51 protein-coding genes and 1 tRNA gene (2 of these 52 only partly in view) are annotated in these 54772 nt (G+C 68.9%); 20 read left to right on the forward strand and 32 right to left on the reverse strand.

Features of this window, described 5'->3' with window-relative positions; all coding sequences use genetic code 11:
- The 5 genes from ybiB to KF708C_RS00535 all read right to left on the reverse strand — a co-directional run.
- On the reverse strand, positions 1 to 243 hold the 5' portion of the coding sequence (ybiB, locus tag KF708C_RS00515) for a DNA-binding protein YbiB (RefSeq protein WP_020202643.1). It extends 768 nt beyond the left edge of the window; the window shows 243 of its 1011 coding nt (coding positions 1-243); the start codon lies at positions 241 to 243; the stop codon falls past the left edge of the window.
- Between the two features lie 118 nt (positions 244 to 361).
- Positions 362 to 1165: an ABC transporter ATP-binding protein gene (locus tag KF708C_RS00520; protein WP_059410399.1), complete on the reverse strand. Its 804-nt coding sequence runs from the start codon at positions 1163 to 1165 to the stop codon at positions 362 to 364.
- A gap of 18 nt (positions 1166 to 1183) precedes the next feature.
- Complete coding sequence (gene ntrB, locus KF708C_RS00525) at positions 1184 to 1996, reverse strand: nitrate ABC transporter permease (RefSeq protein WP_043366369.1); 813 nt, start codon at positions 1994 to 1996, stop codon at positions 1184 to 1186.
- Between the two features lie 196 nt (positions 1997 to 2192).
- Entirely contained in the window at positions 2193 to 3509 is a 1317-nt protein-coding gene (locus KF708C_RS00530; RefSeq protein WP_059410400.1) for a CmpA/NrtA family ABC transporter substrate-binding protein, read from the reverse strand.
- A 332-nt stretch (positions 3510 to 3841) separates the two neighbouring features.
- Complete coding sequence (locus KF708C_RS00535) at positions 3842 to 4486, reverse strand: ANTAR domain-containing response regulator (RefSeq protein WP_029043526.1); 645 nt, start codon at positions 4484 to 4486, stop codon at positions 3842 to 3844.
- A 235-nt stretch (positions 4487 to 4721) separates the two neighbouring features.
- On the opposite strand from KF708C_RS00535, the gene KF708C_RS00540 reads away from it, so the two are divergent.
- Both KF708C_RS00540 and maiA read left to right on the forward strand, forming a co-directional pair.
- Positions 4722 to 5423: a fumarylacetoacetate hydrolase family protein gene (locus KF708C_RS00540; protein ID WP_020202648.1), complete on the forward strand. Its 702-nt coding sequence runs from the start codon at positions 4722 to 4724 to the stop codon at positions 5421 to 5423.
- A gap of 7 nt (positions 5424 to 5430) precedes the next feature.
- Complete coding sequence (gene maiA / locus KF708C_RS00545) at positions 5431 to 6075, forward strand: maleylacetoacetate isomerase (protein WP_059410444.1); 645 nt, start codon at positions 5431 to 5433, stop codon at positions 6073 to 6075.
- Between the two features lie 181 nt (positions 6076 to 6256).
- Here maiA and ftsY read toward each other — a convergent pair whose 3' ends face one another.
- Positions 6257 to 7432 carry a signal recognition particle-docking protein FtsY gene (ftsY, locus tag KF708C_RS00550; protein WP_059410401.1) on the reverse strand — a complete coding sequence of 392 codons (1176 nt, stop codon included), beginning with the start codon at positions 7430 to 7432 and terminating at the stop codon, positions 6257 to 6259.
- Between the two features lie 60 nt (positions 7433 to 7492).
- Between ftsY and KF708C_RS00555 the strand changes: the two genes are divergently transcribed.
- From KF708C_RS00555 to KF708C_RS00575, 5 genes are all read left to right on the forward strand, one after another.
- Positions 7493 to 9028, forward strand: a complete 1536-nt coding sequence (locus tag KF708C_RS00555; RefSeq protein WP_059410402.1) for a M16 family metallopeptidase — start codon at positions 7493 to 7495, stop codon at positions 9026 to 9028.
- Positions 9029 to 9047: 19 nt separating this feature from the next.
- Entirely contained in the window at positions 9048 to 10421 is a 1374-nt protein-coding gene (locus KF708C_RS00560) for a M16 family metallopeptidase (protein WP_020202652.1), read from the forward strand.
- Positions 10422 to 10545: 124 nt separating this feature from the next.
- Entirely contained in the window at positions 10546 to 11175 is a 630-nt protein-coding gene (gene rsmD / locus KF708C_RS00565) for a 16S rRNA (guanine(966)-N(2))-methyltransferase RsmD (RefSeq protein WP_197090298.1), read from the forward strand.
- Between the two features lie 236 nt (positions 11176 to 11411).
- A complete protein-coding gene (coaD, locus tag KF708C_RS00570; protein WP_020202654.1) occupies positions 11412 to 11897 on the forward strand; it encodes a pantetheine-phosphate adenylyltransferase in 486 nt (161 codons plus the stop codon).
- Positions 11898 to 11966: 69 nt separating this feature from the next.
- Complete coding sequence (locus tag KF708C_RS00575) at positions 11967 to 12227, forward strand: YfhL family 4Fe-4S dicluster ferredoxin (protein WP_020202655.1); 261 nt, start codon at positions 11967 to 11969, stop codon at positions 12225 to 12227.
- 114 nt (positions 12228 to 12341) lie between these two features.
- Here KF708C_RS00575 and pth read toward each other — a convergent pair whose 3' ends face one another.
- From pth to KF708C_RS00610, 7 genes are all read right to left on the reverse strand, one after another.
- Entirely contained in the window at positions 12342 to 12935 is a 594-nt protein-coding gene (gene pth, locus KF708C_RS00580; protein ID WP_020202656.1) for an aminoacyl-tRNA hydrolase, read from the reverse strand.
- 146 nt (positions 12936 to 13081) lie between these two features.
- Positions 13082 to 13687, reverse strand: a complete 606-nt coding sequence (locus KF708C_RS00585) for a 50S ribosomal protein L25/general stress protein Ctc (protein WP_020202657.1) — start codon at positions 13685 to 13687, stop codon at positions 13082 to 13084.
- A gap of 103 nt (positions 13688 to 13790) precedes the next feature.
- On the reverse strand, positions 13791 to 14744 hold the full coding sequence (locus KF708C_RS00590; protein WP_020202658.1) for a ribose-phosphate pyrophosphokinase: 954 nt from the start codon (positions 14742 to 14744) through the stop codon (positions 13791 to 13793).
- Between the two features lie 85 nt (positions 14745 to 14829).
- Positions 14830 to 14906 (reverse strand) — tRNA-Gln (locus KF708C_RS00595).
- A 58-nt stretch (positions 14907 to 14964) separates the two neighbouring features.
- Positions 14965 to 15843, reverse strand: a complete 879-nt coding sequence (ispE, locus tag KF708C_RS00600; protein WP_020202659.1) for a 4-(cytidine 5'-diphospho)-2-C-methyl-D-erythritol kinase — start codon at positions 15841 to 15843, stop codon at positions 14965 to 14967.
- Complete coding sequence (gene lolB, locus KF708C_RS00605; RefSeq protein ID WP_059410403.1) at positions 15840 to 16436, reverse strand: lipoprotein insertase outer membrane protein LolB; 597 nt, start codon at positions 16434 to 16436, stop codon at positions 15840 to 15842. The genes ispE and lolB overlap by 4 nt, the downstream gene beginning before the upstream one ends.
- A gap of 125 nt (positions 16437 to 16561) precedes the next feature.
- Complete coding sequence (locus KF708C_RS00610) at positions 16562 to 18448, reverse strand: tetratricopeptide repeat protein (RefSeq protein WP_020202661.1); 1887 nt, start codon at positions 18446 to 18448, stop codon at positions 16562 to 16564.
- Between the two features lie 149 nt (positions 18449 to 18597).
- Between KF708C_RS00610 and mutM the strand changes: the two genes are divergently transcribed.
- The 3 genes from mutM to mutY all read left to right on the forward strand — a co-directional run bounded on the left by mutM (position 18598) and on the right by mutY (position 23038).
- Positions 18598 to 19527, forward strand: a complete 930-nt coding sequence (mutM, locus tag KF708C_RS00615) for a bifunctional DNA-formamidopyrimidine glycosylase/DNA-(apurinic or apyrimidinic site) lyase (RefSeq protein WP_059410404.1) — start codon at positions 18598 to 18600, stop codon at positions 19525 to 19527.
- Between the two features lie 259 nt (positions 19528 to 19786).
- Entirely contained in the window at positions 19787 to 21724 is a 1938-nt protein-coding gene (locus KF708C_RS00620) for a dynamin family protein (RefSeq protein WP_020202663.1), read from the forward strand.
- A 120-nt stretch (positions 21725 to 21844) separates the two neighbouring features.
- Positions 21845 to 23038: an A/G-specific adenine glycosylase gene (gene mutY / locus KF708C_RS00625; RefSeq protein WP_059410405.1), complete on the forward strand. Its 1194-nt coding sequence runs from the start codon at positions 21845 to 21847 to the stop codon at positions 23036 to 23038.
- Positions 23039 to 23178: 140 nt separating this feature from the next.
- On the opposite strand, the gene KF708C_RS00630 is transcribed toward mutY, so the two are convergent.
- The 11 genes from KF708C_RS00630 to KF708C_RS00680 all read right to left on the reverse strand — a co-directional run bounded on the left by KF708C_RS00630 (position 23179) and on the right by KF708C_RS00680 (position 32629).
- Positions 23179 to 23862, reverse strand: coding sequence for an LON peptidase substrate-binding domain-containing protein (locus tag KF708C_RS00630; RefSeq protein ID WP_059410406.1), 684 nt, complete (start codon positions 23860 to 23862; stop codon positions 23179 to 23181).
- A gap of 87 nt (positions 23863 to 23949) precedes the next feature.
- Positions 23950 to 24858, reverse strand: a complete 909-nt coding sequence (gene rapZ, locus KF708C_RS00635) for an RNase adapter RapZ (protein ID WP_059410407.1) — start codon at positions 24856 to 24858, stop codon at positions 23950 to 23952.
- Between the two features lie 116 nt (positions 24859 to 24974).
- Positions 24975 to 25310 (reverse strand): PsiF family protein, encoded by a 336-nt coding sequence (locus KF708C_RS00640; protein ID WP_020202667.1) that lies wholly within the window; start codon positions 25308 to 25310, stop codon positions 24975 to 24977.
- A 203-nt stretch (positions 25311 to 25513) separates the two neighbouring features.
- Entirely contained in the window at positions 25514 to 26485 is a 972-nt protein-coding gene (hprK, locus tag KF708C_RS00645; protein WP_020202668.1) for an HPr(Ser) kinase/phosphatase, read from the reverse strand.
- A gap of 69 nt (positions 26486 to 26554) precedes the next feature.
- Positions 26555 to 27010, reverse strand: coding sequence for a PTS IIA-like nitrogen regulatory protein PtsN (ptsN, locus tag KF708C_RS00650; RefSeq protein WP_029043533.1), 456 nt, complete (start codon positions 27008 to 27010; stop codon positions 26555 to 26557).
- Between the two features lie 418 nt (positions 27011 to 27428).
- Complete coding sequence (gene hpf / locus KF708C_RS00655) at positions 27429 to 27779, reverse strand: ribosome hibernation-promoting factor, HPF/YfiA family (protein WP_020202670.1); 351 nt, start codon at positions 27777 to 27779, stop codon at positions 27429 to 27431.
- A 49-nt stretch (positions 27780 to 27828) separates the two neighbouring features.
- Entirely contained in the window at positions 27829 to 29304 is a 1476-nt protein-coding gene (locus KF708C_RS00660; RefSeq protein WP_020202671.1) for an RNA polymerase factor sigma-54, read from the reverse strand.
- A 133-nt stretch (positions 29305 to 29437) separates the two neighbouring features.
- On the reverse strand, positions 29438 to 30226 hold the full coding sequence (lptB, locus tag KF708C_RS00665) for an LPS export ABC transporter ATP-binding protein (RefSeq protein ID WP_020202672.1): 789 nt from the start codon (positions 30224 to 30226) through the stop codon (positions 29438 to 29440).
- A gap of 34 nt (positions 30227 to 30260) precedes the next feature.
- A complete protein-coding gene (gene lptA, locus KF708C_RS00670; protein ID WP_059410408.1) occupies positions 30261 to 30905 on the reverse strand; it encodes a lipopolysaccharide transport periplasmic protein LptA in 645 nt (214 codons plus the stop codon).
- A 92-nt stretch (positions 30906 to 30997) separates the two neighbouring features.
- Positions 30998 to 31630, reverse strand: coding sequence for an LPS export ABC transporter periplasmic protein LptC (gene lptC, locus KF708C_RS00675; protein WP_059410409.1), 633 nt, complete (start codon positions 31628 to 31630; stop codon positions 30998 to 31000).
- A gap of 15 nt (positions 31631 to 31645) precedes the next feature.
- Positions 31646 to 32629, reverse strand: coding sequence for a KpsF/GutQ family sugar-phosphate isomerase (locus KF708C_RS00680; RefSeq protein WP_059410446.1), 984 nt, complete (start codon positions 32627 to 32629; stop codon positions 31646 to 31648).
- Between the two features lie 153 nt (positions 32630 to 32782).
- On the opposite strand from KF708C_RS00680, the gene KF708C_RS00685 reads away from it, so the two are divergent.
- Positions 32783 to 34762 carry a cation:proton antiporter domain-containing protein gene (locus KF708C_RS00685; protein WP_020202676.1) on the forward strand — a complete coding sequence of 660 codons (1980 nt, stop codon included), beginning with the start codon at positions 32783 to 32785 and terminating at the stop codon, positions 34760 to 34762.
- A 46-nt stretch (positions 34763 to 34808) separates the two neighbouring features.
- Here the strand turns inward: KF708C_RS00685 and KF708C_RS00690 are convergent, their stop codons facing one another.
- On the reverse strand, positions 34809 to 35201 hold the full coding sequence (locus KF708C_RS00690) for a ribbon-helix-helix domain-containing protein (RefSeq protein ID WP_020202677.1): 393 nt from the start codon (positions 35199 to 35201) through the stop codon (positions 34809 to 34811).
- A 63-nt stretch (positions 35202 to 35264) separates the two neighbouring features.
- Positions 35265 to 35843 (reverse strand): DJ-1/PfpI family protein, encoded by a 579-nt coding sequence (locus KF708C_RS00695; protein WP_020202678.1) that lies wholly within the window; start codon positions 35841 to 35843, stop codon positions 35265 to 35267.
- A 216-nt stretch (positions 35844 to 36059) separates the two neighbouring features.
- Here KF708C_RS00695 and KF708C_RS00700 point away from each other — a divergent pair, with 216 nt between their 5' ends.
- From KF708C_RS00700 to KF708C_RS00710, 3 genes are all read left to right on the forward strand, one after another.
- Positions 36060 to 36632: an adenine phosphoribosyltransferase gene (locus KF708C_RS00700; RefSeq protein WP_059410410.1), complete on the forward strand. Its 573-nt coding sequence runs from the start codon at positions 36060 to 36062 to the stop codon at positions 36630 to 36632.
- Positions 36633 to 36672: 40 nt separating this feature from the next.
- A complete protein-coding gene (locus KF708C_RS00705; protein WP_059410411.1) occupies positions 36673 to 37287 on the forward strand; it encodes a LysE family translocator in 615 nt (204 codons plus the stop codon).
- 259 nt (positions 37288 to 37546) lie between these two features.
- Positions 37547 to 39229 (forward strand): Na/Pi cotransporter family protein, encoded by a 1683-nt coding sequence (locus tag KF708C_RS00710; RefSeq protein WP_029043536.1) that lies wholly within the window; start codon positions 37547 to 37549, stop codon positions 39227 to 39229.
- Between the two features lie 777 nt (positions 39230 to 40006).
- Here KF708C_RS00710 and uvrA read toward each other — a convergent pair.
- A complete protein-coding gene (uvrA, locus tag KF708C_RS00720) occupies positions 40007 to 42871 on the reverse strand; it encodes an excinuclease ABC subunit UvrA (RefSeq protein ID WP_059410413.1) in 2865 nt (954 codons plus the stop codon).
- Between the two features lie 411 nt (positions 42872 to 43282).
- On the opposite strand from uvrA, the gene KF708C_RS00725 reads away from it, so the two are divergent.
- The gene (locus tag KF708C_RS00725; protein WP_020204830.1) at positions 43283 to 44551 is read left to right on the forward strand and encodes an MFS transporter; all 1269 of its coding nucleotides are present in this window, start codon (positions 43283 to 43285) and stop codon (positions 44549 to 44551) included.
- Between the two features lie 230 nt (positions 44552 to 44781).
- Positions 44782 to 45342: a single-stranded DNA-binding protein gene (locus KF708C_RS00730; protein ID WP_059410414.1), complete on the forward strand. Its 561-nt coding sequence runs from the start codon at positions 44782 to 44784 to the stop codon at positions 45340 to 45342.
- Between the two features lie 452 nt (positions 45343 to 45794).
- Here the strand turns inward: KF708C_RS00730 and KF708C_RS00735 are convergent, their stop codons facing one another.
- From KF708C_RS00735 to KF708C_RS00750, 4 genes are all read right to left on the reverse strand, one after another.
- Positions 45795 to 47093 carry a DUF1254 domain-containing protein gene (locus KF708C_RS00735; RefSeq protein ID WP_059410415.1) on the reverse strand — a complete coding sequence of 433 codons (1299 nt, stop codon included), beginning with the start codon at positions 47091 to 47093 and terminating at the stop codon, positions 45795 to 45797.
- A gap of 21 nt (positions 47094 to 47114) precedes the next feature.
- Positions 47115 to 48128, reverse strand: coding sequence for a Bug family tripartite tricarboxylate transporter substrate binding protein (locus KF708C_RS00740; RefSeq protein WP_059410416.1), 1014 nt, complete (start codon positions 48126 to 48128; stop codon positions 47115 to 47117).
- Positions 48129 to 48138: 10 nt separating this feature from the next.
- Positions 48139 to 49392: an alkyl sulfatase dimerization domain-containing protein gene (locus tag KF708C_RS00745; RefSeq protein WP_059410417.1), complete on the reverse strand. Its 1254-nt coding sequence runs from the start codon at positions 49390 to 49392 to the stop codon at positions 48139 to 48141.
- Positions 49393 to 49592: 200 nt separating this feature from the next.
- Complete coding sequence (locus KF708C_RS00750) at positions 49593 to 50549, reverse strand: LysR family transcriptional regulator (protein WP_020204825.1); 957 nt, start codon at positions 50547 to 50549, stop codon at positions 49593 to 49595.
- Positions 50550 to 50744: 195 nt separating this feature from the next.
- Between KF708C_RS00750 and KF708C_RS00755 the strand changes: the two genes are divergently transcribed.
- The 4 genes from KF708C_RS00755 to KF708C_RS00765 all read left to right on the forward strand — a co-directional run bounded on the left by KF708C_RS00755 (position 50745) and on the right by KF708C_RS00765 (position 54355).
- A complete protein-coding gene (locus KF708C_RS00755) occupies positions 50745 to 51974 on the forward strand; it encodes a CaiB/BaiF CoA transferase family protein (RefSeq protein WP_059410418.1) in 1230 nt (409 codons plus the stop codon).
- Positions 51971 to 52138: a hypothetical protein gene (locus KF708C_RS35380; RefSeq protein WP_156173675.1), complete on the forward strand. Its 168-nt coding sequence runs from the start codon at positions 51971 to 51973 to the stop codon at positions 52136 to 52138. The genes KF708C_RS00755 and KF708C_RS35380 overlap by 4 nt, the downstream gene beginning before the upstream one ends.
- Positions 52139 to 52169: 31 nt before the next feature.
- Complete coding sequence (locus KF708C_RS00760; RefSeq protein ID WP_059410419.1) at positions 52170 to 53171, forward strand: Bug family tripartite tricarboxylate transporter substrate binding protein; 1002 nt, start codon at positions 52170 to 52172, stop codon at positions 53169 to 53171.
- Between the two features lie 131 nt (positions 53172 to 53302).
- Positions 53303 to 54355, forward strand: a complete 1053-nt coding sequence (locus KF708C_RS00765; RefSeq protein WP_082079385.1) for a porin — start codon at positions 53303 to 53305, stop codon at positions 54353 to 54355.
- Positions 54356 to 54419: 64 nt separating this feature from the next.
- Here KF708C_RS00765 and KF708C_RS00770 read toward each other — a convergent pair whose 3' ends face one another.
- Positions 54420 to 54772 carry the 3' portion of a GntR family transcriptional regulator gene (locus tag KF708C_RS00770; RefSeq protein WP_020204821.1) on the reverse strand. The gene runs 322 nt beyond the window's last position, so the window shows 353 of its 675 coding nt (coding positions 323-675); its start codon lies off the right edge, out of view — the gene reads right to left on this strand; it ends in the stop codon at positions 54420 to 54422.

Below are 54772 nucleotides of genomic sequence, written 5' to 3' on the forward strand. Positions count from 1 at the left end.
CGCGGCCTCCAGCATGCCGGCCAGCTCGTGCGGCGCCTCGCCCTTGATGCGGTAGGCCATCAGCACGGCGCCCAGCTCGATGTCGGCCACGCGGCCGGCCAGCATGGCGTCGAACAGCGTCTGCGCGTCCTCGCGCGGCAGCGCGCGGGCGCCGTTGACGCCGCGGCCGATTTCCTTGATGTACCTGGCTGCGGCGAAAGGGGCAGCGGCGGGGGTGGCAGCGGGCGTGGCGGTGTCGGTCATGGCGGGCTGGGACGGTGTTGTTTGTGGTTCATGATAGCGGAGCGGGCCGGCGCTGCCCATCGCAGCCGCCGGCCCGCGCCGTGGAATCCGCGCCATGAACCCGCGGCCCGGCCCGCGCTCAGGCCGCTTCCTTGAGCGCCGGATTGCGCTGCTTGCGGTACAGGAAGTCCAGCACCGCGGTGCGGCAGGCGTGGTAGGCCTTGTCGTCGGCCAGCGCCATGCGCTCGCGCGGGCGCGGCAGGTCCACCGGCAGCACCTCGCCGATGGTCGCCGCGGGACCGTTGGTCATCATGACGATGCGGTCGGCCAGCAGCACGGCCTCGTCCACGTCGTGCGTCACCATCACCACCGTGCTGCGGGTCTTGGCGACGATCTTGATGAGCTCGTCCTGCAGGTGGGCGCGCGTGAGCGCATCGAGCGCGCCGAACGGCTCGTCCATCAGCAGCACCTTGGGCTCCATCGCCAGCGCCCGCGCGATGCCCACGCGCTGCTTCATGCCGCCGGAGATCTCCTGCGGGTACTTGCCCTCGGCATGGGTCAGGCCCACCATCGCCAGCGTGTCGTGCGTGCGGGCCTTGAGCTGCGCGCGGTTTTCGCTGCCGCCGAACACGCGCTCCACGCCGAGGTAGACGTTCTCGAAGCAGGTCAGCCACGGCAGCAGCGAGTGGTTCTGGAACACCACCGCGCGGTCCGGCCCCGGGCCGGAGATCTCGCGCTCGGCGCAGATCAGCGCGCCGCCGCTGGGGCGGTCGAGCCCGGCCAGCAGGTTCAGCAGCGTCGATTTGCCGCAGCCCGAATGGCCGATCAGCGTGATGAACTCGCCGCGGGCGATGGTCAGGTTGACGTCGCGCAGCGCGACGAACGGTCCCTTCTTGGTCTTGAAGGTCTGGCCCACGTTTTCGATGCGGACGAACTTTTCCATGTCGTTCTCCCTGGCGCGCTAGTTGCCGTAGCTGAAGCGTTTGGCGAGGCTCAGCAGCGCGTATTCGAGCAGCAGGCCCACCACGCCGATGATGAAGATGGCGATCACGATGTGCTCCACCTTCAGGTTGTTCCACTCGTCCCACAGCCAGAAGCCGATGCCGGTGCCGCCGGTCAGCATCTCCGCGGCCACGATCACCAGCCACGCGGTGCCGATCGACAGCCGCACGCCGGTCAGCATGTAGGGCAGCACCGCCGGCAGCAGCACGCGCGTAAACACCTTCCACTCGGACAAGTCGAGCACGCGCGCCACGTTCAGGTAGTCCTGCGGCACGCGCGTGACGCCCACCGCGGTGTTGATGACCATCGGCCAGATCGAGCAGATGAAGATGGCCCAGATCGCGGCCGGGTTGGCGGACTTGAACAGCAGCAGCCCGATCGGCAGCCACGCCAGCGGCGAGACCGGCCGCAGCAGGCTGATGATGGGCGCCATCATGGCGTTGAGGAAGGCGAAGCGGCCCAGCGCGAAGCCGGCCGGGATGCCGATCAGCGCGGCCAGCCCGAAGCCCGCCGCCACGCGCGCCAGCGACGCCAGCACGTTCCAGCCGATGCCCTGGTCGTTGGGCCCGTTGCGGTAGAACGGGTCGGAGAACAGCGGCACGGCCGCGTGCCAGGTGGCGGCCGGCGTCGGGATGGCCGGGATCAGCGTGGCCACGCCGTGCCAGAACAGCAGGAACAGCGCGAAGCCGGCCACCGGCGGCATCGCCTTGAGCACCACCGCCGCGACGGCCTCGCGCCGCGCCGCGCGGCGCGCCTCGGCCTGGGCCTCCAGCGCGCGGCGCTCGGCGCGCTCGCGCGCCTGCGGGTCGCCGAGCGAGGCGAGTCCGCCGAGACTGGCGGCGCTGGCATCGGCGGGAGAAGCTGGGTTGCCGGCATGGTCGGCCGGCCGAGCTAGTGCATTCACGTCAGGCTCCTTGGAGGCGCCGGCGCGCAGGCGGCGCCGGCATTCATGCGGCAATCGGACCGGCTCAGGCCTTGATCTTGAAACCGTCGGCGTAGGCCTTCGGGTCCTTGGCGGCGTCCCACGTCACGCCGTCCATCAGGCGCGCGGTGCGGAAATCGCTCTTGGGCAGCGGCACCTGCGCGGCGGCGGCGCCCTGCTTGTAGACGTCGATGCGGTTGACCTTCTTGGCCACCGCCAGGTAGTCGGGATGCTCCTTGAGCAGGCCCCAGCGCTTGTGCTGCGTGAGGAACCACATGCCGTCGGAGAGGAACGGGTAGTTGGCGACGCCGTCCTGGTAGAACTTCATCGAGTCGGGGTCGTCCCAGGTCTTGCCCAGGCCGTTGCTGTAGCGGCCCAGCATGCGGTCCAGGATGATGTCCATGTCGGTGTTGACGTAGGACTTGGCGGCGATGGTCTCGGCGGTCTTGCGGCGGTTGGAGGCCGAGGCGTCGATGAACCGGGACGCCTCCAGCACCGCGGCCACCATCGCGCGCGCGGTGTTCGGGTACTTCTGCACGAACTCGGCGGTGGTGCCGAGCACCTTCTCGGGATGGTCCTTCCAGATCGCCTGCGTGGTTTCCGCGGTGAAGCCGATCTTGTCGGCGATGGCGCGCGCGCCCCAGGGCTCGCCCACGCAGTAGCCGTCCATGTTGCCCACGCGCATGTTGGCCACCATCTGCGGCGGCGGCACCGTGATGACCTTGGCGTCCTGCATCGGGTTGATGCCGTTGGCGGCCAGCCAGTAGTACAGCCACATCGCGTGGGTGCCGGTGGGGAAGGTCTGGGCGAAGGTGTAGTCGCGCTTTTCCTTCGTCATCAGCGCCTTCAGGCTGGCGCCGTCCTTGACGCCCTTCTCGGCCAGCTTGGACGACAGCGTGATGGCCTGGCCGTTGTGGTTCAGGCTCATCAGCACGGCCATGTCCTTCTTGGGGCCGCCGATGCCGAGCTGCACGCCGTAGACCAGGCCGTAGAGCACGTGCGCCGCGTCCAGCTCGCCGTTGACCAGCTTGTCGCGCACGCCGGCCCAGGAGGCTTCCTTGGTGGGCGTGATCTTGATGCCGTATTTCTTGTCGAGGCCGAGCGTGCTGGCCATCACCACCGAGGCGCAGTCGGTCAGCGGAATGAAGCCGATCCTCACCTCCGGCTTTTCCGGCGCGTCGGAGCCGGCCGCCCACGCGCCCGCGCGCACCAGCGGATCGACCAGCGTGACCACGCTGGCGCCGGCGATGGTCGCCAGCGCGCGGCGGCGTCCGCTGCTGGCGGGCACCGCGTCGGCGGCGGCGCCGGCATCGTTGGCGACCGCGGCATGCAGCGGCTTGGCAATCTTCAGGCGAGAGGGCATTCCACGGCTCCAAAAGAAAAGCGTCCTGAACCGCGCCGCGTTCGCCAGAATGCGGGGCGGTCCAGGACGCCGTTGTCCTGTGATGCGGCGCGGCCTTCGTTGGCGGCGCCGATCGGGTTTGTGAGCGGCCTTCGTTGGCCGGCATGGCAACTACGCAAGCGGTGTGCCAGGCGCCGAAACGGGGAATCCGGGAAACGCGGGCGAAAGACGGGCCGCACGGCGCACGGGAACCGTGAACGGGGTGGCCGGCACGCGCGTTCCGGCGCGGGCGCGGTGCGCGCGGGGTTGCCGCGCGGCGCCATGTTTGTGCAATGCACCAGCGCCGTGCGCGCTCAGCTCATCACATCGATCACGCGGCGGGCGGCCTCGACCAGCTTGATGCCGCGCTCCATCGCCATGCTGCGCAGGCGCTTGTAGGCCTCGTCCTCGGTCATGCCGCGCTCCTTCATCAGCAGGCCCTTGGCGCGTTCCACTTCCTTGCGCTCGGCCAGCTGCAGGCGCGTGGCGTCGAGTTCGGCGCGCAGTTCCTGGTCGAGCTGGAAGCGCGCGTAGGCCACGTCGAGCACGGTCTTGACGCGCTCGGCGCGCAGGCCGTCGACGATGTAGGCGGTGATGCCCGCGGTGAGCGCGGCCTTGATGCGCTGGGCGTCGTCGTTGTCGGTAAACAGCACGATCGGCCGCGGCGCGTGCTGGGTCGAGACGCACACATGCTCCACCGTGTCGCGCGCGGCGGACTCGGAGGCGATGATGATGAGGTCGGGCTGGCGCGCGGCGATGGCGTCGGGCAGGCGCAGGTCCGCATCCACCGTGTCGATGTCGGTGAAGCCCGCCGAGACCAGCCCGGCCTGGATGGTCTCGACATTGAGCGGGTCGGCGTCGTGCGGGTCCCTGACCAGCAGGATGCGCAGGCTGCGCGATGCCGTGGGCGGCGTCGCGGGGCTCGGCGGGCTGGGAGGGGCGGGGGAGCGTCGGGTCATGGCGTCAGGGGCATTGTCGGCAGTCATGCAAGAACCGCGCCGGATGGTTCCTGCCATGTATTGCGGGGATACCCGCATGCGCGGCCCGCGGGAGTACACGGCGCGGAGGCGCGGTGTATGCTATCGCCCTGCTGCGCGGCAGGGCGTGCGCCGGCAACGCCGCGGCGCCGGTGCGCCGGCGCGCGGCCCAAAAAACACAGTACACACACAGTACAAGCAAAGTCTGGAGAGTTGGATGACCGAATTCGTATTCGCCCCGCCCGCGCCCACCGGCGTGCCCGTGCGCGGGGGCCATGCCCAGTTCCCGGTGCGCCGGGTCTACTGCGTGGGCCGCAATTATGCCGCCCATGCCCGCGAGATGGGTTCGGACCCCGACCGCGAGCCGCCGTTCTTCTTCTGCAAGCCCGCCGACGCGGTGAGCTACGTGGCCGACGGCACCGAAGGCCACTTCCCGTATCCGCAGGGCACCAGCAACTGCCACTACGAGGTGGAGCTGGTGGTGGCCATCGGCAAGGGCGGCAAGGACATCGCCGAGGCCGACGCCGCCAGCCACGTGTTCGGCTACGCCATCGGCCTGGACATGACGCGCCGCGACCTGCAGAACGAATCGAAGAAGACCGGGCGCCCCTGGGAGACCGGCAAGGCCTTCGACAAGTCCGCGCCGATCGGCCCGATCGTGCCGGTGTCCGCCATCGGCCATCCCGACAAGGGCGCGGTCACGCTGGCCGTGAACGGCGCCGAGAAGCAGCGCGGCGACCTCTCCGACCTGATCTGGTCGGTGCCCGAAATGGTGTCCTACCTGTCGCGCCTGTTCGAGCTGCAGCCGGGCGACCTGATCTACAGCGGCACGCCCGAAGGCGTGGGCCCGGTGGTCAAGGGCGACGTCATGCAATGCAAGATCGAAGGCGTGGGCGAGCTCACCGTCAAGGTGGTGTGAGCCGATGCTGAAGCTCTACAGCTACTTCCGTAGCTCGGCTTCGTACCGGGTGCGCATCGCGCTGAACCTCAAGGGCCTGCCCTACGACTACGCGCCGGTGCACCTGCTGCGCGACGGCGGCCAGCAACTGCTGCCGGCCTACCGCGCGCTCAATCCGGACGCGCTGGTGCCGACCCTGGTCGACGACGATCACGTCCTGATGCAATCGGTCGCGATGGTGGAGTACCTCGACGAGACGCATCCCGAGCCGCCGCTGCTGCCCGGCAGCGCGCTCGACCGCGCCTACATCCGCGCGGTCGCGCTCGAGGTCGCGTGCGAGATCCATCCGCTCAACAACCTGCGCGTGCTGAAGTACCTCAAGCACACGCTGGGCGTGACCGAGGAAGCCAAGGACGCGTGGTACCGCCACTGGGTCGAGCTGGGCTTCGAGGCGGTCAACACCAACCTCGCGCGCTCGGGCAAGGCCGGCCGTTTCTGTTTCGGCGACACGCCGACGCTGGCCGACATCTGCCTGGTGCCGCAGGTGTTCAACGCGCAGCGCTTCAACATCGACGTGAGCCGCTATGCGGCGATCGCGAAGGTGTTCGAAGCGTGCATGGCGCTGCCGGCTTTCCAGCAGGCCGAGCCGAAGGCGCAGCCGGACGCGGAGTAGGGCGGCGGGCTGCCGGTGATGAAGACCCCGCGGTGGTTTGCGGGGTTCAGGTTGCTGACGAACTCTCCATTGCCGAATGGTTTGCTCCCCTCTCCCGCACGCGGGAGAGGGGAGACCACAAGCGGCAAGCCGGCCTTGCCGGCAATCCAGGCCCCGCAGCTATTGCGGGGCTTTTTTCCGTTCAGCCCAGCAAAGCCTCGGCGAACTCGTCGGCCCGGAACGGCTGCAGGTCTTCCACTTTCTCGCCCACGCCGATGAAATAGACCGGCACCGGGCGCTGGCGCGCGATCGCGGCGAGGATGCCGCCCTTGGCGGTGCCGTCGAGCTTGGTCACGATCAGCCCGGTCAGCCCGAGCGCGTCGTCGAAGGCCTTGACCTGGGCCAGCGCGTTCTGGCCGGTGTTGGCGTCGATCACCAGCAGCGCTTCGTGGGGCGCGCTCGGCATGGCCTTGGCGATGACGCGCTTGACCTTCTTGAGCTCTTCCATCAGGTGCAGCTGCGTCGGCAGGCGCCCGGCGGTGTCGGCCATCACGATGTCGATGCGGCGCGCGCGCGCGGCGTTGACCGCGTCGAAGATCACCGCGGCCGGGTCGCCGCTTTCCTGCGACACCACGGTGACGTTGTTGCGCTCGCCCCAGATCGTCAGCTGCTCGCGCGCGGCGGCGCGGAAGGTGTCGCCGGCGGCCAGCAGCACGGACTGGCCGTAGCTCTGGAAATGCTTGCACAGCTTGCCGATGCTGGTGGTCTTGCCGGCGCCGTTGACGCCCGCGATCATCATCACCATCGGCTGCTCGCGGCCCAGCGCCATCGTCTTTTCGAGCGGGCGCAGCAGGTTGGTGAGCAGCTCGCGTAGCGCGGCCTTGACGCCCTCGGAGGTTTCGATGCGCTCGCTCTTGACCCGGCGGCGCAGCTCGCCGAGCAGGTATTCGGTGGCTTCCACGCCCGCGTCGGCCATCAGCAGCGCGGTTTCCAGCTCCTCGAACAGGGCTTCGTCGACCTTGACGCCGACGAACAGGGTGCCGAGGTTGCGGCTGGTCTTGGACAGGCCCGAGCGCAGGCGCTGCATCCAGCCGCGCCGCGCTTCCGGCGTGGCGGCCGGCGGCGGGGTCAGGACCATTTCCTCGGCGGCGGCCGGCTGGGGCACCGGCTGCTGCGCGACCGGCGCGGGAGCGGGAGCGGGAGTGGAAATGGGGACGGGCCGGGGAGCCGGAACCTGGGCGGGCCCGGCGGCGGGAAGCGCCGCTGGTGCGGCGGCCGGCGACGGAACGGGTGCAGGCGCGGCCGCGGGCGCCGGGGCCGGCACCTCGGGTGGCGCACTGGCCGGTTCGGCCTTGCGCTTCTTCCAGAAACTAAACATTGGGAAAGGGGTCAATACCCCGGTAGAATCAATCGCCAAAATTCTAGCAGACGGGGTTGCATGAACCATTGTGCTGTCAGGTCCAGGCCGGGCGCCGCCCGTGCCGCATCGCCGCTCGCCGGCGCCTTCCGGGCTTCACGCGCCGCCGCTCGTGCGCGGCGCCTTCTTCCCACCCTGCTGCTAGGCGTCCTGCCCTGGTTCGGCGCGGTTCACGCGCAGACCGGCGTGGTGGCGCCGCCCCTGCCCACCGGCCGGGCCACCGCCTCCTCGCAGAGCGCGGCTGCCGAGGCTACCACTACCGAGTTCACGCTGTCCAACGGTATGCGCGTGATCGTCAAGGAAGACCACCGCGCGCCCACCGTGGCCCACCAGATCTGGTACCGGGTCGGCGGCATGGACGAGGTCAGCGGCACCACCGGCGTGGCGCACATGCTCGAGCACATGATGTTCAAGGGCACGCCCAAGGTGGGCATCGGCGAGTTCTCCAGGCAGATCGCCGAGCTGGGCGGGCGCGAGAACGCCATGACCAACCGCGACTTCACGCTCTATTACCAGCAGATCGGCAAGCAGTATCTGCCGCGCATGATGGAGCTGGAGGCCGACCGCATGGCCAACCTCATCATCCGCAAGGACGAGTTCGAGCGCGAGATGAAGGTGGTGATGGAAGAGCGCCGCCTGCGCACCGACGACTCCGCGCGCGGCACGGTCTACGAGCAGTTGCTGGCCACGGTGTTTACCGCCGCGCCGTACCGCCACCCGGTGATCGGCTGGATGGACGACCTCGTCAACATGCGCGTGGAAGACGTGCAGGCGTGGTACCGCGAATGGTACGTGCCCAACAACGCGCTGCTGATCGTCACCGGCGACGTCACCGCCGCCGAGGTGAAGACCCTGGCCGAGCGCACCTACGGCAAGCTCAAGCCGCGCCCGCTGCCGCTGCGCAAGACCCAGCTCGAGGCCGAGCAGAAGGGCATCAAGCGGATCTGGGTCAAGGCGCCGGCCGAGAATCCCTACGTGGTGCTGGCCTACAAGGTGCCGCGCCTGCACGACGTCGACAAGGACGTCGACCCCTACGCGCTCGAGGTCCTGGCCGCGGTGCTCAACGGTTACGACAACGCGCGCCTGACGCGCGACCTGGTGCGCGAGCGGCGCCTGGCGGACGACGTCAACGTCGGCTACGACAGCATCAACCGCGCGGAATCGATCATGGTGCTCGACGGCACCCCGGCCGCCGGCCACACCGCCGAGGAGATCGAGCGCGCGCTGCGCGACGAGGTCGCCCGCATCGCGCGCGACGGCGTCTCGCCCGAGGAGCTCAAGCGCGTCAAGGCGCAGGTCGTGGCCTCGCAGATCTACAAGCGCGACTCCGTGTTCGGGCAAGGCATGGAGATCGGCGTGGCGGAGATGGCCGGCATTTCGTGGCGCAAGCTCGACCGCATGCTGGAGCGCATCAAGGACGTCACGCCGGCGCAGGTGCAGGCCGTGGCCGCCAGGTATTTCAGCGACGACAACCTCACTGTGGCGACGTTGCTGCCCCAGCCGATCGATCCCAACAAGAAGCAGCAGGCGCCGGTCGATCCCGGCTCGCTGCGCTGAGTCACCAAGAGGACCGAAGATGCCTCTCTTTGCCCCGACGATCCCGTCGCCACGCCTGCTGCGCCGCCTCGCGGGCGTGGCCGGCGGCGCGCTGCTCGCGGCCGCCTCGCTGCTGGCCCCGCAGGCCGCGCAGGCCGCCATCCCGATCGAGCAGTGGACCACCTCCACCGGCGCGCGCGTCTATTTCGTGCGCAGCCCGTCCATTCCCATGCTGGACGTCAATATGGATTTCGACGCCGGCAGCCGCTATGACCCGCCCGGCAAGGCGGGGCTGGCCACGCTGGCGTCGGCCCTGCTCGACAAGGGCGCCGGCGCGCAGGACGGCCAGCCCGCGCGCGACGAAGCCCAGGTCGCCGACGCCTTCGCCGACACCGGCGCGGACTTCGGCGGCGCGGCCAGCAGCGACCGCGGCGGCATCGGCCTGCGCACGCTCACCAGCGAGCCCGAGTTGAGCCAGTCGCTCGCGCTCGCCGCGCAACTGGTCAAGGCGCCGGCCTACCCGGATGCCGTGGTCGCGCGCGAGAAGCAGCGCCTGATCACCGCCATCCGCGAAGCCGACTCCAAGCCCGGCGTGATCGCCGACAAGATGGTGTCGCGCGCGATCTATCCCGCGCATCCGTATGGCGTGTCCGCCACCGTGGCCTCGGTCGAGTCCATCACGCGGGCCGACCTGCAGCGCTTCTGGCACGACAACTTTGCCGCCTCGCGCGCCGTGGTGACGCTGATCGGCGCGATCGACCGCAAGCAGGCCGAGTCCATCGCCGAGGCGCTCACGCGCGGCCTGCCGGCCGGCGCCGCGCCGCCGGCCATGCCGCCGGTGCAGCTCGCCATCCCGGCCAGCGAGCAGCGCGTGCCGCATCCGGCGCAGCAGGCCACGGTGGCGATCGGCCAGCCCGCCATCGCGCGCGGCGACCCCGACTACTTCCCGCTGCTGGTGGGCAACTACGTGCTCGGCGGCGGCGGCTTCAGCTCGCGCCTGACCAACGAGGTGCGCGAGAAGCGCGGCCTGACCTACGGCGTGGACAGCTATTTCGCGCCGGCCAAGCAGGCGGGCCCGTTCGGCATCGGCCTGCAGACCAAGAAGGAGCAGACCAACGAGGCGCTGGCGCTGGTGCGCAAGGTGCTGGCGCAATACGTGGCCGAGGGCCCGACCGAGGCCGAGCTCAAGGCGGCCAGGGACAACCTCGTCAACGGCTTCCCGCTGCGCATCGACAGCAACCGCAAGCTGCTGACCAACGTGGCCAACATCGGCTGGTACGGCCTGCCGCTGGACTACCTGGACACCTGGACCGCGCAGATCGGCAAGGTGACGCGGGCGCAGGTGAAGGACGCCTTCCAGCGCCACGTGCATCCGGATGCGATGGCCACCGTGATCGTGGGCGGACCGGAATAAGACGTCGTTTCGGAAAGATCCTGGCCAGAATCGGCGGAACCGGCGGAACCGGCGGGGCAAGCGGAACAGGCGGAGCAAGGCGGGCGCGGAGCACGGGCGCGTCCGCAGGCTCTACAATCACGGCATGAATTCGCGTACCCGATCTCCTTCGCCCGCCGCCGGCGGGCCATCCCCGGCGCCTGCCGCGCGGCGCTCGCCCGCGCAGGTCCGCATCATCGGCGGCAAGTGGAAGCGCACGCCGCTGCCCGTGCTCGACGCCGAAGGCCTGCGCCCCACGCCCGACCGCGTGCGGGAAACCCTGTTCAACTGGCTCGGCCAGGACATGTCCGGCCTGGCGTGCCTGGACCTGTTCGCCGGCTCCGGCGCGCTCGGCTTCGAGGCCGCCTCGCGCGGGGCGGTGCAGGTGACGATGGTGGAGGCCAATCCGCGCGTGGCCAAACAGTTGCGCGACAACCAGTACCGGCTCGACGCGCAGCAGATCCGCATCGTGCAGGGTGACGCATTCGCAACCGCGGCGCAGATGCCGGCGTCGAGCTTCGACGTGGTCTTCCTCGATCCGCCGTTCGCGCAGGACTGGCTGCGGCCCGCGCTCGAGCACGCGGCCAGGCTGTCGCGCCCGGGCGGCGCGGTCTACGTGGAGACCGACCGCGCGCTGAACGGTCCCGACGCGCCGGTGCCGGCCGCGCTGGAGATCGTGCGGCATGCGCGCGCGGGCGCGGTGCACTTCCATCTGCTGCAGCACCGGACCACCTGATCCGCCCGGCGCGATCGGCCCGATCCGCCCGGCGGGGCGCCGTGGCCGGCCATCGCACGCTGGATGCCGCACTGCCGCGAAACCGTCATCGGGCGGCTTGCAAGTGCTGCTTTTAGCGTTACACTACGCCGCTGTCGCCAACGCTCGTCACGCAGCCTCGGCTCCCAGCCCTCACCATAGCGGGCGGGGCCAAGCGGTCCATCCAGGACCGGCAACGGGCAGAACAAGGAGGAAGCATGGTCGTCGCGGTCTACCCCGGCACGTTCGATCCAATGACCCGGGGCCACGAGGATCTGGTGCGCAGAGCGTCCAACATCTTCGATGAGCTCGTGGTCGGTGTGGCGCATAGTCCTAACAAGCGCCCGTTCTTTTCGCTGGAAGAGCGCATCGGTATCGCCCGCGAGGTGCTGGGCCACTATCCCAACGTGCGCGTGGAAGGCTTCTCCGGCCTGCTCAAGGATTTCGTCCGCAAGAACAACGCCCGCGTGATCGTGCGCGGCCTGCGCGCCGTGTCCGACTTCGAGTACGAGTTCCAGATGGCGGGCATGAACCGCTACCTGCTGCCCGACGTGGAAACCATGTTCCTGACGCCGTCGGACCAGTACCAGTTCATCTCCGGCACCTTCGTGCGCGAGATCGCGGTGCTCGGCGGCGACGTCAGCAAGTTCGTATTCCCCTCGGTCGAGCGCTGGCTGAAAGAGAAAATCGGCAAAGCGGAATAGAATGAGGGCTTGCGACATGCGGACCGCGGCCAGTCGGGCGCGGCCCATGTCCGGCTGAAAGGAAACACGATGGCACTGATGATCACCGACGACTGCATCAATTGCGACGTTTGTGAGCCGGAGTGCCCGAACGAAGCCATTTCGATGGGGCCCGAGATCTACGAGATCGACCCCAACAAATGCACGGAATGCGTCGGACACTTCGATGAACCGCAATGCCAGCAGGTCTGCCCCGTGGCTTGCATCCCGCACGATCCGGCCCGGGTCGAGTCGCGCGAGACGCTGATGGGGCGCTACCGCCTGCTGACGGCGGCCAAGCGCGCCGCCTGAAGCCACACGGCCAGGCAGCCCGTTCGGCGGCAAAAAACCCCGGCACCGGAAGGTGGCGGGGTTTTTTGTTGGGTGCTTGTTGGGCGTTCCGCGCGCGTGATGCCGGCGCGGCGCTCAGCGGCCCGTGTGCAGCTCCAGCATGGCGCGCTCGCTCTCGCCCCTGGCCAGCAGCGACAGCGGCGCGATGCTGCGGTCGATGGCCTCGTCGATGGCCTGCTGCTCCTCGCGGCGCGGCGGCTTGAGCACATAATTGATCACGTCCTCGCGCCCGCCCGCGCCGCCCGGCGCGTTGCGCGGATGGCCCACGCCCAGGCGCAGCCGCCAGTAGTCCTGCGTGGTCAGGTGCGCGGCGATGTCCTTGAGGCCGTTGTGGCCGCCGGCGCCGCCGCCGCGCTTGAGCTTGACCGCGCCCGGCGGCAGGTCCATCTCGTCGTGGGCGACCAGGATCTCGTCGGGCAGGATCTTGTAGAAGCGCGCCAGCGACACCACCGACAGCCCCGAGCGGTTCATGAAGGTGGACGGCTTGAGCAGCCAGATGTCCTGGTCCCACAGGCGCGCGCGCGCGGCCAGCCCGTGGAAGCGGCCTTCCACGCGCAGCGTGGCGCCGCCCATGCGGGCAAGCTGGTCGACCAGCCAGAAGCCGGCGTTGTGGCGGGTGGCTTCGTATTCCGCCCCGGGATTGCCGAGGCCGACGATGAGTTTGATCATGCGTGCACTACGTGGGTGAGGGCGGCCAGAGGCCAAGCATACGCGAAACGGCATGGGGACCGGCACGCGAAAAAAAACCGCCGGACACGCCGGCGGCTCTTTCTTGCCATTGCTGGTGCGCGGCCCGCGGGCCGCGCTCAGGCAACTCAGGCAGCGGGCGTTTCGCCGCCTTCGGCAGCTTCCGCGACGCCACCGGCCGGCAGCGAGATGCTGGCGACGGCGGGGTTTTCGTCACCGTGGGTGATGGCGCTCACGCCCTTCGGCAGCTTCACGTCCGACAGGTGCAGGGTCTGGCCCAGCTCGCCCGCGCCCAGGTCCACCTCGATGAACTCGGGCAGGTCGGCCGGCAGGCACGACACTTCCAGTTCGTTCAGGATGTGGTTGACGATGCCGTGGCCCAGCTTCACGCCCGGGGCGTTTTCCTGGTTGACGAAGTGCAGCGGCACCTTCACGTGGATCTTGTCCGAGGCCGACACGCGCTGGAAGTCGACGTGCAGCACCAGCGGCTTGAACGGGTGCATCTGGAACGCGCGCAGCAGGGCCTTCTCGGCCTTGCCTTCCACTTCCAGGTCGAGGATCGACGAGTGGAACGCTTCCTTCTTCAGCGCGTGGAACAGCGCGTTGTGATCGAGTTCGATCATCTTGGGTTCGGCAGCGCCGCCATAGATGATGCCCGGGGTCTTGCCGGCGTTGCGCAGGCGGCGGCTCGCACCCGTTCCCTGTACGCTACGCTCGAAAGCTACGACTTTCATGATGACTCCAAATGTAAGAGGGCTGTCCGCGACCAGACAGCCCGATGAACCGGCAGGAAAGGGCTATTCGCCCCTGCCCGCCACAGTAAAGCCTTGAATTCTATCAGGAATCGGCAAACAGCGACATGATCGAGTCGCCCTTGACGATCCGGGTAAAGGTTTCGGCCAGCAGCGGCGCGGTCGACAGCTGGCGGATCTTGCCGGACTGGATGGCGTCGTCGCGCAGCGGGATGGTGTCGCACACCACCACTTCGTCCAGCTCGGAATCCGCGATGCGGGCAGCGGCGCCGCCCGACAGCACCGGATGGGTGCAATAGGCGAAGACCTTCTGCGCGCCGCGCTCCTTGAGCACCTGGGCCGCCTTGCACAGCGTGCCGCCGGTGTCGATCATGTCGTCCATGATCACGCAGTTGCGGCCGTCGACTTCACCGATGATGTTCATCACCTCGGCCACGTTGGCCTTGGGGCGGCGCTTGTCGATGATGGCCAGGTCGCAGTTGAGCTGCTTGGCCAGCGCACGGGCGCGCACCACGCCGCCGACGTCGGGCGAGACCACCAGCAGGTCGCCGTAGTTCTTCTCGCGCAGGTCGCCCAGCAGGACCGGCGAGGCGTAGATGTTGTCGACGGGGATGTCGAAGAAGCCCTGGATCTGGTCGGCGTGCAGGTCCATCGTCAGGATGCGGTCGACGCCGGCGACTTCCAGCATGTTGGCCACCACCTTGGCCGAGATCGCGACGCGCGCCGAGCGCGGGCGGCGGTCCTGGCGGGCATAGCCGAAGTAGGGCATGGCGGCGGTGATGCTGCGTGCCGAGGCGCGCTTGAGCGCGTCGACCATCACCATCAGTTCCATCAGGTTGTCGTTGGTCGGCGCGCAGGTAGACTGCAGCACGATGACGTGCTTGCCGCGAACGTTTTCCTGGATTTCGACTTGGACTTCGCCGTCGGAGAACCGGCCCACCTGTGCCTTCCCAAGGGGAATGCCGAGGTGCTGCACGACAGCCTCCGCGAGTTTGGGGTTGGCGTTGCCGGTAAAAACCATCAAGCCTTCGCTGCTCATTCGGTGCACCTGTCTTGCTGCTGGGGGGGACGACCGTCACCGGCTAGTGCCGGTGACGTATTCTGCGGATCTGCGAGGAATGTAATGGCAGGGGAAGAAGGATTCGAACCTTCGAATGCCGGAATCAAAATCCGGTGCCTTGACCAACTTGGCGACTCCCCTACACAACCGGGTCCGTCCATCGTCACATACAGCCAGCGTGACGCCGAACGAAAAACTATCAAGCGAGCGCTGCGAGCGGGTGGCGGGACAAACTCCTCGCACACTTGCCATCCCATCCGGGTGGCAACCGTTCCAGTACCTGCTGCGCCGTCTGCTCGTCATCAAACCGTGCAAACACGCAGGCGCCGGATCCGGTCATCCTTGCATGGGGACTGTATTGTCTCAACCATTCAAGGGCTCGGGCAACTTCGCCGAACTTCGCCGTTGCTATCGTTTCCAGATCGTTGCGACCGAAAGCGAATTTGTTTGTGCAAGCAGCGAAGACCGCAACTATAGAGATCGGCGTATCCCTTGTCAAGCGCCCGTCCGAAAAAATTTCCGGGGTCGGGACGTGCTGGCGCGGATGGACGATCACGAACCAGCTCTCGGGCAGCTCGACCGTGGCCAGTTCCTCGCCGATGCCCTGCGCGAAGGCATTCTCGCCGTGCAGGAAGAACGGCACGTCGGCGCCGAGCGTCAGGCCGATGCGCTTGAGTTCCTCGCGCGGCAGGCCCAGGCCCCACAGGTGGTTGAGCGCCATCAGCGTGGTGGCCGCGTCGGACGAGCCGCCGCCGATGCCGCCGCCCATCGGCAGCCGCTTGTCGATGGCGATGTCGGCGCCGAACGCGGTGCCGCCGGCCTGCTGCAGCGCGCGCGCCGCGCGCACGATCAGGTCCGAGTCGGCCGGCACGCCGGGCACCTCGGTGACGCGCTCGATGCGGCCGTCGTCGCGGCGGCGGAAGTCCAGCGTGTCGCTCCAGTCCACCAGTTGGAACACGGTCTGCAGCGTGTGGTAGCCGTCGGGGCGGCGCCCGGTCACGTGCAGGAAGAGATTGAGCTTGGCGGGCGCGGGGCAGCCGCGCAGTTCGGGCGGGGGCAGGGTGCGGGCAGTATTCATTGGGCCTGTTCCGGGTCGATCACGAGGCGGACCGACAAGGGGTTGCTGTCGCCGTCGCGCGCAAGGTCGATGCGGCGCGGCTGCTGTGCGGCCGCATCCTGCCACGCGACGTAGCGCACGGTCCAGCCGTTCTGCGCCAGCGTGGCCAGGCGCCCGCTGTCGTCGCGCGTGGCGCGCGCGGGCGAGCCCGGCGCGGGCCGGCCGTACAGCCAGTCGCGCATGCCGGCCACCGGCAGCGAGAAGCCGAGGGCTTCCTCCAGCAGCGTGTCCACCTCGGGCGCGTTGCGCGGCGGCTGGTTGGGCAGGTCGAGCGTGGCGCCGGACGGCGTGGAAGTCACCACGGCCAGGGTCTGGCCCAGCGGCGAGATCAGGTCGAGCCGCACGTTGCGGCCCTGCTCATGCCACTGGAAGCTGCCCTGCACGCCTTCGTCGCGGCCGTAGCGCACGTAGCTGGCGGCAAAGCGGCCCTTGAGGTCGCGCGCCTGCGCGGCCTCGCCGGTGTCGAACTGGCGGGTGGGCGTGATGCTGGCGCAGGCCGCGAGCCAGAGGGGCGCGGTCAGGCACAGCAGGGCTAGGCATCGGGATATGGGCATGGGTGTCTGGCGCCCGCGCCGGCGGCGCGGGCGGCGGGCCTTCCTCCCGGCGCGGGCCGGAAGGAAGCGGGTGGATCATCGGACGCGGCGAACAGAGGCGAACGTCGGCGAAGGCAGGCGCGGGCCTACTTGGACAGCGCCGACAGCGGCACGTTGTAGCGGCGCAGGGTGTCGATCAGGATCACGTTGTCCGGCTCGATCTTGGCGGCTTCGGTCCAGGTCTTGCGCGCCTCGTCCTGCTGGCCGAGCTGCCAGAGGACCTCGCCCAGATGGGCGCCGATCTCGGCCTCGGGCGCCCGGGCGTAGGCGTTGCGCAGCAGTTCGGCGGCCGGCTGGAGCTGGCCCAGGCGGAATTTGACCCAGGCCAGGCTGTCCATGATGTAGGGATCGTCCGGGCCCAGCGCCGAAGCCTTCTCGAGCAGCTGCAGCGCCTCGGGCAGGCGCACGTTGCGGTCGGCCAGCGAGTAGCCGAGCGCGTTGTAGCCCTGCTTCTGCTCGGGCTGCATGGCGATCACCCGGCGCAGCAGCGTCTCCATGCTGTCGTAGCGCTTCTCGCGCTCGTCGAGCATGGCCAGCTCGTAGACCCAGTCGGAGTTGTCGGGCTCGGCCGTGGTCCGCTCTTCCAGCACCTTGCGGGCGCGGCCGTAGGCCTTGGCGTCGAGCAGCATGCCGACCTCGGCCTGGCGTATCGCGGTCATGCGCTGCGCGCGCTGGTCCGGCTCGGCGATGTCCTCGCTGTCGGCCAGCATGTCGTTGAAGACGGCCTGGGCATCGTCGAGCTTGCCCATGCGGCCCAGCAGCTGCGCGCGCTTCACCGCGGCGGCTGGCGCCAGGCGGCTGTCGTCGATGCGGTCGAGCCAGGCCACCGCGGCCGGGTAGTCCTTCTTTTCCTCGGCGATCTGCGCCAGGTACTGGTAGGCGATGTCTGGGCTGGCGGTCGGCACCTGGCCGGCCAGCTGCAGGTATTCCTTCAGGTACTGCTCGGCCTCGTCGTAGCGCTTGGACTGCAGGCTGGTCAGGCCGAGCGCGAGCGGCACGCGCGGGTCCTTCGGCGCGATCTTGCGCAGGGTCTCGAACTCGGCGCGCGCGGCCTGCAGGTCGTTCTGCTGCAGGTACAGGCGGGCCAGCGTGATGTGCCCGTTGATCGAGACCGGCGCCTTGTCGACGAAGGCTTTCAGTCCGGCGATGGCCTGGTCGGGCGCGCCGTCCGCGCGCAGCTCGGCGGCCATCAGCGCGGCCGCCTCGTAGTCGGGCCGCATGCGCAGCGTCTGGTCGAGCTCGGTCAGCGCGCCGGGGATGTCGTTGGCGGCTTCCCTGGCGCGGGCCAGCGCGAGGTGGGTCTCGGCCGAGCCCATATCGTTGGCCACCAGGCGCCGCAGCAGGGCGGCGGCGCCGGCCGGGTCGCTGGTGCGCGAGAGCTGCTGCTGCATCTGCAGGATCGCGTCCGGCCGGTGGCCCGGCGGCACGCCGTTGAGCTGCAGCGCGAGCAGCGGCTCGGCCTCGTCCCAGCGGGCGCTCAGCACCAGCAGGGTGGACAGCACCTGGCGCGCGCCCGCCGAAGTGGGCGCAAGCTCGGTCCACAGGCGCGCGGCCTCCAGCGCCTGCGGGGCGCTGCGCGCGTTGAACGCGATCTCGGTGGCGCGCTGGGCGAAGCGCGGGTCGCGCGTGTTGCGGGCCAGTTCCAGGTAGGTCTGGTAGGCCGGGCCGATCACGCCGCGCTGCACGGAAATCTCCGCGGCCAGCACGCGGTACAGGATGTCGCCGGTCAGCGGCACCGCCGGCAGCGGCATCTTGGGCGGCAGCGGGTTGGAGCGGGCCGGCGCCGGCGCGGCTTCCGCGGCGAGCGTGAGCGGACGGGCGTCGGCGGCATGGCCGGCGAGCGGAGCCAGGGCGCAGACCGCCAGCGCGGCCGCGGCGATGGCCGCCAGCCTGTGACGCAGGGGCCGCCGGGCCGGCCGGGCAAGGATGGAGTCAGCGGGGGTCATCGAGGTACGGTCCAGACGGTCCGACATGTGGGTGGGTGCTCCAGCACGCAAAAGCGCAGATGCGATGGGATAGTTAAGGGCATTGTAGCCTGCCGTTACAATGCCTTGCTTGTCCGCGTGGCGCCAGCCGGCATGGGGCTTCTGGCGGTTTGAGTGGCTTGGAAGGGAGAGGTTCGATGCCTGAGTTGCCGGAGGTCGAAGTGACCCGGCGCGGCTTGCTGCCGCACGTGGTCGGCCGGCGTATCGCCGAGGTCGTGGTGCGCCATCGCGGCCTGCGCTGGCCGGTGGAAACCGGGCTGGAGGCGCAACTGGCCGGGCGCGTGGTCGCGCGCATCGAGCGGCGCGGCAAGTACCTGCTGCTGGAGTGCGTGCGGGCGGCCCCGCACGCTGATGGGGCGCCGGGCCCGGCCGCCGTGGCGGGTCCGGCGCCTGGGTCGCCGCCCGGCGGCGAGCGCGGCTGGCTGCTGATCCACCTCGGCATGACCGGCACGCTGCGGGTGCTGCCGCAGGCGCCGCCGCCGGGCGCGCACGATCACCTCGACCTGGTCCTGGCCGGGGCGGACGGAGATGGCGCCGCGGCGCCGCTCGTGCTGCGCTTTCGCGATCCGCGCCGCTTCGGCGCGGTGCTGTGGAGCGCGCTGGCGGAGGCCGAGCTCGAGACCCATCCGCTGCTGCGCGGGCTCGGCATCGAGCCTTTCGACGCGCGCTTCGACGGCGCCTGGCTGCACCGCCACGGGCGCGGCCGCAGCGCGGCCATCAAGACCGTGCTGCTGGCCGGCAACATCGTGGTCGGCGTGGGCAACATCTACGCCTCCGAGAGTTTGTTCGCCGCCGGCATCCGCCCGACCACGCCGGCCGGGCGGCTGTCGCTGGCGCGCTGCGAGCGGCTGGCCGCGGCCGTGCGCGACACGCTGGCGCGCGCCATCGAGCGCGGCGGCAGCACCCTGCGCGATTTCGTCGGCAGCGACGGCAGCAGCGGCTACTTCCAGCTCGACTGCGCGGTGTACGACCGCGCCGGCCATCCGTGCCGGGTGTGCGGCACGACCATCCGGCAGATCGTGCAGGGCCAGCGCTCCACCTTCTATTGCCCGACCTGCCAGCGTTGAGCGGCGCCCGGCGAAGTGCTTCGCGGGCGTCTTGCGGCTGGTGCCGCGCGTACCCGATGGGCCGGCGCAACACCGCGGCCCGCGGGCGCTTCTAATTTCACAAAAGTGCGCCGGAAACCTGTATCTTCGATAACGTAAAAAAGTGTTACAGAATACACAGCCGAATACTCAGCCCCTGCGCCGGCGCGAGCCGGCGTAGACGCCTGCGCCAGGCCCGTGATGCCGCCGCGGGGGCTGATCGCTCAAGATCCCAGTACCAATGACAACCCTCGCCCTTCAATTCGAACAGTACGGCGCCTGGAGAACCGGGGTACTCGATTCCCTGGCCGAATTCCGTGGCTGGCTGCAGCAGCACGACCTCTACGACGCCCAGGCCGACGAGCGCGCGCAGCGCATCCAGAGCGTGCTCAAGAGCGACCGGCTCAAGGTGGCGTTCATCGCCGAGTTCTCGCGCGGCAAGAGCGAACTGATCAACGCGATCTTCTTCGCCGACTACGGCCGGCGCATCCTGCCGTCGTCGGCCGGGCGCACCACCATGTGCCCGACCGAGCTGCGCTACGACGAGACCGAGGCGCCCTGCATCCGCCTGCTGCCGATCGAGACGCGCCTGCAGGAAGCCTCCACCGCCGACTTCCTCGACGTCGACTCGCACTGGCACACCGTGCCGCTCGACCCGTCCTCGCCCGACGGCATGCTCGACGCCTTCCGCCACGTGATCGAGACCAGCCGCGTCACGCGCGAGATGGCCGAGTCGCTGGGCCTGTACAACGACAAGGACCCCGACGCCGCCTACGCGCTCGACGCCGACGGCATGGTCGAGATCTCGCGCTGGCGCCACGCGGTGATCAACTTCCCGCATCCGCTGCTGCGCCAGGGCCTGGTGATCCTCGACACGCCGGGCCTCAACGCCATCGGCACCGAGCCGGAACTGACGCTGCGCCTGATCCCCGATGCGCACGTGGTGGTGTTCATGCTGGCCGCCGACGCCGGTGTTACCAAGAGCGACCTCGACCTGTGGCGCAGCCATGTCAGCGCGGGGCACCGCAAGGGCTGCCTGGCGGTGCTCAACAAGATCGACGGCCTGTGGGACCCGCTCAAGTCGCCGGCCGAGACCGCCGCGGAGATCACGCGCCAGGTCACCTCCAGCGCGCAGGTGCTGGGCATCGACGAGGCGCGCGTCTACCCGGTGTCGGCGCAGAAGGGCCTGGTCGCCAAGGTGACGCACGACGACGACCTGCTCGTGCGCAGCGGCCTGCCGCAGTTCGAGCACGTGCTGTCGGACCAGTTGATCCCGCAGCGGCGCGAGATCGTCGCCGACCAGGTGCAGCGCGCCGTCGAGGAGATGGCGCGCGGCGCGCAGCAACTGCTGCAAAGCCGCCGCCGCAGCATCGTCGAGCAGTTGTTCGAGCTGCGCGGGCTGCGCGGCAAGAACCACGCGATGGTCAAGCACATGCTCTCGCGCGTGCAGTCCGAGAAGGAGGAGTTCGAGCAGAGCATCGCCAAGTTCCAGGCGCTGCGGCTGGTGTTCGGCCGGCACAGCGCCGACATCATCAAGAGCCTGCAGTTGCGCGACGTGCGCAGCACCATGCGCGAGCGCCGCGAGCAGATGAAGGAGCGCTTCTTCTCGCGCGGCCTGCGCGAGGACATGGACAGCCTGTTCGCGCGGCTGGTCGAGCTGGTCAGCGAGGCCGACCAGAAGATCGCCCAGCTGCACCAGCTCACCGACAGCATGTACCGCCGCTTCAATGCCGAGCACGGCTTCACGCTGCCGGCGCCGATCCAGTTCGTCACCGCGCGCTACGTCAGCGAGCTGCAGGCCACGCTGGCGCTGGCCAACACGCATTTCGGCGCCATGAGCATGCTCACGCGCTCGCGTCCGCAACTGGTGCAGAGCGCGTTCTCGACCATCGCCAGCCGCGTGCTGGAGACCTTCCGCGACCTCAACCGCGACATCGAGATCTGGCTCAAGTCGGTGATGACGCCGCTCGAGGCGCAGGTGCGCGAGCACCAGAAGCAGCTGCGCCGCCGCGTCGATTCGATCGAGCGCATCCATGAAGCCACCGACACGCTCGAGAGCCGCATCGCGCAGCTCGAGGAAGTGCTCAACGGCCTGGACGACCGCAGCGGGCGCATCGAAGCCTATGCCCGGCAGATCCTGCGGCCCGAGAGCAGCGGCCACGCGCGGGCGGCGGCCTGAAGGCAGTCTGTAGGCAGTCTGAAGGCGGCATGAAGCAGCGCGGCCCGCGGGCCGCGCCGCGGGAGGCGGTATCATGACGCGCCGCCGCTCCCGGCGCCGCCTTTGCCCGCCACGTCCCCGATGCCCCGCAAGCCCGCCGTCCTGTCCGCCGATATTCCCGCCACCGTAGCCCGGCCTGCCGCCGGCGTTCCCGCCGCCGGTGTTCCCACCGATTTCGCCGCCCGCGTGGTGGCGTGGCAGCGCGTGCACGGGCGCCATGACCTGCCGTGGCAGAACACGCGCGATCCGTATCGCATCTGGCTGTCGGAGATCATGCTGCAGCAGACCCAGGTCAGCGCGGTGATCGAATACTTCCAGCGTTTCGTCGGCCGCCTGCCCACCGTGGCCGCGCTGGCCGAGGCGAGCGCGGACGAGGTGATGGCGCTGTGGGCGGGGCTCGGCTACTACTCGCGCGCGCGTAACCTGCACCGCTGCGCCAAGGCGGTGATGAGCGAGCACGGCGGCGTGTTCCCGACCGATCCCGAAGTCCTGGTGACGCTGCCCGGCATCGGCCGCTCGACCGCGGCGGCGGTGGCGGCCTTCAGCGCCGGCGTGCGCTCGCCCATCCTCGACGGCAACGTCAAGCGCGTGTTCGCCAGGTTCTTCGGCATCCACGGACATCCCGGCGTCAAGGCGGTCGAGACCCGCATGTGGCAACTGGCCGGCGAGGTGCTGCCCGCCCAAGGCCCCGCGCAGTCCGAGGACATGGTGTCCTACACCCAGGGCCTGATGGACCTCGGCGCCACCATCTGCTCGCGCGGCAAGCCCGCCTGCCTGGGCAGCGCCGCGGCCTGTCCGCTGTCCGCCGACTGCGTGGCGCGCCGCGACGGCCTTACCGCCGCGCTGCCCACGCCCAAGCCGCGCGCCGCCATCCCCGAGCGCAGCACCGTGATGCTGCTGCTGCGGCGCGGCCGCGAGATCCTGCTCGCGCTGCGCCCCGACAGCGGCATCTGGGGCGGCCTGTGGAGCCTGCCCGAGATGCCGGTCGACACCGTGCCCTTCGACGCCGAGCAGGCCGAGGACGCCGCGCTCGAACGCGCCCGCGCGTTCGGCACGCCTGGCCGCGCCGAACTGGTCGGCGAGCTTACCCACGTCTTCACCCACTTCCGCCTGCTGATCCGCGCCATCCGCGTGGACATGACCGCGCTGGCCATGCGCGACGGCGGCGATGGCCCCGCGCTGCGCTGGATCTCGCTGGACGACCTGGATGAAGTCGGCACGCCAGCGCCGGTGCGCAAGCTGCTCGAAACGCAAGCGCAAAGCGGCCTGTTCTGATGGTTTGATCAGCGCCCCGAAGGTGCGAAGAAATCGTAGCGAGCGGGCCGTGGCAGGTGCGAGAAGCACAGCCGTACACGCGTACGGCGAGCATCGCAGCGCCTGCCACGGCCCGCGCAGCAGATTTATTCGCGCCTTCGCTACAGGATGTGGTGCTGGTGCATGTACTTGTGGACGATCTCGATCCGCATCCCCGCGTCCGGCAGCGCCATCAGCATCTGCTTGGCCTTGAGCGGCACCGGCAGCAGCTCGCACAGGCGGTTCGCCACCCAGCTCGGGTCGTCCCACAGGAAGGGCTCGCAGAAAGGCAGCTTGCCCGGGTGCTCGGCATGCAGCGCGCCGACGATGCGGCGTAGCACGGCCAGGCATTCGCCCAGCAGTTCCAGCTTGCAGTCGATGATGTCCGGCGGCAGCAGCCTGGCCTGCCCGACCAGCAGGCCGTTGTCGCGCACGGTGTAGCTGAGCAGCTCGAAGCGCTGCCGGCCGCGCGTGCTGATCAGCAGCACGCCGAGCTGCTCCATGTTGCAGTCGATGATGTCGGCCAGGCAGCCGACGGTTTCCGGCACGGTGGGCTCGTCGGGGCGGGCCACCTCGCTGCCGCTGGCGATCAGGCACACGCCGAACGGCGCGCGGTCGCGCATGCAGGCGCGCACCATGTCGACGTAGCGCGCCTCGAACACGCGCAGCGGCAGCAGGCCGTCGGGGAACAGCACGGTGTTCAGCGGGAACAGCGGCAGGCTATCCAGCGTGGGCGGCGCCGATGTGGCGGACAGGGAAGGCGAGGCGGATGGGCCGGGTGCGGCGGGCGTGGCGCGTGAGGACATGCTGAGCCAGCAAAGGTTGCGGGCGGGCAGCGGTGCCGGGCACCGGCTGCCGGGGCCGGGCCGCGAAGGCGGGCGCAGCAGCGTGTATCAGCCGCCCGGCGCGAGCTCGCGGTGTCTCACCAGCACATTACCATGCGCGCGGAAATAGTTGGCAAGTCTTTCGGCGATGTAGACCGAACGGTGCTGGCCGCCGGTGCAGCCGATGGCCACGGTCAGGTAGCTGCGGTTGTCGGCGATGAAACTCGGCAGCCACTTTTCGACGTAGGCGCGGATGTCCTCGGCCATCGCCAGCACCATCGGCTGGCTCTGCAGGAAGTCGATCACCGGCGCGTCGCGCCCGGTCAGCGGGCGCAGGGCGAGGTCGTAGTACGGGTTGGGCAGCGAGCGCACGTCGAACACCATGTCCGCGTCGCTGGGCACGCCGTGCTTGAAGCCGAACGACTCGAACAGCAGCGTGAGCTGCAGGCCGTCTTCGCGCACGAATTCCTTGATCCAGGCGCGCAGCGTGTTGGTGCGCACGTTGCTGGTGTCGATGCGGTGCGCGGCCTCGGCCAGCGGGCTGAGCAGCTCGCGCTCCATCTCGATCGCCTCGACCAGCGAGGTGTCGTTGAGCGGCGCGGCAGCGGCGATATTGTCTGCATTGTTCTCGCCGGCCGCGCCGGGCTTCTCCGTGCGCATGGACAGCGGGTGGCGCCGCCGCGTCTCCGAGTAGCGCTGCACCAGCGCGTCGGTATTGGCGGTCAGGAACACCACGCGGACCTGGTGCTCGGCCGCGAGGTCGCGCAGCGTGCCCGGCAACTGGTCGAGCGATTCGCGGCTGCGGATGTCGGTGGCGACGCCCAGGTGCGTGTAGCCCTGGGACGCGAGATAGCGCGCCAGCTCGGGGATGAACTGCGCTGGCAGGTTGTCGACGCAGTAGTAGCCCGCGTCTTCCAGTACGTTCAGGGCGACCGACTTGCCGGAGCCGGAAATTCCGGTGATAAGTATGATGCGCATAGCGTCACAAGCATAACATCAGGGGAATGACGCCGTCATGACGGCGCGGGCGCCAAGAAAAATGGCGAACCGGGGTTCGCCATTCGACTGCGTGCCTTGCCGCAAGGGCGGCCCTTTTACTTGGACAGGCAATCCTTCATGAAGGCCTTGCGCTCGTCGCCCTTCTTGCCGGTGGCGTCCTTGTTGCACGCCTTCATCTTTTCCTGCTGGCTGTTGCCGGGCGCCGCCGCCGGCTTGTTCGACAGGCAGCCCTTCATGAAGGTCTTGCGCTCGTCGCCCTTCTTGCCGGAAGCCTGGGTGTTGCAGGCCTTCATCTTGTCCTGCTGGGTGTTGGCGGCTGCGGGTGCCGCCGCGGGGGCGGCGGGTGCGGCGGGGGCCGCAGCCGTCTGGGCAAACGCCACGCTGGCGAACAGCGGGGCTACCAGCGCGCACATCGCGATCATCTTCTTCATGCTTGCTCTCCTGGCTGTGGAAAACGTCATGGCCGCCGGCCTGTCGGCGCGGCGGCTCGGGGTGGGCTCGATGCCCATTACAGCACAAAACGGACGATGTCCCAAAGCCGTTGACGGCCTGGACCCGCAAGCAATGTAAGCAAATGAAAAACCGCGCGGGGCGGGCGCGCTTTCTGCGCGCGCGCGCCCGCGCTCCCGGCGCTTCAGAGCAGCCGGCCCTGGCCGCGCGCGACCACGTCGGCCTGCATCGCCGCGCGCTGGCGGTCCATGAAGTCGCGCAGCGTGTCGATGCCGCGCAGGCGCAGGATGGTGTTGCGCACGGCGGCCTCGACCAGCACGGCGAGGTTGCGGCCGGCCGCCACCTGGATCTTGACCATGTGGATCGGCAGGCCGAGCACGTCGAGGTATTGCGAATCGAGCGGCAGGCGCTCGAACTCGCCGTCGTTGCGGCGCACGAGCTGCACCACCAGCTTCATCTTCATCTTCCGGCGCACCGCGGTCTCGCCGAAGATGGTCTTGATGTCGAGCAGGCCCAGTCCGCGCACCTCGAGCAGGTTCTGCAGCAGCGGCGGGCAGCGGCCTTCGATGAAGTCCGGCCCCAGGCGCACGAAGTCCACCGCGTCGTCGGCCACCAGCCCGTGTCCGCGCGAGATCAGTTCCAGGCCGAGCTCGCTCTTGCCCAGGCCCGACTCGCCCATGATCAGCACGCCCATGCCGAGGATGTCGAGGAACACGCCGTGCATGGTCACGCGCGGCGCGGAGATCCGCGAGAGATAGAGTCGCAGGTGGTCGATCACCGCGGCCGAGGACACCGGCGTGGTGAACAGCGGCGTGGACGAGCGCGTGCAGCGCAGTTCCAGGTCGGGCGGCGGCTCCATGCCGTCGGCGATCACCAGGAACGGCGGCTCGAGCAGGATCAGCTCGCCCATCTGGCGCTTGCGCATCTCGTCGTCGAGGCGCTGGTAGTAGGTGATCTCCGGCTTGCCGAGCACCTGGATCCGGTTCGGGTGGATCAGGTTCAGGTGGCCGACGAGGTCGGCGGCGGAGGTGGCTTCGCGCGCGAACTCGACGTCGAAGGCGCGGTCCGCGCCTTCCAGCCCAGCAACCCAGGAGAGTTTGATGTCGGCTGCGTTGTCGTCGAAGATCGACTGCGAGGTGACGCCAGTGAGTTCCATGCGGCTACTTTCGGGGGACGGGCGGGCGGGCCGTCGCCCGGCGTGCCGGGTGGCGGCTGCCCAGGCGGATCAGGGATGCCATTGCGTCAGCAACTGGTGCACGGCATCGGAAGTGGGCAGGGTGGCGAGTCCTTCGCGCATTTCGCGGTCGGACAGCAGCTGGGCGATCTCGGAGAGGATTTCCAGGTGTTGCTGGGTGGCCTGCTCGGGCACCAGCAGGAAGATCAGCAGCGATACCGGCTTGCCGTCCGGCGACTCGAACGGGATCGGCTCGGCCAGGCGCATGAAGCCGGCCAGCGGCTGCTTCAGGCCCTTGATGCGGCCGTGCGGAATGGCCACGCCGGCGCCGAGGCCGGTCGAGCCCAGCGATTCGCGGGCAAACAGGTTGTCGGTCACGGTGGCGCGCGCTACGCCGTGGTTGTTCTCGAAGAGGAGCCCGGCCTGTTCGAACACCCGCTTCTTGCTGGTGACGCTGACGTCGAGGTTGATGTTGCCGGGTGGCAGCAATTTAGCCAAACGATTCATGTGGAATGCGCAGGTTTTTCTAGTAAGCAGGCCCGGGGCCGGCAGGGGGGCGCGCCAGGCAAAAAGGGGATGAAAAGGCTGGTGCCGGCTCATACCCGCATTGCACCGGTTGTCCCATGCCGGTGTCGGGCGTCTGGCCATTATAGAGCAGGCCCGCCCCCGCCTTGTGCATCGCAATAGCCCGTGCGCGGAAGCGGTGCCGCGCGCATGCCCGGAATCGCTGAACCACCGTTCATGTATTGCGCAGCATACACCGGCGGCGGGGCGTTGCGGAATCCCCTTGTGGCATTGCGCAACGGCCGCCGGCGCGAGGGTGGACACGAAAGCGGACGGCGCAAAAAAGCCGCGCAACGGGCGCGGCTTGTTCTGGTTCAAGGGACTGACACCGGCGGCCCCCTTGGCGGGCCGCCAGGCACGGTCATTGCTGCATCTGCGATGCGGCCATCTGGTACTTGACCGCGTCGCGGTCGTGGCTCTGCACGCGATCCTTGTGGCGAATCACCTGCCGGTCGAGCTTGTCGACCAGTGCGTCGATGGCGGCATACAGGTCTTCGTGATGCGCCTCGACAAAGATGTCCTTGCCCTTGAGATGTAGATTGATTTCCGCATACTGCCGCCGGTCCTTTTCTTTTGTATTGTCGACAGAGAGCAGCACGCTTACGCCAATGACTTGATCGAAATGCCTGACGATACGCTCCAGTTTCGTTTCCACGTACTCACGCAGCGGGGGCGTGATGTCCAAGTGGTGTCCACTGATCTTGAAGTTCATAGCGTTTCTCCTTCTGAAAGAGCCACACCAGGCAGGCGGTGCGGCTCGGCTACAAAGTCTTGCGGAGATTGACGGCAGGGATTTTCAGCGCTTCGCGGTATTTGGCCACGGTTCGCCGGGCCACCACGAAGCCTTGCTCGCCGAGCAGTTCGGCGATCCTGCTGTCCGACAGGGGGTTCCTAGGGTCTTCGGCTCCTATGAGTTGCTTGATCAACGCCCTGATTGCCGTTGATGAGGCCGCGCCGCCGGTTTCCGTGGATACGTGACTGCCGAAGAAGTACTTCAGCTCGAAAGTCCCCATCGGCGTTGCCATGTATTTATTGGTTGTCACCCGAGAGATGGTGGACTCGTGTAAACCCAGTGTATCGGCAATCTCCCGCAAAACCAAGGGGCGCATCGCAATTTCCCCGTGGGTGAAGAAGTTCTTTTGACGTTCGACAATCGCTTGTGCGACGCGCAATATGGTGTCGAAGCGCTGCTGGATATTCTTGATGAGCCAGCGCGCTTCCTGCAGCTTCTGCTGCAGCCCGGCCGCGCCGGAGTCGCCTTTTGCGCCGCGCAGGATCTGCGCGTACATGTCGTTGATGCGTAGCCGCGGCATCACATCCGGGTTGAGCTGCGCGATCCAGCCGCCGCTCATTTTCCGCACGAACACGTCGGGCACGACGAAGTCGGCCTCGGGGCGGCTGTAGGCATGGCCGGGGTAGGGCGCGAGCGAGCGGATCAGCTCGTGCGCGGCCTTGAGGTCGGCCTCGTCGACCTGCAGCGCCTTCTTCAGGCGCGTGTAGTCGCGTACCGCGAGCAGTTCGAGATGGCTGGTGACGATGGTCAGGGCCAGCTCGCGCTGCGGATGCTTGAGCCGGCGCAGCTGCAGCGCCAGGCATTCGGCGGCGTTGCGCGCGCCCACGCCGGCGGGGTCGAAGCTCTGCAGCAGCGTGAGGATGGCGTGCACCTCGTCGAGCTCGAATTCGAGCTCCTCGGGCAGCTCCGTGCAGATTTCCTCGAGCGAGGCGCTCAGGTAGCCGTCGTCGTCGAGCGACTCGATCAGGAAGATGGCCAGGCCCTTGTCGCGCATGGAGATCTTCAGCGGGGCGAGCTGCTCCATCAGGTGCTCGCGCAGCGTGGGCTCCGCGTCGCGCAACTGCATCGGGGTCTTTTCGTCCTCGTCGCCCTGCGGGCGGCGGGCGAAGTCGTCCAGGCTCCAGTCGTTGCCGTAGTCCTCGCCGCTGTCGCTGTAGCTGTCCTCGCTGTCGGCGGCGCCGTCGGCGCGGTTCTCGCTGGTGCCCTGGCCGTCGGCGGGGGCCGGGGCGGGCGCGCTCTGCAGGTTGACCGAGCCGTCGGCGGCCACGCGCAGCGGGCTTTCGATCCAGTCGTTCTCGCGTTCGAGCAGCGGATTCTCGGTCAGGGCCTGTTCCACTTCCTGCTGCAGTTCGAGCGTGGACAGTTGCAGCAGGCGGATCGACTGCTGGAGTTGCGGCGTGAGCGCGAGATGTTGCGAGAGGCGGAGCTGTAGCGACGGTTTCATGCGAGCTATTTTATGCCCAACTTCCGTACTGGTGGAACGGAAATTGCTATCGCTGGCGTCGCCGTGATCGTTTGCGGGGCGAAAGGCGGCATGAACGCCGCCTCGCGGGTGTCCCCGCGTGCCCCTCCCGCGGCTACATGCGGAAGTTCTCGCCCAGGTAGACCTTGCGCACCGACTCGTTGGCGATGATGTCTTCCGGCTGCCCGGACGCCAGCACCGTGCCTTCGCTGATGATGTAGGCGTGGTCGCAGATGCCCAGGGTCTCGCGCACGTTGTGGTCGGTGATCAGCACGCCGATGTTGCGCGCCTTGAGGAAGCTGACGATGCGCTGGATCTCGCCCACCGCGATCGGGTCCACGCCGGCGAACGGCTCGTCGAGCAGGATGAAGCGCGGCGCGGAGGCCAGCGCGCGCGCGATTTCCACGCGGCGGCGCTCGCCGCCCGACAGCGACAGCGCCGGGTTGTCGCGCAGGTGGGCGATCTGCAGGTCGTCGAGCAGGGTGTCCAGGCGCCGCTCGATTTCGGCCTTGGCCAGCGGCTTGCCGTCGTGGACCTGCAATTCCAGCACGGCGCGGATGTTCTCCTGCACGTTGAGCTTGCGGAACACCGACGCTTCCTGCGGCAGGTAGGACAGGCCCATGCGGGCGCGCTCGTGGATGGCCAGGCCGCTGATGTGCTTGTCGTCGAGCACGATGTCGCCCTCGTCCAGCGCCACCAGCCCGACGATCATGTAGAACGAGGTGGTCTTGCCCGCGCCGTTGGGGCCGAGCAGGCCCACCACCTCGCCGCTCTTCACGTCGAGCGACACGTCCTTGACCACCGTGCGCGAGCCGTAGCGCTTCTTCAGGTGGCGCACGACGAGCGTGCTGCTTTCGGTCAGGACGTTGGTCGCGGACGACGGTTCGGTCAGGGTAGCGGTCATGAAGGCGTGAATCCGTGGGTCGGCTGTGGCGGGGTCAGGGGGCGGCGGGGGCCGGCGCGGGCTTGAGCGGCAGCGGGCTGGCGGCGGCACCGCTGGCGGGCTGCTCCTGGCGCGGCGACAGCACCGCGCGCACGCGCCCGGACGGGCTGCCCGCGGTGGCGTTGTCGGTGCCGCCGGTGGCCGTGTAGAACTCGTTGCGGCTGTCGTAGGTAATCACCGCGCCGCGGATCTCGTCGATCAGCTTGGCGCCGGCCAGACGCGCCATGCGGGCGTGGCCGATCAGCTTGGACAGGTCCTGCTTGCCGTCGGACTCGATGCGGTCGCCCCAGCCGTCGATGTATTCGTCGACGTTGTCGCGCTTCTGGCGGATGTAGGCCTGCCTGCCGCCCTTGGAGGTGGCCACCGCGTACTGGTAGCCCTCGGGGTCGGTGCGCACTTCCGCCGCGTCCGACTTCAGCACCATCGTGCCCTTGGTCAGCACCACGTTGCCGGTCAGTACGTACACCTGCTTGACGTCGTCGTAGCTGGCGTTGTCGGCCTCCAGCACCAGCGGCTTGTCGCGGTCGGCCTTCTCGGCGCGGGCCGGCGCGGCCAGCGCCAGGCCGAGGAGGGCCGCGGCCGTCATCAGGGCAGCCGTGCCGCGGCGGCGACAGGACGATGTCGTCAGGAATGGATTCATATTGGCGTGGTGGCGGTTGGCGCGGACGGCTGTGGCCCGCGGGCGGCTTCGTTTCTCTGGCGGTTTCCGGGTGGGGCCACGTCAGGCTCCGCTCACGGCCTGGCCGCGGGGCTGGCCGGCGGCGGGACCGTGATGATGGTGCCGTGTACGTTACCCAGCAATTGTACTTCGCGGGTGACGTTGTTGAAGACGAGCCCGTTGGCGGTCATCACGGAAGGCCCGCGCGTGAGCTTGACGGCCTTGTCGGTCTTGACGATGTCGTCGTTGACCAGCACCTGGAAATACTCGGAGGCGGCCGTCATGGGCGGGTCCTTGGACGGGTCGGGCCCCTGCGCGCGCACGATCAGGGCGTTGCCGAACAGGTCCACCACCGAGCCCTCGGCGTTCATGGTGCCGCGGTCGGCATGGCCCGTGACCGGCGGGCGGCCGATCTCGTAGGCGCGCATGGCCGGCCTGGTCACTTCGTAGGTCTGGTCGTCGGCGAAGTGGATCATCTTGTCGCCGGTGAAGCGCATCTTGGTGTTGCCGTCCTCGGCCAGCTCGGTGGCCGAGAAGCGGACCATGTAGTAGTCCGGCTCGTGCTTGGCGCCGACCGGCCCGGCGGGCGCCTCGCGCGGCGAATTGACCTGCACCAGCCAGAACGTGCTGCCGGCCACCAGCGCCATCAGCAGCAGGGGCAGCAGCCGCATGCCGAGCCGGCCGAGGGAGGACAGGAATTCCCGCATGTGTCGTGGCCGGCCTCAGATGACCTTGGCGCGGGTCAGGTCGTGGATGTGCAGCGCGCCCACCAGGCGGCCGTCGGCGTCGACCACCAGCATCTGGTTGATGCGGTTGGCCTCCATCACCTGCACCGCTTCCACGGCGAGCTGGTCCGGGCCCACGGCGTGGGGCGAGCGGTGCATGACCTCGCTGATCGGCATGGTCTTCCAGTCGCGCGGCGTCTCCAGCAGGCGGCGCAGGTCGCCGTCGGTGAACACGCCGATCAGGCGCTCGTCCGGGTCCACCACGGCGGTCATGGCCATGCCCTTGCGGGTGATTTCCATCAGCGCCTGGGCCAGCGGCGTGTTTTCGCGCACCTTGGGCACGGCGTTGCCGCTGCGCATGACGTCGCGCACGTGCGTGAGCAGCTTGCGCCCGAGCGCGCCGCCCGGGTGCGAGCGGGCGAAGTCTTCCTCGCCGAAGCCGCGCGCGTCCAGCACCGCCACCGCCAGCGCGTCGCCCATCGCCAGCGCGGCGGTGGTGCTCGCGGTCGGCGCCAGGTTGAGCGGGCAGGCTTCCTTCTCGACGCCGGCATTGAGGTGGGCGTCGGCCAGCTTGGCCAGCGCCGATTCCGGGTTGCCCGTCACCGAGATCAGCTTGGCGCCGATGCGCTTGACGATCGGGACGATCGACAGCAGCTCGGCGGTCTCGCCGGAATTGGAGAAGGCGATCAGCACGTCGTCGCGCGTGACCATGCCGAGGTCGCCGTGGCTGGCCTCGGCGGGGTGCACGAAGAACGAGGGCGTGCCGGTCGAGGCCAGCGTGGCCGCCACCTTGCGCCCGATGTGCCCGGACTTGCCCATGCCCGACACCACCACCCGGCCGGTGCACCCGAGCGTGAGCTCGACGGCGCGCGCGAACTCGCCGTCCAGGCGGCCCGCGAGGGCGGCAACGGCTTCGGCTTCGATCTGGAGCGTGTCGCGGGCGAGCCGAAGTGCTCGATCCGCATTGAAATTAGCTATCATGGCGACGAAGTATACCAACGAATGCGATGGCGCTTTGGCTGTTCCGGGGATCGGGGCGGCCGTTGCGGCTGCCGCGCCTGCCGCAACCCGCCGGCAGGGCCGCCCGCGCCGGGCCTGGCCCTGGCGCGGGACGGCGCACCCAGACCCCTTTCGATGCATTCTCCGCTGGACCTGACTCTCGTGCTGCTGGCCGCCGCCGTGTTTGGCGTGGTCGCTTTCCGCATGCTGCAATTGCCGCCGATGCTGGGCTACCTGGCGGTCGGCATCCTGATCGGGCCGCACGCGCTCGGGCTGGCCAGCGATACCGCGCAGACCAAATACCTGGCCGAATTCGGCGTGGTCTTCCTGATGTTCTCGATCGGGCTGGAGTTCAGCCTGGGCAAGCTCAAGGCCATGAAGCGCCAGGTGTTCGGCCTGGGCGGCTCGCAGGTGGTGCTGTCGATGCTGGCGGTGGTGCCGGCGAGCTGGCTGTTCAACTGGGCCTTCCCGCTGTCCTGGCAGGCCTCGGTGGCGCTCGGCGGGGCGCTGGCGATGTCGTCCACGGCCATCGTCTCCAAGATGCTGTCCGAGCGCCTCGAGCTGGAAAGCGAGCACGGGCGCAACATCATCAGCATCCTGCTGTTCCAGGACCTGGCCGTGGTGCCGCTGCTGATCGTGATCCCGGCGCTGTCGCGCGACCCCGGCGACCTGGTCATGGCGCTGGTGCTGGCCACGGTGAAGATCGCGGTGGCGCTGAGCGTGATCTTCTTCCTCGGCCAGAAAGTGATGAGCCGGTGGTTCCACGTGGTGGCCGCGCGCCGCTCGCAGGAACTGTTCATGCTCAACCTGCTGCTGGTCACGCTGGGCATGGCGGCGCTGACCGAGCGGCTCGGGCTGTCGATGGCGCTGGGCGCCTTCATGGCCGGCATGCTGATCTCCGAGACGCCCTACCGCCACCAGGTGGAAGAAGACATCAAGCCGTTCCGCGACGTGCTGCTGGGGCTGTTCTTCGTCACCATCGGCATGCTGCTCAACATCCACGTGGTGCTGGACCACCTGTGGCTGGTGCTGGCGCTGCTGGTGGTGCCGATCCTGTTCAAGCTGCTGCTGATCGCCGGGCTGGCGCGCCTGTTCGGCTCGCGCCAGGGCGTGGCGATCCGCACCGGGCTGGGGCTGGCGCAGGCCGGCGAGTTCGGCTTCGTGCTGCTCAACCAGATCGACGGCCTCAACCTGGTGGACCCGGTGCTGACCCAGGTCATCCTGGCCTCGATGCTGCTCTCCATGCTGGCCGCGCCGTTCCTGATCCAGTACAGCGACGCCATCGTGCTGCGCTTCGCCGCCAACGAATGGCTGATGCAGTCGCTGAACATGACGCGCATCGCCGTGCAGAGCCTGCAGACCGAGAAGCACGCCATCATCTGCGGCTTCGGCCGCAGCGGGCAGAACCTCGCGCGCATGCTGGAGCGCGAGGGCATCACCTACGTGGCGCTCGACCTCGACCCCGACCGCGTGCGCGAGGCCGCCGGCGCCGGCGACACCGTGGTGTACGGCGACGCGGGCCGGCGCGAGGCGCTGATCGCCGCCGGCCTGCACCGCGCCGCGGCGGTCATCATCACCTACGCCAACACGCCGTCGGCGCTCAAGGTGCTGCACCACGTGCAGGAGCTCGCGCCGGCGCTGCCGGTGATCGTGCGCACGGTGGACGACTCGGAACTCGGCGTGCTGCAGAAGGCCGGCGCCACCGAGGTGGTGCCGGAGATCATCGAGGGCAGCCTGATGCTGGCCTCGCACGCGCTGGTGCTGCTGGGCGTGCCGATGCGGCGCGTGGTGCGCGGCGTGCAGCAGGCGCGCGACGCGCGCTACAGCCTGCTGCGCGGCTACTTCCACGGCCGCGACGACGACGAGGACATGGTGGAGCGCGAGTCGGTGCGGCTGTGCTCGGTCTCGCTCGGGCCGGACGCCACCGCGCTCGGGCGCAGCCTCGGCACGCTCGGGCTGGAGCGCATCGGCGTGGAGGTGACGGCGGTGCGCCGGCGCGGCATCCGCGCGTTCGACCCGCAGCCCGAGACCGTGCTGGAGCCGGGCGACATCGTGGTCCTGCGCGGCCAGCCCGAGGCGCTGGAAGCGGCGGAAAAGCGCATGCTGACGGGCTGATGCCCGCCGTCAGGCAAATGCGCGGATCGCGGTCAGCTACCTACCGTCAGGCCGCCGCGCGCGGCGCGGCCGTGGCGCTCGCCGCGCCGTCGGCCCACGACGGCGGCAGGCCTTCGAGCACCGAGCGCGCGTCGAGCGAGCGGATCGGCACCAGCGGGTCGGCCGGGATGCGGCCCTCGCCCTGCAGCATCAGGTAGCGCAGGCAGCACACGCGCAGGAAGGACGTGAAATTGGCCGCCTCGCCCCGGTAGGCCACCAGTTCGTCGTGCAGCCGCGTGATCAGCTGGCCCACGCTCATGGCGTCGCGCCGGGCCAGCGTTTCCAGCACTTCCCAGAACAGGCTTTCCAGGCGGATGCTGGTGGCCACGCCATGCAGCCGCAGCGAGCGCGACTGGCACAGATACGACTCCGGATTGGCCCGGATGAAGATTTCGCACATGGGAGACTCCCGTTCGGCGCGGCCGGCGGGCAACGCAAGCACGCGGGCCGCCTCCGGCAGCCTCTAATGTACGATCCGGGTGCCCAGCACCGCAAGGAACTGCGCCAGCCAGGCCGGGTGCGCCGGCCATGCCGGGGCGGTCACGAGGTTGCCGTCGGTATGGGCCTGGTCCACCGGGATGTCGGCGTACTTGCCGCCGGCCAACCGCACTTCCGGCGCGCAGGCCGGGTAGGCCGAGCAGGTGCGCCCTTCCAGCACGCCCGCGGCGGCCAGCAGTTGCGCGCCGTGGCAGACCGCGGCGATCGGCTTGCCGGCGCCGGCGAAGTGGCGCACGATCTCCAGCACGCGCTCGTTCAGGCGCAGGTATTCGGGGGCGCGCCCGCCCGGGATCACCAGCGCATCGTAGGCGGCGGGATCGACCTCGGCGAAGGTCGCGTTGAGCGCGAAGTTGTGGCCGCGCTTCTCGCTGTAGGTCTGGTCGCCCTCGAAGTCATGGATGGCGGTCGCGCAGCTCGCGCCGGCCTTCTTGTCCGGGCAGACCGCGTGCACCGTGTGGCCGACCATCTGGAGCGCCTGGAACGGCACCATCGTTTCGTAGTCCTCGGCGTAGTCGCCGACCAGCATCAAGATCTTTTTTGCCATCGCGGTCTCCTGTATGGTTACGGGTGCCCGGCGGGGCGCACGCGCGGACGGACCGCGCGCCCGGCCCGCCCGGCGCGAGCCCATTGTGTTGCCGTTCGCGGCCGCCCGGGTAGTAACCCATTACCGCATCCTGTCCCGCAGCCTGTTCCGCACCCCTCCGGCATCCGGCCACCGCGGCCGGCCTGCCGGGCCGGCAGGCCGCACCAACGAGTTCCCATGCCCAATACCACCATCCAGTCGTCCGCCCTCGGCCACGTCACCGAATACCTGCGCGAGCGGATCCGCACCGTGCCCGACTGGCCGCAGCCCGGCGTGATGTTCCGCGACATCACCCCGCTGCTGCAGGACCCCAAGACCCTGCGCGTGCTGATCGACGTCTTCGTCCACCGCTACATGGACGCCCGCCTGGACCTGGTCGCCGGCATCGACGCGCGCGGCTTCATCCTCGGCGCGATCGTCGCCTACGAGCTCAACCTCGGCTTCGTGCCGATCCGCAAGAAGGGCAAGCTGCCGTTCCAGACCGTGTCCGAGGAATACGAGCTCGAATACGGCAGCGCCACCGTCGAGATCCACGCCGACGCCTGCAAGCCCGGCGACCGCGTGCTGCTGATCGACGACCTGATCGCCACCGGCGGCACCATGATGGCCGGGCGCAAGCTGCTCGAGCGCCTGGGCGCCACCGTGGTGGAGGGCGCGGCCATCGTCGACCTGCCCGAGCTGGGCGGCTCGCGCCTGCTGCTCGACAGCGGGCTGCCGCTGTTTACCGTGTGCCGCTTCGACGGGCACTGAAGCCGGGCGCGCGCCTGAATCAATCACCGGAGCCTCTGCCATGCCGGATCTGCTGCTGTTCCTCGTCACCTCGGTCGCCATCACGCTGGCGCCCGGGCCCGACAACCTCCAGGTGCTGGCGCGCGGCATGGCGCAGGGGCGCCGCGCCGGCGTGGTGGCGGCGCTCGGCTTCGCCTCGGGCTGCCTGTTCCACACCGTGGTGGCCGCGGTCGGGCTGGCGGCGGTGCTGCGCTCCTCGCCGCTGGCGTTCCAGTGCATCAAGTTCGCCGGCGCGGCCTACCTGATCTGGATCGGCATCCAGGCGCTGCGCTCGCGCGGCGCGCTCGGCCGGGGCGCCGACGCGCCGGCGGTGCCGCTGGCGCGGGTGTTCCGCCAGAGCGTGCTGGCCAACCTGATGAACCCCAAGGTGACGCTGTTCTTCCTGGTGTTCCTGCCGCAGTTCGTGCGCGCCGACGCCGCCCACGCGGGCTGGCAGATGCTGCTGCTGGGCATGGTGTTCATGCTGCAGACGGCGGTGGTGTTCTCGCTGTTCGGGCTGTTCGCCGGCGTGCTGGGCGACTGGCTCCGGCACCGGCCGCGCGCGGGCCGCTGGCTCGACCGCGTGGCCGGCGCCATCTTCGTGGCGCTCGGCGTCAAGGTCGCGCTGCCGGCCTGAACGCGCGCGGGCGGCCCGGCGCCGCCGCGTTGCGCCGCGTGCCCACGCCCTGTCCGCCCCCCGTCCGCGGCGTTGCCCGCCCATGCGTGGCGGCGCATAATGCCCTCTTGACAACGATACGATGGCCGGGCGGCACCTTGCGCCGGCATTTGCATCAGCTCCGGCATCAGCGCCGCGCCCGGCCCCGCGTCCGGCCCCGCATCTTCCGGCTCCTGCATCTGCCCTCGCAACGGCGGCACCGGTCACAAAAGGGCAGACCATGGGCGTTCTACTTCATTTGCTTTCCGGCGTGGCGCTGCTGGTGTGGGGCACCAACATCGTCAAGGTGGGCATCCTGCGCGTGTACGGCGCCAACCTGCGCCACGTGCTCTCCTCCAGCATCGCCAACCGTTTCACGGCGTTCGCCGCCGGCCTCGGCGTGACCGGGCTGGTACAGAGCAGCAACGCCACCGCGGTGATCGTCAGCTCCTTCGTCGGCCAGGGCCTGATCGCCGTGGCGCCGGCGCTGGCCATCATGCTGGGCGCCAACGTGGGCACCGCGGTGATGGTGCAGGTGTTCTCGCTGGACCTGTCGTGGCTGTCGCCGCTGCTGATCTTCGTCGGCGTGATCCTGCACCTGAGCTGGAAGGGCAACAAGCCCGGCCACGTCGGCCGCGTGCTGATCGGCCTGGGGCTCATCACGCTGGCGCTCGAGCTGATCTCCATCGCCACCCGGCCGGTGGTGCAGGCCGCCGGCGTCAAGGTGCTGTTCGGCACGCTGACCGGCGACCCCACGCTGGACATGCTGGTCGGCGCCTTCCTCACCATCCTGTGCTATTCCAGCCTGGCGGTGGTGCTGTTCTGCGGCGCGCTGGCCTCGGCCGGCGTGGTCTCGCTGCACGTGGCGATGGCGCTGGTGCTGGGCGCCAACCTCGGCTCCGGCATCTCCGCGCTGCTGACCACCTCGGGCAACAACCAGCCCGGCAAGCGCGTCACGCTGGGCAACCTGCTGTCGCGCCTGCTCGGCTGCGTGATCGCGCTGCCGCTGCTGGGACAGGCCGAGCGCCTGCTGGCGCTGCTCGACGCCGATCCGCAGCGGCTGGTGGTCAACTTCCACCTGCTCTTCAACGTGGCGCTGGCGGTGCTGCTGCTGGGCGCCACCGGCCCGCTCGCGCGCCTGTGCGAAGCGGTGCTGCCGGGGCGCAACACCGGCGACAGCCAGGTCACGCCGCGCCACCTCGACGCCGCCGCGCTGACCACGCCCACGCTGGCGCTGTCCAACGCCGCGCGCGAAGTGCTGCGCATCGGCGACCGCATCGAGCAGATGCTCGACAACATGCTGCGCGTGCTGCGCACCAATGACGCCAAGCTGGCCACCGCCACCTGCCGCATCGACGACGAGGTCGACGACCTCTACACCGCGATCAAGCTCTACCTCACCCAGATCAGCCTGGAAGCGCTGGACGAGCGCGACGGCCGCCGCTGGACCGAGATCATCTCGCTCACCATCAACCTCGAGCATGCCGGCGACATCATCGAGCGCATCCTGCTCGACGCGCGCGAGAAGAAGATCGCCCACAACCTGGCGTTCTCGGAAGCGGGCATGGAGGAAATCGCGCAGATGCACGCGCGCGTGGTGGCGAACCTGCGGCTGGGGTTGTCGGTGTTCCTCTCCGGCGACCTCAAGAGCGCGCAGCAGCTCATGAGCGAGAAAGCCACCTTCCGCGAACTGGAGCGCCGGTTCGCGCGCAACCACCTGCAGCGCATTGCGGTGCAGACCGCGGAGAGCATCGAGACCAGCTCGCTGCATCTCGACATCATCAGCAATCTCAAGCGGCTCAATTCGCTGTTCTGCGCCACGGCGTATCCGGTGCTGGAGGAAGCGGGGGTGCTGAATCGGAGCCGGATGAAGGAGGATGATGGGGAGCCGCCGGTGGGGGTGGTGTCTTCGGCGGGGGTTTGAGGTTGATGGGGGGGAAGGTTTTGGAGGTCTAAAGTCAAAGTCAAAGTCAAAGGCTTTCGCTCCTCCGGAGCGACCTACTTTCTTTTGTCCGAAAAGAAAGTAGGCCAAGAAAGCGGACTGCCTGGCCGGCAGGGGCAGAAACGTTGGGATTTCTCTTGTTGGTGGTTTCGTGGTGGGGCCTGCGGTTCTGCTGGGATCCTGCCGTTACCGGTGCGAGCGGCCACGATCTGGCTGGCGGTATGGGTTTCGGGGTCAGACCTATGATGGCGGGCGCACTGCTGGTTCGGGCATCTGCCGTTACCGGTTTTGGCGGTCACGGCGTAGCACCCTCGTGTTTTCGTGGTGGGCGTGGTGGACCGGGGCGCGGGTGTTGGCGGGTACGCGCTCGAATAGGGACCACCGCGCCCACCACGAAACCAGCACCATCTCTATGACGAGCCCATCCGCCCCGGTCGCGGCAGCAGCCCGAAGGGCCTGGACCAACGCCATCATGCAGCGCCACCACGAATCCAATTTCGTTTGCGACGCCGCAGGCGAGCAAACCGGTAGCGTCAGCAGTCTCATCGAAGCCAACGCGCGCACCACGAAACCACCACCAACCATAAGGTCTGAGTGCCCAGCCCCCCTGCAAGGGGTCTGCTTTCTTTGGTTACTTTCTTTTCAGACAAAAGAAAGTGACTGGCAGCCCCGCGCAGCGGGGATGTCATACGGCCGTTGGGTTCAAGCACCAACAACCGCCCGAGCCTCAAGGCCCACAACAGCCCGGACAAGGATCCCTCACCCCTTCGCCAACAACGGCGCCAAATACTTCCCCGTAAAACTAGCCCGACTCTTCGCCACCGTCTCCGGCGTCCCCTTGGCAATCACCTGTCCGCCGCCGGCGCCACCCTCCGGCCCCATGTCGAGCAGCCAGTCGGCGGTCTTGATGACGTCCAGGTTGTGTTCGATGATGACCACCGTATTCCCCTGGTCGCGCAGCTTGTGGATGACCTTGAGCAGCAGTTCGATGTCGTGGAAATGCAAGCCGGTGGTGGGTTCGTCGAGGATGTAGAGCGTGCGGCCGGTGTCGCGCTTGGACAGTTCCAGCGAGAGCTTCACGCGCTGCGCTTCGCCGCCGGACAGCGTGGTGGCGGACTGCCCCAGGCGGATATAGCCGAGGCCCACGTCGAGCAGCGTCTTGAGCTTGCGCCGCACCACCGGCACCGCGCTGAAGAACTCGTGCGCCTGCTCCACGGTCATGTCCAGCGTTTCGTGGATGTTCTTGCCCTTGTAGAGCACCTCCAGCGTCTCGCGGTTGTAGCGCTTGCCGTGGCACACGTCGCACGGCACGTACACGTCCGGCAGGAAGTGCATTTCCACCTTGAGCACGCCGTCGCCCTGGCAGGCTTCGCAGCGCCCGCCCTTGACGTTGAACGAGAAGCGGCCCGGGTCGTAGCCGCGTTCCTTGGCGGCGGGCACGCCGGCGAACAGTTCGCGGATGGGCGTGAACAGGCCGGTGTAGGTGGCGGGGTTGGAGCGCGGGGTGCGGCCGATCGGGCTCTGGTCGACGTTGATGACCTTGTCGAAGTGTTCCAGCCCCTCGATGCGGTCGTGCGGCGCGGGCTCGGCCGTGGAGCCGTACAGGTGGCGCGCCACCGCGTGGTAGAGCGTGTCGTTGATCAGCGTGGACTTGCCCGAGCCGGACACGCCGGTCACGCAGGTCAGCAGGCCCACCGGGATTTCCGCGCTGACGTTGCGCAGGTTGTTGCCGGTGGCGTTGACGATGCGCAGCAGCTTGTCGTCGTCGGGCGCGGTGCGCGTGGGCGGCACCTCGATGCGGCGCGCGCCGGACATGTACTGCCCGGTCAGCGAGTTGGGCGACTGCTCGATCTGCGCCGGCGTGCCCTCGGCCACGATCATGCCGCCGTGCACGCCCGCGCCGGGGCCGATGTCGACCACGTAGTCGCTGGCGCGGATCATGTCCTCGTCGTGCTCCACCACCAGCACCGAGTTGCCGATGTCGCGCAGGTGCTTGAGCGTGCCGATCAGGCGGTCGTTGTCGCGCTGGTGCAGGCCGATGGACGGCTCGTCGAGCACGTACATCACGCCGGTCAGGCCCGAGCCGATCTGCGAGGCCAGGCGGATGCGCTGCGCCTCGCCGCCCGAGAGCGTGTCCGCGCTGCGCTCGAGCGAGAGATAGTCCAGCCCGACGTTGTTGAGGAAGTTCAGCCGCGCGGTGATTTCCTTGACGATCTTGTCGGCGATCTCGCGCTTGGCGCCGTGCATGTCGAGCGTGAGGAAGTACGTCAGCGCGTCGCGCAGCGGCCAGCCGTTGATCTCGAAGATGGCGCGCGCCTGGTCGTTCTCGCCGAGCTTGACGTGGCGCGCCTCGGTGCGCAGCCGCGTGCCGTGGCAGGCCGGGCAGGCCTGGTTGTTCTGGTACTTGGCCAGTTCCTCGCGCACCGCGACCGAGTCGGTCTCGCGGTAGCGCCGCTCCAGGTTGGGGATGATGCCCTCGAAAGCGTGCTCGCGCACCGTGGTGCGGCCGCGCTCGTTCATGTAGGTGAACGGGATCTCCACCTCGCCCGAGCCGTGCAGCACCACTTCCTGCACCTCGGCCGGCAGGTCCTCGAAGGCCGTTTCCAGTTCGAAGTCGTAGTAGGCCGCCAGGCTTTGCAGCATCTGGAAGTAGAACTGGTTGCGGCGGTCCCAGCCCTTGATCGCGCCCGAGGCCAGCGACAGGTTGGGGAAGGCCACCACGCGCTTGGGATCGAAGAAGGTGATCTGGCCCAGGCCGTCGCAGCTCGGGCAGGCGCCCATCGGGTTGTTGAACGAGAACAGGCGCGGCTCGAGCTCCTGCAGCGAGTACGAGCAGATCGGGCAGGCGAACTTGGAGCTGAACACGTGCTCCTGGCCGCTGTCGATCTCCAGCGCCACGGCGCGGCCGTCGGCCAGCCGCAGCGCGGTCTCGAACGATTCCGCAAGGCGCTGCTTGATGTCGGCGCGCACCTTGACGCGGTCGACCACCACGTCGATCGAATGCTTCTCGGTCTTCTTCAGCTTGGGCAGCGCGTCCACCTCGTAGACCACCGCCGGCGCCTCGTGCGTGGTGCCGCCGCCCGAGCGGATGCGGAAACGCACGAAACCCTGCGCCTGCATGGTGTCGAACAGGTCGGAGTGCTCGCCCTTGCGGTTGGCCACCACCGGCGCCAGGATCATCAGCTTGGTGTCTTCCGGCAGCGCCAGCGCCGCGTCCACCATCTGCGACACGCTCTGCGCCTGCAGCGCCAGGTTGTGGTCGGGGCAGTAGGGCGTGCCGGCGCGCGCGAACAGCAGGCGCAGGTAGTCGTGGATCTCGGTGACGGTGCCGACCGTGGAGCGGGGGTTGTGGCTGGTTGCCTTCTGTTCGATGGAGATCGCGGGCGACAGGCCCTCGATCAGGTCCACGTCGGGCTTCTCCATCAGTTGCAGGAACTGGCGCGCGTAGGCCGACAGCGACTCCACGTAGCGGCGCTGGCCCTCCGCGTACAGGGTGTCGAAGGCCAGCGACGACTTGCCCGAACCGGACAGCCCGGTGATCACGATCAGCTTGTTGCGCGGCAGGTCGAGATTGATGTTCTTCAGGTTGTGGGTACGGGCACCACGGATTCTGATTTCTTCCATATACCGATTGTCTTCGCCAGGCGGGGCCGCCGGTCAGGTCGACAGGCCGGTCTCACGGAATTTCCAAGAAAAAAGCATGCCAGGCGCGGCTCCGGCGGCCCGCCCCGGGCCGCGCGGCGCCCGTTGCGGCGCCCGAAGCGCGGCGAAGCAAACCTGTTAATATACCGAACTTCGGTTTCCGGGGTTGCCAGCCCCTGTCCGGCAGCACCTGCGGGAGGCCTTTTTTGCGGGTTTGCCACGGGTTTGCGCGGTGCCCCCGAGGCGTTCCAGTAGTGTCCCTGCAGGGGGCCGCGGCGGCGCTCCGGACGGTGCCTCCGGTGAGGCCGCGCGGCAGCCTGGCGCGCGGCGCGCGCATCCGGCACGCCGCGCGGGCCGGTCCGGCAACCAGTCTCGGAAATTCCCACGATCGCAATGTCGTCGATCCATAGCTCCTCCCAAGATGCGGCCAAGGCCGACGATTCCAAGGCCGACGGCGCCAGCGCGCCGGCCGCCGGGCGCGACCGCATGACCCGCATGGAACTGCGGGCCAGCATCTCGCTCGCCAGCATCTTCGCGCTGCGCATGCTCGGCCTGTTCCTGATCCTGCCGGTGTTCGCCGAATACGCGGCCGGGCTGCCCGATGGGCACGACGCCCAGCGCGTGGGCCTGGCGATGGGCATCTACGGCCTGATGCAGGCCTTCCTCCATATCCCGCTGGGCTGGCTGTCCGACCGCGTCGGCCGCAAGCCGGTCATGGTCGCCGGGCTGCTGCTGTTCGTCGCCGGCGGGCTGGTGGCGGCGAACGCGGACACGCTCAACGGCATCATCGCCGGGCGCGCGCTGCAGGGCATGGGCGCGATCTCCGCGGCCATCACCGCCTGCATCGCCGACCTGACCCGCGAGCAGCACCGCACCAAGGCGATGGCCCTGGTCGGCGGCAGCATCGGCCTGACTTTCGCGCTGTCGCTGGTGATCGCCTCGCCGCTGCTGCACGGCATCGGCATGCCGGGCATCTTCACGCTGATGTCGGTGCTCGGCGTGCTCGCCATCCTGGTCACGCTGTTCCTGGTGCCCGCGCCGCCGCCGCCGCATCCGGTGCGCATGCCGTTCCGCGCCGTGCTGGCCAACCCCGACCTGCTGCGGCTCAACGTGGGCGTGCTCGCGCTGCACGCCTCCCAGGTCGCCATGTTCATGGTGGTGCCGGCCATGCTCAGCGACGCCGGCATGCCGCTGGACCAGCACTGGAAGGTCTACCTGCCGGTGGTGCTGGTGTCCTTCGTGCTGATGCTCGGGCCGATGATGGCCGCCGAGCGCTACGGCAAGGTGCGTCCCGTGCTGCTGTGCGCGGTCGGGCTGATGACCGCCGTGCAGCTGCTGTTCGCCGCCGTGCACGGCCTGTGGGGCATCGTCGCGGTGCTGCTGCTGTTCTTCGTCGCCTTCAACGTGCTCGAAGCCATGCAGCCCTCGCTGGTGTCGCGCTACGCTGCCGCCGCGCGCGGAGCCGCGCTCGGCGTGTACAACACCACCCAGGCGCTGGGCCTGTTCCTCGGCGGCGCGGCCGGCGGCTGGCTGCTCAAGCACGAAGGCCGCAGCGCCGTGTTCCTCGGCTGTGCGGTGGTGCTGCTCCTCTGGCTTATAATCGCCTGGAACATGAAGTCGCCCCCGGCGCGGAAAAGCAGTGCGCCGGCCGTCGCCGCCTGAAGCCGGCGGCAACGCCGGCGATGACGGAGGTGGGCCCGCAAGAGTTTCCCGCATCACTTATTAACGCTTTTCGCCGCAATTTGGCGTTAGCATGACCGCGCGCCCGACTCAATGGCCGGGGGCGCGTTATTCGTTTACGCGCATTTTTTTCCAGCGCATTTGTTTGCGCATCAGTCAAGGCATCGCCACGCCGCTTGCAGCAGAGGGCGTGGCCCTGGGAGAACACTCACATGGCATCGATCAATAAAGTCATCCTCGTCGGCAACCTGGGCGCGGACCCCGAAACCCGCTACATGCCCAGCGGCGACGCCGTGACCAACATCCGCCTGGCGACCACCGACCGCTACAAGGACAAGCAGAGCGGCGAGTTCAAGGAAGCCACCGAGTGGCACCGCATCGCCTTCTTCGGCAAGCTGGCCGAGATCGCCGGCCAGTACCTGAAGAAGGGCTCGCAGGTCTATATCGAAGGGCGCATCCGCACCCGCAAGTGGACCGACCAGTCCGGCGCGGAAAAATACAGCACCGAAATCGTCGCCGATCAGATGCAGATGCTGGGCTCGCGCCAGGGCATGGGCGGTGGTGGCGGCGGTGACGACATGGGCGGCGGCTACGGCGGCGGCCGCGAGTCGAGCGGCGGTGGCGGCGGCGGCGGTGGCGGCGGTGGCTATGGCGCGCGCGGCGGCCAGGCTGCCGGCGGTGGCGGTGGACAGCAGGGCGGCGGCGCGGCGCGGCGTCCGCAGCCGGCGCCGTCGAACGGCTTCGAGGACATGGACGACGATATTCCGTTCTGACCTCCCGTAACGGAAAGCCATAAACATCGAACCCCGCCGAGTGCGGGGTTTTTGGCATCTGAGCTGCAAGTTTTTTCTTGCATGTTCGTGTGTTTCTCTCCACCTTGAAGCGTTGTCCTGTTTCCGTGGGGCAGTGGCATGCGCACTCTGACTCGCTCGCTGGCGGGAGAAGGTTCCCTCGGGATTCGATTCGCCAGATTCGCTGGCGGTGAACGGGTTCCGGTGCTAGTCGATCGCCGCGGCCTCCGCGCCTATCTGCCCACGTTATCTGTTACCGCCCAGATTCGGAGCGCCGGCAAGGCACCGAACACCATGCTCGCCGCGCTCCATGCATGGCGGTGGCTTTACCGCCGGGCGGCGGCGCAATCCATCGATCTCCAGGCATTGGAAGGTCGCGTTGACCTTCCGTGCGCGTGCGCGGCGCTGGCGCACAACCGCCTTGCGTTTGCCACCTACGCCGACACCCGCTCGGTATCCGGCATGACGAAGCGATGTTCGATCAGGTCGGGTTGCGGATGGTAGTAGCGCAGGGCCATGGCGAACCTCCCCTTGGGTGCCGGGAGCCAGTTGGCGAGGCCTTCCGCGGGCGGTGCGCATTGGATGGCGAGATCCAGAGACCCGTCCGCGTTTCGCGTCAGCCCGGGCGTACGATCGCCGATGGCGTAGCGCTGGATCGGATTCGCCGTGAAGAAGCGCCGCCCGTCCGGCGCGAACTCGTACATCGACAGTGACCAGAAGGCGTTCACGGGCATCCGTGCAGGCACGTGCAGCCGGTAGCAGTGCGCGCCGTCGAGCGGCTGGCCGTCTCCATCGGTCAATGCACTGGCGTAGATGGCTTCCGGGCGCTCCAGCGCGCCGAGTCCGACCAGCGAGATATAGGCGCGGTACAAATAGTCGGTGCCGAAGTTGCCGATGTGGTCCATGCCGCTGAGCCAGGATCCGCGCGGTCCGTTCCGGCGGAGGCTGCCCTTGGGCGGGTGCTCCAGTTCGTGGCGCAGCGCGGGCCACAGGCGTGTCCAGGCCTCACGGATCTCCGGCGACAGCGTGTCCCACGCGGCCAGGTCGCCGGCGCGGACGCCCAGGTCGGCAAAGCCCGCCACCATCTCCTGTTCATGCGCTGGCACGCCGTTGCGCGCCAGCGCTTCGTTGACCAGCGCCAGGTAGGCGGCGGGGCGGGTCTCGTCGGGCGTGGCCTGGAGGCGTGCGGGCGGCACGGCGCTTGTGCCGAGCCGCATCTGTTCCTGCAGCGCATGGACTTGCGGCAGGTCCGACGGGCCGTCGACGAGCACGCGCGCCAGCAGCCAGACATCGTTGCACGGGGCGCGCGCCAGGACGGCGCCGTTGGGCAGCCCGGCCGGCGCGCTGGCGTGGTGCGCCGGCCCGGCGATGACGAACACGTGCGCGCCGGGGCCATTCGTGCGCAGGCCCAGGCAGGCGAAATTGTTGGTGAAGGCATCCATCAGCGCCACGCTGTAGTAGCGGCTGCCCATATCGGGAACCGTCAGCGTGGCGGGGCCGGCGGACAGGTCGAGCCATGCCAACGAATACAGCGTGTCGTTGTTCGGCATCGTCACCTGGCGCGCGCGGTCGTCCAGCAGATCGCGGTTGTGATGCAGCTGGTTGGCTGGCCTGCCGTGCGTGGTCTCGTGCTGCGTGAAGCGCCAGCGCGTGCGTGCCAGGTCGTGCAGCGCAAAGGTGTAGATAAAGGCTGCGCGGATGCGCTGGTCCAGTGCGGCGCGGTCTGTGGTCATGTCGGTTCCTCGATGGTGTCGTTAGTCCACGGTGATGTGGTTGGCGCGAATCACGTTGCCCCAGACCGCCACGTCGTCGCGCACGGTCTGCGCAAACTGCTCCGGCGTCTTGATTGGCGGATCGGTCATGTTCATTTGCAGGAAGCGCTCCCGTATGTCGGCGCTGGCCAATGCCTGGTTCACTTCCGCGTTGAGCCGCTGGACGATGGCGGCGGGGGTGCCGGCCGGCGCGAACAGGCCGTACCAGCTATCGGTGTCGAACGGGTAGCCCTGCTCGGTCATGGTCGGCACGTCCGGCGTGGCCGCGCCGCGCCGCGTGCCGCTGATGGCCAGCACGCGCAGCTTGCCGGCCCGGATCAGCGGCAGCGACGACGACGCATCGACCCATCCCACCTTCACGATGCCACCCTGCATGTCGTTCAGGATCTGCGGCACGGACTTGTAGGGCACATGCCGCATGCGGATGCCGCTCTGCATCCGCAGCGCCTCCATCGTCAGATGGCCGCCGGAGCCGATGCCCCACGACGCGTAGTCGTAGGCGTCGGGCCGCGCCCGCACGTGGGCGACGAACTCCTTCAGATTGCGCGCCGGAAACGCCGGCACCACCACCAGGAAGTTGCCGCCCGCGCCAATCTGGGCCACCGGCGTCAGGTCACGCAGCCCGTCGTACGGCATCTTTGGCTGCAAGGTCTGGTTGATGACCACCGTGGCCGCGTAGGTGAACAGCAGCGTCTGGCCGTCCGGCGCCGCCTTGGCGACGATGTTATTGCCGATGATGCCGGTGGCGCCGGGCTTGTTGTCGATCACGAACGGCTGGCCCAGCCGCCTGCCGATGACTTCGGCCAGCGGCCGGGCGAACAGGTCGGGGCCGCTGCCGGCCGACGCCGGCACGACCAGCCGGATCGGCCGCGACGGCCACGTGGCAGCGGCGCGGGCCGGGTGCAAGACCGCGCCCAGTCCAAGCCAGGCAAGCCACCGCAGGGCATCGCGGCGGCTGCGCCCGGGCGCCGCGCCGGTCATGAGGGAATGGGTCATCGCTGGCTCCTCAGTGGATGCCGAAGTTGTCGTCCGAACCGCTTTCCAGCACCATCGCGGCCGCCACATAGAGGCTGCGGGACACATAGCTGCGCACCTGTCTTGATCGGGCGCGCAGCCATTGGGCCTTGCGTTGGCGGGCTTCCATCACGGGCGGCGCGTCGCCGGGCGCCTGCGCCAGCAGGTCGATCACATGCAGCGCAAGCTGGATATCTCCGCGTTCGGCCAGCGCGCACGCATGCCGCACCACGGCGCCGTGGTCGGCGATTGCCGCCGCGATCTCGCTGGCCACGTCCTCGGGCGCGGCAGGATGCAGCGTCGTGGCATTGCGGTCCCACCAGCCGTTCTCGGACCGGTAGATATCGCGTGCGATGTAGGTCGGATCGCCGTAGGTCGGCTGCATGCACGGCTGCTCGAACAGTTCGGCCGGTGGTTGCAGCGCGGCCAGCATCTGGCGCTCGTTGCAGCCGGCGTTCATCAGCCGCACCACTTCCCCGCGCATCCAGCGCAGCGCGGCCGCCGTATGCAGCAGCACCTGCCGGCAGGTCTCCTCGCCGTGCAGGGTGGTCCCGAATTCCCGGGCCACCGTCTCGGGCCGCAGCCCGGCCAGGCGTTCCAGCGTTTCGGCCCAGCGCACCGTATCGCGCATCGTGCGGAACGGAGTGCCGATGTTCGGGATGGAGTCGATGACCGCCGGGCCGCCATACAGCAGCCGACTGCCCGGCAGCCACACGGCTACGGCATCGTCCGTCTCCGAGGGGGCCCACAGGATTTCGGCGCGACGATCGCCCTGGCCCACCGTGATGCCGTCGTGGAACGTCTCCGTGGGCACGCTTTGGCGCAGCTTGCCCGCCAGGGCGCCGCTGGCGTGCCGGAACTGGATCTCCGCCATGCGCTCCTGCATGCGCTGGGTCTCGCGGTAGCGGCTCTGGCGCGCCAGTACGTTGACGTGCGCCAGCACGCGTGGCGCCGGTTCGCCGCGCTGGGCGGCATGGTCGATCCACTGCTTCACACCGGCGTTGTAGCCCAGGTGTCCGTGGCTGTAGCAGAGCGCCAGCACAGGGAGGCTGGTCCGGGCGCGCAGCACTTCGATCATCCCGGCCGTCACGCCGCCGCCAGGGCCGCTGTCGACCACCAGCAGTCCGCCACCCACGTCGGCGACGAAACTCTGGCCCTGGCCGTGCAGCAGCCAGATGCCGTCTCCAATGGCGTCGATGCCGTGGCCGGTGATCAGCGCGGCGGGGCGGTCCTCGATTGTGTGCATGTGTTTCCCCTCCCAGTTGGCGAAGGGATATTCACGCGCAGACGCGGGACTATATGCAGTGGGGAAAGTCCCGGTGCGGCCGGGCGCGCCGGCTGCGCGGGCAGCGCTGGCGCGGCCTGGCGGGCGTTGCGGAATTTCAGGTGTGAACCGGCGGTTATCGCCTGTGGCCGGCCGGGAATTCCCGCCGGCGCGGCGCTGGGCTAGCCGACCGCTTCCGGGGGGTGCGGCACCTGGCGGCGCAGCGGACTGTCGGGCATCTTGCTCAGGTAGTGCACTTCACGGCGCAGCAGCTTCGCGAACTGCTCGGCCACGGGCGTCATCGGCGAATCGGCGCGATAGACCAGGCTGACGGCATGGCTGGGCAGCGGGTCTTCGATCGGCAGCACCACCAGGCTGGCGTTGGTCAGGCGGCCCGGCACGAGCTGGCGCGGCAGCAGGCACAGCAGCGAGCGGTCTTCGAGCAGCGTCTGGATCATGCCGATGGTGTCGCACCGTACCGCCACGCGGGGCAGCGGCAGGTCGCGGGCACGGAAGGCGTCCATGATCGCCGCGCCGGGCCCGTGCATCCGCTGCCCGGTCAGCACCCATTCCGAACCCACCAGCTCGCGCAGGGATCGGGCGTTGCGCAACGGATGCTCGCGATGCGCCACCACCACGGAATCGTTGTTGTACAGGGGCTCGCAGACGAACTCGCGCTCGATGCCCTCGTCGGGAATCGGGCTCACGGCCATGTCCATCGCGCCCGCGCGCAGGTTCGACAGATGGGCCGGATAGACGCCGCTGTCGATGCAGACCTGCACGTCGGGATGCTGGGACCGGAAACGCTTGAGCACCGCCGGCAGCAGCAGATGCGCCGGGCCGCCCGTGACGCCAATGCGGACCACGCCGTTGCGCGTGCCAAGCATCTGGGCCATCTCGTCGGTGGCCTTCCGGGCTTCGCTGGCGATGAGCTGGGCGCGGCGCAGGAACGCCTCGCCATAGCGTGAGAGCACGATGCCGCGCGTGGTGCGCGTCAGCAGCGGCACATGCAGTTCCTCCTCGAGCAGCCGGATGCTCTTGGTGATGGCCGGTGCCGACACGCCGCGCGCCTTGGCGCCGGCACGGATGCTGCCGCACTCGGCCACGGCGATGAAGTCCTGTACCTGGCTTAGTCGCATGGGTTCGTCTCCTGTCGCGGGCGTTCATGGCGGCGCCCTGTCCGCCAGCATAGCGCCAGCCGCGCGGCCACGGGATTACCCGTGGTGCTAACCGCTGGTTCACGCCGCAGCGATCTGGGAAGCTGCCGCATCCGATGCACGTGCCGCATGATCCGTTTCCATCGATGCCGTCATGGCATGCATTCGGAAGACAGGATGAAGACCCAGAACGACCTGCCGCTTGCAGGCATTCGCGTGGCCGAATTCGGCCAGTTCATCGCCGCACCGGGGGCGGCGATGCTGCTGGCCGACCTTGGCGCCGACGTCATCAAGGTGGAACCGCTGCGCGGCGACGGCGCCCGGCGTTTCGACGGCACCAGCCCGCAGAGCCCGATGTTCCTGGCCTACAACCGCGGCAAGCGCGCCATCGCGCTGGACCTGCGTCGTCCGGCGGGGCTGCAGGCCGCCCGCAAGCTGGCGTTGTCGTGCGACGTGGTGCTGCACAACGCGCGGCCCGGCTCGATGGAGTCGCTGGGCCTGGATGCCGTCTCGCTGCGGGACGTCCGGCCCGATCTGGTCCATGCCAGTGTCACCGCCTTCGGCACGCGCGGGCCGTCGCGCCTGCGGCCGGGCCTGGATATCGCCGCGCAGGCCGAAAGCGGCATGATGTCCGTGACGGGCGAGGCCGGCGGCCAGCCGCTGAAGGCCGGCTTCGCGCTGATCGATGCCGCCACGGCGCTGGCGACATCCAGCGGCATCGTGGCGGCGCTGTTCCGGCGCTTGCGCACAGGCCACGGCGATACCATCGAGACGTCGCTGCTGAACGTCGGCGTGCATCTGCAGGCCCAGCTCTGGGCCGAGTACCAGTGCTCGGGCGCGCTGCCGGCACGCAGCGGCAACAGCCAGCCCAGGGCGGCGCCTGCCGCCGACGTGATTGGCGTGGCGGACGGCCATATCGTGCTGTCGGCCTATCTCGACGAACACTGGGCGCGGCTGTGCACGGCCATCGGGCAACCCGGGCTGGCCAGCGATGCCCGCTTTGCCAGCAACCCGCTGCGCGTGCAGAACCGGCCGGCCTTGCTGGCGATCCTGCATGACGCGCTGCGCGGGTACTCGGGCGAGGACGCGTGCGCGCTGCTCGAACGGCATCGGGTGGTGGTGGGCGTGGTGCGCGACTATCGCCAGGTCGAGGTCAGCGCCGACGTGCACGCCAACGCAATGTTGATGGCTGTTGCCGACGGCGCTGGCGGTCACCTGTCGCTGCCGGGCCTGCCGTTCCGCATGGAGGCGGCCCCGCCTGCATCCAGCCCGGTGGTGCCCCGGATCGGCCAGCACACGGTGGAGGTGCTCCGCGAGCTTGGCTATGGCGACGACGCCATCGACACGATGGCCCGCGACGGCGCGATCGGTGTGGCGTTGCCGCGTCGCGAAGGCGCGGCAGCATGACCACCGCGCCGACTGTCCCGGCATCTCGCCACGAAGGCCGGGCGGAGCTCACCCTGAACCGCCCCGAGACGCGCAACGCCATCGATATGGCCACCGCCCAGGCCCTGGCCACACCAGGCGCGCGCGGCGCCTGTTCGCGACACGCCGGCAACGTACCGGCATGAACGGCCAATGCGCCGTGATGGAGACAGCAATATGCGTAGTCGGAAATCTGGCGTCCGCGTGGCCTTGCCGGTCATCGTGGCGGCGCTGGCCACGGGGTCCGGCATCGCCCCGGCCCATGCCGAGACCGCACCGTATCCCAACCGTCCGATCCGGATGCTGGTGCCGTCCGGCGCGGGCAGCGTGACCGACCAGACCGCCCGGCTGGTGGCGGAACGGCTCTCGGCGGCGTTCAAGCAGCCGGTGGTGGTGGATAACCGCCCCGGTGCCAACGGCATCATCGCCAGCGAGATGGTGGCGCGTGCCGAGCCCGATGGCTACACGCTGCTGTTCACGTACTCGGCCACGATGACCGTGAACCCGTGGACCACGGCCAGCCTGCCCTATGACCCCGTCAAGGATTTCACGCCGATTGCCCGGCCGGTTGCCCCGGGCGGCAACCTGCTGGCGGTGACGTCCACCGTGCCGGTGCGCAGCCTCAAGGAGCTCATCGCCCATGTCGAGGCAAGCCCCACCGAACTGGCCTATTGCTCGTGGGGCGTAGGGTCGGGCGGCCATCTGGCGATGGAGTACCTCAAGGCCAAGACCGGCATCCGCATGCGCCACGTGCCGTACAAGACTGCCGTCCAGTGCACCAGCGACCTGGCGGCCGGACACGTGACCATCGCCTTCACCGATTCGCTGTCTGCCATTCCGCATCTGAAGTCGGGCCGCATTCGCGGCATCGCCGTATCCGGCCCCGAACGCATGCTCTCCGCGCCCGAGGTGTCGACCATGGGCGAGCAGGGCGTGCCGTTCGAGCAGGCAAGCTGGCTTGCGCTGTTCGGGCCCAGGGGCCTGCCCACGCCCATCGTCTCGCGCCTGAACGCCGAAGTGAACCGCATCCTGCAATCGCGCGAGGGACAGCTGCGCTTTGCCTCGATGTACCTGAAGCCTGGCAAGCCTTCAACGCCTGACGAACTCGGGCAACTGGTGCGCGCCGATCTGGCTGCGTGGGGCGACATCGTCAAGCTTGCCGGCGTGACACCGCAGTAGGCGGCACCCTCAGCGTTGGCAGGGCCCCGCATCACCTGAAATAGCCACCAAGGAGACAAACGATGCAGCAGCGTAGAACGGGAGACGGCAGCGTGAGAGAGAGCAGAGCAAGCAGACGGCCATCGGGCATCGTGATCGGCACGAACCTGGGCCTCGGCATCGGCCTGGCCCTGGCCTGCGGCGGCGCGGCGGCCATGACGGCGCAGTTGTATGGCGTGGTCGACGCGTCGATCGAATATGCAAAGGGGTCGCAAAGCGTGGTACGGATGCGCGAAGGCCAGCAGGCAGCGTCGCGCTGGGGGCTGCGTGGCATCGAGGACCTGGGCGGAGGCACCAAGGCCAACTTCCTGGTCGAGTCCGGTTTCAATATCGATACCGGCACCGAGCTCTTCGGCAATGGCCGCCTGTTTGGCCGCCAGTCGTGGTTGGGGCTTTCCAACGAATCATGGGGCGAGATCCGGTTGGGCCGGCAGTACACGCCGTCGTTCTATGTCTTGCTGCGGCTCGATCCCTTCCTGCTGAACGGCATGGTGTCGCCATTCAACCTGCTGGGCACCACGGCGTCGCAAGGTATCGGGCAGGTCGCGTATGGCGCGCGCTTCGACAATGCCGTGCAGTACTTCTCGCCGACCTGGGGCGGCTTCTCGCTCGGTGCCGCCGTGGCCCCGGGCGAGGTGCCGGGCAATCCGCGTTCGGGCACCAACTTCGGCATGAACGCGATGTACGAAGCCGGCAACGCCTACGCGTTTTACGGCTACCAGGGCATGTACACGGGCACCAGCACGCCGCAGGTTCCCACTGCGCTGACGTCGAACCACTTCCTGGGCGGCGCGTACCGCTTCAAGCCGGTGAAGGTGGGCCTGCTGCTGGCACAGGCCGGCAGCAAGCTGACGACGACCCGGGTGGCGCGCCACTACGGCATCACGTTCAGCTGGAACGTCACGCAGAAGGGCACATTCAAGGCGGTGGCGCTCAAGCGGCAGATACTGGGCGGCGGCGAGCGGCCCTGGAGCATGACGCTCGGCTGGGACCACGATCTCAGCAAGCGCACCACCGCCTATCTGCGCGCGGTCTATGTCCACAACAGCCCCGGCGGCAGCGTGACGATCAACAGTATTGCCATCGACCGCGGCAGCGGTGACGACGCGCGCTCGCTCAGCGTGGGCCTGCGTCACAGGTTCTGACAGGACGCTTCGGCACAGGCCAGCGGCCTGCCGGACTTCCGCCCGGCAGGTTCCGTCGTTCGCCTCAGGCGCCGCTCACGGAGCGCGCATCCTCGGCGGCCTTCGCCGCGCTCAGGACGTGGTCGAAGCACAGCTGGCGGGTGGTCTCGGCATCCCGCTTCTCGATCGCCGACACGACCGCGTCGAGCTCCTTGATGGATTCGGCGAGCCGTCCGGTGCGCCCGAGAGACAGGCGGCGCAGAAGGGTGATGCGGTTGTTGAGCTGGGTGAGCATTTGCCCGGCAATCTCATTGCCGCAGCCTTCCATCAGGATGGCGTAGAAGGTGTTCTTGCCCAGCAGCAGGGCATCGGTGTCGGCGGATGCCTGCGGCGTGGCCAGGTATTGCAGCGCGGCTCTCAGCCGCGAAATCTGCGGGT

Source organism: Cupriavidus basilensis (assembly GCF_000876015.1).
In the GTDB taxonomy this organism is placed as follows: Bacteria; Pseudomonadota; Gammaproteobacteria; order Burkholderiales; family Burkholderiaceae; genus Cupriavidus; species Cupriavidus basilensis_B.

What these genes read in the sequence shown, in the direction of transcription:
- KF708C_RS00700 (WP_059410410.1), top strand. Translation starts at nt 36,060, where the DNA reads ATGCCCAATACCACCATCCAGTCGTCCGCCCTCGGCCACGTCACCGAA.
- KF708C_RS00690 (WP_020202677.1), bottom strand. Translation starts at nt 35,201, where the DNA reads ATGTGCGAAATCTTCATCCGGGCCAATCCGGAGTCGTATCTGTGCCAG.
- KF708C_RS00705 (WP_059410411.1), top strand. Translation starts at nt 36,673, where the DNA reads ATGCCGGATCTGCTGCTGTTCCTCGTCACCTCGGTCGCCATCACGCTG.
- uvrA (WP_059410413.1), bottom strand. Translation starts at nt 42,871, where the DNA reads ATGGAAGAAATCAGAATCCGTGGTGCCCGTACCCACAACCTGAAGAAC.
- KF708C_RS00740 (WP_059410416.1), bottom strand. Translation starts at nt 48,128, where the DNA reads ATGACCCATTCCCTCATGACCGGCGCGGCGCCCGGGCGCAGCCGCCGC.
- ptsN (WP_029043533.1), bottom strand. Translation starts at nt 27,010, where the DNA reads ATGAATCGTTTGGCTAAATTGCTGCCACCCGGCAACATCAACCTCGAC.
- lptA (WP_059410408.1), bottom strand. Translation starts at nt 30,905, where the DNA reads ATGAATCCATTCCTGACGACATCGTCCTGTCGCCGCCGCGGCACGGCT.
- lptB (WP_020202672.1), bottom strand. Translation starts at nt 30,226, where the DNA reads ATGACCGCTACCCTGACCGAACCGTCGTCCGCGACCAACGTCCTGACC.
- coaD (WP_020202654.1), top strand. Translation starts at nt 11,412, where the DNA reads ATGGTCGTCGCGGTCTACCCCGGCACGTTCGATCCAATGACCCGGGGC.
- KF708C_RS00560 (WP_020202652.1), top strand. Translation starts at nt 9,048, where the DNA reads ATGCCTCTCTTTGCCCCGACGATCCCGTCGCCACGCCTGCTGCGCCGC.
- KF708C_RS00755 (WP_059410418.1), top strand. Translation starts at nt 50,745, where the DNA reads ATGAAGACCCAGAACGACCTGCCGCTTGCAGGCATTCGCGTGGCCGAA.
- KF708C_RS00530 (WP_059410400.1), bottom strand. Translation starts at nt 3,509, where the DNA reads ATGCCCTCTCGCCTGAAGATTGCCAAGCCGCTGCATGCCGCGGTCGCC.
- KF708C_RS00590 (WP_020202658.1), bottom strand. Translation starts at nt 14,744, where the DNA reads ATGAGCAGCGAAGGCTTGATGGTTTTTACCGGCAACGCCAACCCCAAA.
- KF708C_RS00535 (WP_029043526.1), bottom strand. Translation starts at nt 4,486, where the DNA reads ATGACCCGACGCTCCCCCGCCCCTCCCAGCCCGCCGAGCCCCGCGACG.
- ftsY (WP_059410401.1), bottom strand. Translation starts at nt 7,432, where the DNA reads ATGTTTAGTTTCTGGAAGAAGCGCAAGGCCGAACCGGCCAGTGCGCCA.
- rapZ (WP_059410407.1), bottom strand. Translation starts at nt 24,858, where the DNA reads ATGCGCATCATACTTATCACCGGAATTTCCGGCTCCGGCAAGTCGGTC.
- KF708C_RS00750 (WP_020204825.1), bottom strand. Translation starts at nt 50,549, where the DNA reads ATGCGACTAAGCCAGGTACAGGACTTCATCGCCGTGGCCGAGTGCGGC.
- KF708C_RS00585 (WP_020202657.1), bottom strand. Translation starts at nt 13,687, where the DNA reads ATGAAAGTCGTAGCTTTCGAGCGTAGCGTACAGGGAACGGGTGCGAGC.
- KF708C_RS00620 (WP_020202663.1), top strand. Translation starts at nt 19,787, where the DNA reads ATGACAACCCTCGCCCTTCAATTCGAACAGTACGGCGCCTGGAGAACC.
- KF708C_RS00685 (WP_020202676.1), top strand. Translation starts at nt 32,783, where the DNA reads ATGCATTCTCCGCTGGACCTGACTCTCGTGCTGCTGGCCGCCGCCGTG.
- KF708C_RS00680 (WP_059410446.1), bottom strand. Translation starts at nt 32,629, where the DNA reads ATGATAGCTAATTTCAATGCGGATCGAGCACTTCGGCTCGCCCGCGAC.
- lolB (WP_059410403.1), bottom strand. Translation starts at nt 16,436, where the DNA reads ATGCCCATATCCCGATGCCTAGCCCTGCTGTGCCTGACCGCGCCCCTC.
- KF708C_RS00520 (WP_059410399.1), bottom strand. Translation starts at nt 1,165, where the DNA reads ATGGAAAAGTTCGTCCGCATCGAAAACGTGGGCCAGACCTTCAAGACC.
- KF708C_RS00760 (WP_059410419.1), top strand. Translation starts at nt 52,170, where the DNA reads ATGCGTAGTCGGAAATCTGGCGTCCGCGTGGCCTTGCCGGTCATCGTG.
- mutM (WP_059410404.1), top strand. Translation starts at nt 18,598, where the DNA reads ATGCCTGAGTTGCCGGAGGTCGAAGTGACCCGGCGCGGCTTGCTGCCG.
- hpf (WP_020202670.1), bottom strand. Translation starts at nt 27,779, where the DNA reads ATGAACTTCAAGATCAGTGGACACCACTTGGACATCACGCCCCCGCTG.
- KF708C_RS00695 (WP_020202678.1), bottom strand. Translation starts at nt 35,843, where the DNA reads ATGGCAAAAAAGATCTTGATGCTGGTCGGCGACTACGCCGAGGACTAC.
- KF708C_RS00660 (WP_020202671.1), bottom strand. Translation starts at nt 29,304, where the DNA reads ATGAAACCGTCGCTACAGCTCCGCCTCTCGCAACATCTCGCGCTCACG.
- lptC (WP_059410409.1), bottom strand. Translation starts at nt 31,630, where the DNA reads ATGCGGGAATTCCTGTCCTCCCTCGGCCGGCTCGGCATGCGGCTGCTG.
- KF708C_RS00745 (WP_059410417.1), bottom strand. Translation starts at nt 49,392, where the DNA reads ATGCACACAATCGAGGACCGCCCCGCCGCGCTGATCACCGGCCACGGC.
- mutY (WP_059410405.1), top strand. Translation starts at nt 21,845, where the DNA reads ATGCCCCGCAAGCCCGCCGTCCTGTCCGCCGATATTCCCGCCACCGTA.
- hprK (WP_020202668.1), bottom strand. Translation starts at nt 26,485, where the DNA reads ATGGAACTCACTGGCGTCACCTCGCAGTCGATCTTCGACGACAACGCA.
- KF708C_RS00610 (WP_020202661.1), bottom strand. Translation starts at nt 18,448, where the DNA reads ATGTCGGACCGTCTGGACCGTACCTCGATGACCCCCGCTGACTCCATC.
- KF708C_RS00575 (WP_020202655.1), top strand. Translation starts at nt 11,967, where the DNA reads ATGGCACTGATGATCACCGACGACTGCATCAATTGCGACGTTTGTGAG.
- KF708C_RS00630 (WP_059410406.1), bottom strand. Translation starts at nt 23,862, where the DNA reads ATGTCCTCACGCGCCACGCCCGCCGCACCCGGCCCATCCGCCTCGCCT.
- pth (WP_020202656.1), bottom strand. Translation starts at nt 12,935, where the DNA reads ATGATCAAACTCATCGTCGGCCTCGGCAATCCCGGGGCGGAATACGAA.
- KF708C_RS00735 (WP_059410415.1), bottom strand. Translation starts at nt 47,093, where the DNA reads ATGACCACAGACCGCGCCGCACTGGACCAGCGCATCCGCGCAGCCTTT.
- KF708C_RS00540 (WP_020202648.1), top strand. Translation starts at nt 4,722, where the DNA reads ATGACCGAATTCGTATTCGCCCCGCCCGCGCCCACCGGCGTGCCCGTG.
- KF708C_RS00710 (WP_029043536.1), top strand. Translation starts at nt 37,547, where the DNA reads ATGGGCGTTCTACTTCATTTGCTTTCCGGCGTGGCGCTGCTGGTGTGG.
- KF708C_RS00640 (WP_020202667.1), bottom strand. Translation starts at nt 25,310, where the DNA reads ATGAAGAAGATGATCGCGATGTGCGCGCTGGTAGCCCCGCTGTTCGCC.
- KF708C_RS35380 (WP_156173675.1), top strand. Translation starts at nt 51,971, where the DNA reads ATGACCACCGCGCCGACTGTCCCGGCATCTCGCCACGAAGGCCGGGCG.
- KF708C_RS00730 (WP_059410414.1), top strand. Translation starts at nt 44,782, where the DNA reads ATGGCATCGATCAATAAAGTCATCCTCGTCGGCAACCTGGGCGCGGAC.
- rsmD (WP_197090298.1), top strand. Translation starts at nt 10,546, where the DNA reads ATGAATTCGCGTACCCGATCTCCTTCGCCCGCCGCCGGCGGGCCATCC.
- KF708C_RS00555 (WP_059410402.1), top strand. Translation starts at nt 7,493, where the DNA reads ATGAACCATTGTGCTGTCAGGTCCAGGCCGGGCGCCGCCCGTGCCGCA.
- ispE (WP_020202659.1), bottom strand. Translation starts at nt 15,843, where the DNA reads ATGAATACTGCCCGCACCCTGCCCCCGCCCGAACTGCGCGGCTGCCCC.
- KF708C_RS00725 (WP_020204830.1), top strand. Translation starts at nt 43,283, where the DNA reads ATGTCGTCGATCCATAGCTCCTCCCAAGATGCGGCCAAGGCCGACGAT.